Source organism: Knoellia tibetensis, assembly GCF_048606415.1.
Classification (GTDB): Bacteria; Actinomycetota; Actinomycetes; order Actinomycetales; family Dermatophilaceae; genus Knoellia; species Knoellia tibetensis.
In genome coordinates, this window is sequence record NZ_JBMBWF010000001.1 from 1985712 (window position 1) to 2042016 (window position 56305).

Annotated in this window: 50 protein-coding genes and 1 riboswitch (2 of these 51 only partly in view); of the genes, 20 read left to right on the plus strand and 30 right to left on the minus strand. The window is 72.8% G+C overall.

The window, feature by feature from the left end; all coding sequences use genetic code 11:
- Window positions 1-685, plus strand: partial view of an NAD(P)/FAD-dependent oxidoreductase gene (locus ACOJV7_RS09180; protein WP_420189834.1) — the 3' portion only. The gene continues 524 nt to the left of window position 1, outside the view; 685 of the gene's 1209 nt are visible here — the last part of the coding sequence; its start codon lies off the left edge, out of view; the stop codon is at window positions 683-685.
- 16 nt (window positions 686-701) lie between these two features.
- On the opposite strand, the gene ACOJV7_RS09185 is transcribed toward ACOJV7_RS09180, so the two are convergent.
- Complete coding sequence (locus ACOJV7_RS09185) at window positions 702-1097, minus strand: hypothetical protein (RefSeq protein ID WP_420189835.1); 396 nt, start codon at window positions 1095-1097, stop codon at window positions 702-704.
- Window positions 1098-1116: 19 nt separating this feature from the next.
- Window positions 1117-3273 (minus strand): DUF998 domain-containing protein, encoded by a 2157-nt coding sequence (locus ACOJV7_RS09190; RefSeq protein ID WP_420189836.1) that lies wholly within the window; start codon window positions 3271-3273, stop codon window positions 1117-1119.
- Between the two features lie 22 nt (window positions 3274-3295).
- On the opposite strand from ACOJV7_RS09190, the gene ACOJV7_RS09195 reads away from it, so the two are divergent.
- On the plus strand, window positions 3296-3970 hold the full coding sequence (locus ACOJV7_RS09195) for an HAD family hydrolase (RefSeq protein ID WP_420189837.1): 675 nt from the start codon (window positions 3296-3298) through the stop codon (window positions 3968-3970).
- Window positions 3971-4119: 149 nt separating this feature from the next.
- On the plus strand, window positions 4120-5772 hold the full coding sequence (locus tag ACOJV7_RS09200; RefSeq protein WP_420189838.1) for an FAD-binding dehydrogenase: 1653 nt from the start codon (window positions 4120-4122) through the stop codon (window positions 5770-5772).
- A gap of 104 nt (window positions 5773-5876) precedes the next feature.
- Here the strand turns inward: ACOJV7_RS09200 and ACOJV7_RS09205 are convergent, their stop codons facing one another.
- The 10 genes from ACOJV7_RS09205 to mobA all read right to left on the minus strand — a co-directional run bounded on the left by ACOJV7_RS09205 (window position 5877) and on the right by mobA (window position 16196).
- Window positions 5877-6812, minus strand: coding sequence for an acyl-ACP desaturase (locus ACOJV7_RS09205; RefSeq protein ID WP_420189839.1), 936 nt, complete (start codon window positions 6810-6812; stop codon window positions 5877-5879).
- Between the two features lie 106 nt (window positions 6813-6918).
- Window positions 6919-8013 carry a WD40/YVTN/BNR-like repeat-containing protein gene (locus ACOJV7_RS09210; protein ID WP_420189840.1) on the minus strand — a complete coding sequence of 365 codons (1095 nt, stop codon included), beginning with the start codon at window positions 8011-8013 and terminating at the stop codon, window positions 6919-6921.
- A 131-nt stretch (window positions 8014-8144) separates the two neighbouring features.
- Entirely contained in the window at window positions 8145-8795 is a 651-nt protein-coding gene (locus ACOJV7_RS09215; RefSeq protein WP_420189841.1) for a bacterial proteasome activator family protein, read from the minus strand.
- Window positions 8788-9396 carry a TIGR03086 family metal-binding protein gene (locus tag ACOJV7_RS09220; RefSeq protein ID WP_420189842.1) on the minus strand — a complete coding sequence of 203 codons (609 nt, stop codon included), beginning with the start codon at window positions 9394-9396 and terminating at the stop codon, window positions 8788-8790. Before ACOJV7_RS09220 ends, ACOJV7_RS09215 begins: the two co-directional genes overlap by 8 nt.
- A 30-nt stretch (window positions 9397-9426) precedes the next feature.
- Window positions 9427-12066, minus strand: a complete 2640-nt coding sequence (locus ACOJV7_RS09225) for an FtsX-like permease family protein (protein ID WP_420189843.1) — start codon at window positions 12064-12066, stop codon at window positions 9427-9429.
- A gap of 264 nt (window positions 12067-12330) precedes the next feature.
- Complete coding sequence (locus tag ACOJV7_RS09230) at window positions 12331-13056, minus strand: ABC transporter ATP-binding protein (RefSeq protein WP_420189844.1); 726 nt, start codon at window positions 13054-13056, stop codon at window positions 12331-12333.
- Window positions 13053-13772 carry a PadR family transcriptional regulator gene (locus ACOJV7_RS09235; protein WP_420189845.1) on the minus strand — a complete coding sequence of 240 codons (720 nt, stop codon included), beginning with the start codon at window positions 13770-13772 and terminating at the stop codon, window positions 13053-13055. The genes ACOJV7_RS09230 and ACOJV7_RS09235 overlap by 4 nt, the downstream gene beginning before the upstream one ends.
- Window positions 13773-14050: 278 nt before the next feature.
- Window positions 14051-15028, minus strand: a complete 978-nt coding sequence (locus ACOJV7_RS09240) for an NAD(P)H-quinone oxidoreductase (protein ID WP_420189846.1) — start codon at window positions 15026-15028, stop codon at window positions 14051-14053.
- An 18-nt stretch (window positions 15029-15046) separates the two neighbouring features.
- Complete coding sequence (locus tag ACOJV7_RS09245) at window positions 15047-15598, minus strand: GNAT family N-acetyltransferase (protein ID WP_420189847.1); 552 nt, start codon at window positions 15596-15598, stop codon at window positions 15047-15049.
- A 31-nt stretch (window positions 15599-15629) separates the two neighbouring features.
- Complete coding sequence (gene mobA, locus ACOJV7_RS09250) at window positions 15630-16196, minus strand: molybdenum cofactor guanylyltransferase (protein ID WP_420189848.1); 567 nt, start codon at window positions 16194-16196, stop codon at window positions 15630-15632.
- 72 nt (window positions 16197-16268) lie between these two features.
- Between mobA and ACOJV7_RS09255 the strand changes: the two genes are divergently transcribed.
- From ACOJV7_RS09255 to ACOJV7_RS09265, 3 genes are all read left to right on the plus strand, one after another.
- Window positions 16269-17765 (plus strand): PhoX family protein, encoded by a 1497-nt coding sequence (locus ACOJV7_RS09255; RefSeq protein WP_420189849.1) that lies wholly within the window; start codon window positions 16269-16271, stop codon window positions 17763-17765.
- Between the two features lie 245 nt (window positions 17766-18010).
- Complete coding sequence (locus ACOJV7_RS09260) at window positions 18011-19486, plus strand: MFS transporter (protein ID WP_420189850.1); 1476 nt, start codon at window positions 18011-18013, stop codon at window positions 19484-19486.
- A 10-nt stretch (window positions 19487-19496) separates the two neighbouring features.
- Window positions 19497-20066, plus strand: coding sequence for a universal stress protein (locus ACOJV7_RS09265; protein ID WP_420189851.1), 570 nt, complete (start codon window positions 19497-19499; stop codon window positions 20064-20066).
- Window positions 20067-20093: 27 nt separating this feature from the next.
- Here the strand turns inward: ACOJV7_RS09265 and ACOJV7_RS09270 are convergent, their stop codons facing one another.
- From ACOJV7_RS09270 to ACOJV7_RS09280, 3 genes are read right to left on the minus strand one after another with little or no spacing between them, the layout of a single operon-like run.
- The gene (locus tag ACOJV7_RS09270; RefSeq protein ID WP_420189852.1) at window positions 20094-20921 is read right to left on the minus strand and encodes an IclR family transcriptional regulator; all 828 of its coding nucleotides are present in this window, start codon (window positions 20919-20921) and stop codon (window positions 20094-20096) included.
- The gene (locus tag ACOJV7_RS09275) at window positions 20918-21313 is read right to left on the minus strand and encodes a VOC family protein (protein ID WP_420189853.1); all 396 of its coding nucleotides are present in this window, start codon (window positions 21311-21313) and stop codon (window positions 20918-20920) included. Before ACOJV7_RS09275 ends, ACOJV7_RS09270 begins: the two co-directional genes overlap by 4 nt.
- Before the next feature lie 34 nt (window positions 21314-21347).
- A complete protein-coding gene (locus ACOJV7_RS09280; RefSeq protein WP_420189854.1) occupies window positions 21348-21800 on the minus strand; it encodes a MarR family winged helix-turn-helix transcriptional regulator in 453 nt (150 codons plus the stop codon).
- Between the two features lie 89 nt (window positions 21801-21889).
- Between ACOJV7_RS09280 and ACOJV7_RS09285 the strand changes: the two genes are divergently transcribed.
- Window positions 21890-23758 carry an ABC transporter ATP-binding protein gene (locus ACOJV7_RS09285; RefSeq protein WP_420189855.1) on the plus strand — a complete coding sequence of 623 codons (1869 nt, stop codon included), beginning with the start codon at window positions 21890-21892 and terminating at the stop codon, window positions 23756-23758.
- A 145-nt stretch (window positions 23759-23903) separates the two neighbouring features.
- Here ACOJV7_RS09285 and ACOJV7_RS09290 read toward each other — a convergent pair whose 3' ends face one another.
- Entirely contained in the window at window positions 23904-26465 is a 2562-nt protein-coding gene (locus ACOJV7_RS09290) for an MMPL family transporter (protein WP_420189856.1), read from the minus strand.
- A gap of 3 nt (window positions 26466-26468) precedes the next feature.
- Entirely contained in the window at window positions 26469-27140 is a 672-nt protein-coding gene (locus ACOJV7_RS09295) for a TetR family transcriptional regulator (protein WP_420189857.1), read from the minus strand.
- 150 nt (window positions 27141-27290) lie between these two features.
- Here ACOJV7_RS09295 and dacB point away from each other — a divergent pair, with 150 nt between their 5' ends.
- A complete protein-coding gene (dacB, locus tag ACOJV7_RS09300) occupies window positions 27291-28664 on the plus strand; it encodes a D-alanyl-D-alanine carboxypeptidase/D-alanyl-D-alanine endopeptidase (RefSeq protein WP_420189858.1) in 1374 nt (457 codons plus the stop codon).
- Between the two features lie 43 nt (window positions 28665-28707).
- Here the strand turns inward: dacB and ACOJV7_RS09305 are convergent, their stop codons facing one another.
- Together ACOJV7_RS09305 and ACOJV7_RS09310 are read right to left on the minus strand one after the other, a co-directional pair.
- Window positions 28708-29247 (minus strand): hypothetical protein, encoded by a 540-nt coding sequence (locus ACOJV7_RS09305; RefSeq protein WP_420189859.1) that lies wholly within the window; start codon window positions 29245-29247, stop codon window positions 28708-28710.
- A gap of 13 nt (window positions 29248-29260) precedes the next feature.
- Window positions 29261-30268, minus strand: coding sequence for a hypothetical protein (locus tag ACOJV7_RS09310; protein WP_420189860.1), 1008 nt, complete (start codon window positions 30266-30268; stop codon window positions 29261-29263).
- Between the two features lie 150 nt (window positions 30269-30418).
- Here ACOJV7_RS09310 and hutH point away from each other — a divergent pair, with 150 nt between their 5' ends.
- The gene (gene hutH, locus ACOJV7_RS09315) at window positions 30419-31984 is read left to right on the plus strand and encodes a histidine ammonia-lyase (RefSeq protein WP_420189861.1); all 1566 of its coding nucleotides are present in this window, start codon (window positions 30419-30421) and stop codon (window positions 31982-31984) included.
- Between the two features lie 37 nt (window positions 31985-32021).
- On the plus strand, window positions 32022-33680 hold the full coding sequence (gene hutU, locus ACOJV7_RS09320; RefSeq protein WP_420189862.1) for a urocanate hydratase: 1659 nt from the start codon (window positions 32022-32024) through the stop codon (window positions 33678-33680).
- A gap of 101 nt (window positions 33681-33781) precedes the next feature.
- On the opposite strand, the gene ACOJV7_RS09325 is transcribed toward hutU, so the two are convergent.
- A complete protein-coding gene (locus tag ACOJV7_RS09325) occupies window positions 33782-34453 on the minus strand; it encodes a hypothetical protein (RefSeq protein WP_420189863.1) in 672 nt (223 codons plus the stop codon).
- A 165-nt stretch (window positions 34454-34618) separates the two neighbouring features.
- Here ACOJV7_RS09325 and ACOJV7_RS09330 point away from each other — a divergent pair, with 165 nt between their 5' ends.
- On the plus strand, window positions 34619-36685 hold the full coding sequence (locus tag ACOJV7_RS09330) for an elongation factor G-like protein EF-G2 (protein ID WP_420189864.1): 2067 nt from the start codon (window positions 34619-34621) through the stop codon (window positions 36683-36685).
- 88 nt (window positions 36686-36773) lie between these two features.
- Here ACOJV7_RS09330 and ACOJV7_RS09335 read toward each other — a convergent pair whose 3' ends face one another.
- Window positions 36774-37274 (minus strand): aminoacyl-tRNA deacylase, encoded by a 501-nt coding sequence (locus tag ACOJV7_RS09335; protein WP_420189865.1) that lies wholly within the window; start codon window positions 37272-37274, stop codon window positions 36774-36776.
- A gap of 266 nt (window positions 37275-37540) precedes the next feature.
- On the opposite strand from ACOJV7_RS09335, the gene ACOJV7_RS09340 reads away from it, so the two are divergent.
- From ACOJV7_RS09340 to hutI, 3 genes are read left to right on the plus strand one after another with little or no spacing between them, the layout of a single operon-like run.
- Window positions 37541-38740 (plus strand): allantoate amidohydrolase, encoded by a 1200-nt coding sequence (locus ACOJV7_RS09340; protein ID WP_474542752.1) that lies wholly within the window; start codon window positions 37541-37543, stop codon window positions 38738-38740.
- Window positions 38737-40059, plus strand: a complete 1323-nt coding sequence (locus ACOJV7_RS09345; RefSeq protein WP_420189867.1) for a formimidoylglutamate deiminase — start codon at window positions 38737-38739, stop codon at window positions 40057-40059. The genes ACOJV7_RS09340 and ACOJV7_RS09345 overlap by 4 nt, the downstream gene beginning before the upstream one ends.
- Entirely contained in the window at window positions 40056-41312 is a 1257-nt protein-coding gene (gene hutI / locus ACOJV7_RS09350; protein WP_420189868.1) for an imidazolonepropionase, read from the plus strand. Before ACOJV7_RS09345 ends, hutI begins: the two co-directional genes overlap by 4 nt.
- Here hutI and ACOJV7_RS09355 read toward each other — a convergent pair.
- Both ACOJV7_RS09355 and ACOJV7_RS09360 read right to left on the minus strand, forming a co-directional pair.
- Window positions 41287-41847: a helix-turn-helix domain-containing protein gene (locus ACOJV7_RS09355; RefSeq protein WP_420189869.1), complete on the minus strand. Its 561-nt coding sequence runs from the start codon at window positions 41845-41847 to the stop codon at window positions 41287-41289. The two genes, hutI and ACOJV7_RS09355, sit on opposite strands and share 26 nt — an antisense overlap.
- A gap of 207 nt (window positions 41848-42054) precedes the next feature.
- Entirely contained in the window at window positions 42055-42333 is a 279-nt protein-coding gene (locus ACOJV7_RS09360) for a DUF4235 domain-containing protein (RefSeq protein WP_404385663.1), read from the minus strand.
- Between the two features lie 79 nt (window positions 42334-42412).
- Window positions 42413-42515: riboswitch (TPP riboswitch) on the plus strand.
- Window positions 42516-42603: 88 nt separating this feature from the next.
- Between ACOJV7_RS09360 and ACOJV7_RS09365 the strand changes: the two genes are divergently transcribed.
- From ACOJV7_RS09365 to ACOJV7_RS09375, 3 genes are all read left to right on the plus strand, one after another.
- Window positions 42604-43275, plus strand: coding sequence for an ECF transporter S component (locus tag ACOJV7_RS09365; RefSeq protein WP_420189870.1), 672 nt, complete (start codon window positions 42604-42606; stop codon window positions 43273-43275).
- 10 nt (window positions 43276-43285) lie between these two features.
- The gene (locus ACOJV7_RS09370) at window positions 43286-45565 is read left to right on the plus strand and encodes an ATP-binding cassette domain-containing protein (protein WP_420189871.1); all 2280 of its coding nucleotides are present in this window, start codon (window positions 43286-43288) and stop codon (window positions 45563-45565) included.
- 112 nt (window positions 45566-45677) lie between these two features.
- Window positions 45678-46907, plus strand: a complete 1230-nt coding sequence (locus ACOJV7_RS09375) for an MFS transporter (RefSeq protein ID WP_420189872.1) — start codon at window positions 45678-45680, stop codon at window positions 46905-46907.
- Between the two features lie 99 nt (window positions 46908-47006).
- Here ACOJV7_RS09375 and ACOJV7_RS09380 read toward each other — a convergent pair whose 3' ends face one another.
- From ACOJV7_RS09380 to ACOJV7_RS09390, 3 genes are read right to left on the minus strand one after another with little or no spacing between them, the layout of a single operon-like run.
- Entirely contained in the window at window positions 47007-48095 is a 1089-nt protein-coding gene (locus ACOJV7_RS09380; RefSeq protein ID WP_420189873.1) for an SLC13 family permease, read from the minus strand.
- On the minus strand, window positions 48092-49318 hold the full coding sequence (gene lhgO, locus ACOJV7_RS09385; RefSeq protein WP_420189874.1) for an L-2-hydroxyglutarate oxidase: 1227 nt from the start codon (window positions 49316-49318) through the stop codon (window positions 48092-48094). Before lhgO ends, ACOJV7_RS09380 begins: the two co-directional genes overlap by 4 nt.
- Complete coding sequence (locus tag ACOJV7_RS09390; protein ID WP_420189875.1) at window positions 49311-49736, minus strand: MerR family transcriptional regulator; 426 nt, start codon at window positions 49734-49736, stop codon at window positions 49311-49313. Before ACOJV7_RS09390 ends, lhgO begins: the two co-directional genes overlap by 8 nt.
- A gap of 69 nt (window positions 49737-49805) precedes the next feature.
- Here ACOJV7_RS09390 and ACOJV7_RS09395 point away from each other — a divergent pair, with 69 nt between their 5' ends.
- Entirely contained in the window at window positions 49806-50924 is a 1119-nt protein-coding gene (locus ACOJV7_RS09395; RefSeq protein ID WP_420189876.1) for a DNA polymerase IV, read from the plus strand.
- Between the two features lie 22 nt (window positions 50925-50946).
- Complete coding sequence (locus ACOJV7_RS09400; RefSeq protein ID WP_420189877.1) at window positions 50947-51855, plus strand: NAD(P)/FAD-dependent oxidoreductase; 909 nt, start codon at window positions 50947-50949, stop codon at window positions 51853-51855.
- A gap of 10 nt (window positions 51856-51865) precedes the next feature.
- Here ACOJV7_RS09400 and ACOJV7_RS09405 read toward each other — a convergent pair whose 3' ends face one another.
- Window positions 51866-52774: an alpha/beta fold hydrolase gene (locus ACOJV7_RS09405; protein ID WP_420189878.1), complete on the minus strand. Its 909-nt coding sequence runs from the start codon at window positions 52772-52774 to the stop codon at window positions 51866-51868.
- Window positions 52775-52898: 124 nt separating this feature from the next.
- Between ACOJV7_RS09405 and ACOJV7_RS09410 the strand changes: the two genes are divergently transcribed.
- Window positions 52899-53831 (plus strand): S66 peptidase family protein, encoded by a 933-nt coding sequence (locus tag ACOJV7_RS09410; protein WP_420189879.1) that lies wholly within the window; start codon window positions 52899-52901, stop codon window positions 53829-53831.
- Here the strand turns inward: ACOJV7_RS09410 and ACOJV7_RS09415 are convergent.
- The 3 genes in view from ACOJV7_RS09415 to ACOJV7_RS09425 are tightly spaced (each overlapping or abutting the next) and all read right to left on the minus strand, a layout consistent with a single transcriptional unit that may run on beyond the window.
- Window positions 53796-54869, minus strand: a complete 1074-nt coding sequence (locus ACOJV7_RS09415) for an ABC transporter ATP-binding protein (protein WP_420189880.1) — start codon at window positions 54867-54869, stop codon at window positions 53796-53798. The genes ACOJV7_RS09410 and ACOJV7_RS09415 overlap by 36 nt on opposite strands.
- Entirely contained in the window at window positions 54866-55969 is a 1104-nt protein-coding gene (locus ACOJV7_RS09420) for an ABC transporter ATP-binding protein (protein WP_420189881.1), read from the minus strand. Before ACOJV7_RS09420 ends, ACOJV7_RS09415 begins: the two co-directional genes overlap by 4 nt.
- Window positions 55969-56305 carry the final stretch of an ABC transporter permease gene (locus tag ACOJV7_RS09425; RefSeq protein WP_420189882.1) on the minus strand. Its footprint extends 578 nt past the window's final position, so the window shows 337 of its 915 coding nt (coding positions 579-915); its start codon lies off the right edge, out of view; it ends in the stop codon at window positions 55969-55971. Before ACOJV7_RS09425 ends, ACOJV7_RS09420 begins: the two co-directional genes overlap by 1 nt.

Consider the following 56305-nt stretch of genomic DNA (forward strand, 5'->3'; position numbering starts at 1 on the left):
CGCCATCCGCGGCTACGCCCCGGTGACGCCGGAGACGCGCGGCCGGCAGGTCATCCGCTACGGCTCGCGACGCCAGCCGTCCTACGCGTGGGCGTTCGACCGCGGTGACGGGCTCGTCAACGTCGGCTACGGCGAGCTGCTGCCCGGGGAAGGCGGCACGCCGCCGAGCAAACGCCTGCTCCTCGACCAGCTCGAGGAGCTCGTCCCCGGTGCGGCGTCGACCGGTGGGGACTGGCTCGGTCACCACCTGCCGCTGAGCACCTGGCTCTGGGACCAGCCCGACGGCCCGGTGCTGCTCGCCGGTGACGCGGCCGGGCTCGTCAACCCGATGACCGGCGAGGGCATCTACTACGCCGTCGCGACCGGGATCCTCGCCGGACGCACCGCCGCCCGAGCGGTCCGTCTCGGTAGGCCTGCCGACGCCGGCGGGGTCCACCGCACCGAGGTTCGCCGGCTCCTCGGCACCCACCTGCGCCACACGTGGCTCGCGGCGCGGCTCTCGCGGTCGTCCCGGGTCGTCGACGCGGGCATCGCCGCGGCCGGCCGTGACCGCCGCGTCTTCGACACCCTCGTCGAGCTGGGTCTCGGCGACGGCCGGATCGACCGCCACCTCGTCCGCGGCCTCGCCCGTGAGCTCACGCGACCGGAGAGCTCACGGGCGAGCCGGTCCCGGGAAGCCGGCTGACCGGCATACGAGGTGGTCAGGCCAGCGCGGCGCGGACCTTGTCGATCACTGCCTGCTCCTCCGGGCTCACTCCGTCGGAGGCGTCGGCGACGGCTTGGGCGGCCTCGAGGATGACCCCCTTGAACGCCTCCGCGGATCCGTCGCCCTTCGCCGCCAGGATGTCCCTGGCCCGGGACAGCCCGGCCATGACGGCCTGCTCGCGGGCGGCGGGGTCACCGGTGGGTGGGGAGGGAAGTCCACCGCCGCGCAGGATCTCGGTGATCTCCTTGGGGCCTGAAGCGAGGGCCTTGGAGCCCGCGAGGCTCTCCTTGAAGCTCGAGAGGAAGCCCGGGTCGGCCCTGCTCACGAGGGCGATCGCCCCGAAGGCGGCGTCGCGGACGGTGTCGCGTTCTGAATCGGTGAAGTCGGCCATGGCGCCAGTCTGCTCGCGATCACTGCCCGTCGGGGGCTTGGGCCGCGACGTTCGTCAGGGTGAGGGCGTCGAGGACACCGGCGCCGGGCCCGGGTTTCTCGCACGTCCGCTCGGGGTCGTCGGTCCCGGTGTCGATGCGGCTCCCGTTGACGAGGCTGACGTCGTCGTATGCCGGTCGCCCCTCGATGACGTTGCGGTAGCGGTAGCGGGTCACCGAGGTGAGCCGGCAGGTCTCGCCGAAGCTGAGGACGTCGAAGGCCGACGGCTGGCCGATGAGCTCCTCGCCGTTCTCGCTGCCGACGAAGTGGGTGAGAGGGCCGCCGCCGGTGAACGTGCCGGCCTGGATGCGGTTCCCCTCGAGGTCGGGCGTGTGCATGTGGCCGTTGACGGCGACGTCGGCGCGGGGCACGTCCTGCACCGCCCACGGCTCGTGCGAGACGAGCAGGTCGAGCGGGTCCTGCTCCTCGAACGCGGAGACGAAGGCCCTCTTGGCCGGCTGCTGCTTGTCCTTGCTCCGCTTGCCGTCGTCGCCGAACCACCGCGGGTCGTTGAACCCGGCGATGCGTATGCCGCCCGCCTCGACGACCGTGTAGGTCTCGTCGTCGGGCTGGAGGAGGACGACGTTGGGGATCCGCGCCATCCGGTCGAGGACCGCGCGGTCCGTCGTCGAGGTGGCGTCGTGGTTGCCGCGGACGAAGACGTAGGGGACGGGGACCGAGGCGATACCCGAGAACATGCCGGACGCCTCGCCCTCGGTGACGGTGCCGAAGTTGACGAGATCGCCGGTGTCGACGACGAGGTCGATGTCCTCCTCCTCGACGATCGTGCGCATGAGGGCGTACTGGTTGCCGGCGTGGAGGTCGGAGACGAGCAGGATCCGGAGGGCGGTCGGCTGGGCGAGCTCGGTCGGGGAGTACTTGTCCTGCAGCGCCGACGACAGCGCGATGAGGTTGCGCAGGTAGGGCGAGACCTGCGCCGTGCGGGCCTCGACGTCGGAGAGCAGCGACTGGTTGCGCTGGACCGTGCCGAGCACTCCGGTCGAGGTGAACTCGTGCTGCCGCTCGGGCTGGTAGGTCTGCCACATGCCCAGCCCGGTCGCGCCGCACGCGACGACCCAGGCGGTGGTGGCCCCGGCCCAGGCCCAGCCGCCCGGACGTCGCCGCCGGACGAGCGCCCGGACGAGGATCCAGAGGGCGGCGACGCCGAGGGAGCCGAGGGCGAAGCGGATGCCGACGTCGCGGGCGGCCCGCACGATCGCGGCGTTGAGCTCGAGAGGGCCGGGCTGGAGGCTCGAGACGGTGATCTTCGGACGGCTGAGGAGATCGGCGATCGACGCCTTGACCTGCGGGGTCGCCTCGATGCCGGGGGCGAGGCCGGTGAAGCCGACGTCGATGTCGCCGAAGAGGGTGCGGGCGACGAGCCTGGTCGAGTCGCGCGGGTCCATCGACAGCTGGACCTGCGCGGAGTAGTGCGTCGTCTCGGCGGTGGCGGGGGCGAGTCGGGTGGCCGCGACGCCACCCGCGGCACACGCGACGGTGAGCAGCGCGACGGTGACGACGCGCCGTGCCCTCCTGTCGCCGACGCGGTGGCCCATCGCCCACCACGCGACGGCGGCCGTCGCCAGCGGCCAGGCGGCGAGCAGCCCCGCGACGGCACGCTCGTGGGCACCGAACGGGAGCCCGTTGCGCACCCCGAGCGGCAGCGACGCGACGAGCAGGAGGAGGAGGACCGAGGCGGGCCGGGCGGCCGTCGGACGCAGCAGCCGGGTGGCGCGCGCGTCGGCGCCGAACCACGGCCACACCGCGAGGAGCACGAAGCTCAGCGCGGCGACGGCGGTGTGGACGGCCGACCCCTCGGCGCGCGACGGAAGCGGGACGAGGGCGACCAGCGCAGTGGCGACCCCGGCCGCGGCCAGCACCCAGCGGCCGGCGCGGCGCAGCCCCGGCAGGAGCAGGGCCGAGCCGACGTGCGCGACACCGGTGAGCACGAGCGCGGCCGTCATGATCCACCGGTGCGGCGTCTCGGAGGCGCCAAGTGCGCTGATCGACTCGCGCACCGGGTCGTAGCCGTCGGGCTGCTGCATCGCGGCCCAGGTCCAGCCGCCGACGAGGGCGACGAACGCCGTCGTCGCGGTCACGAGGGCGCCCCGCACGTGTCCCGAGGTCGGAGGCGCCATGGCCCAACCCTAGGCTGAACCGGTGAGTGCACCCCTGGCCGGAGCCCTGCCCGATCGCGCGTTCGCTGGCGTCCTCTTCGACATGGACGGCACGCTCATCGACTCGACGCCGGCCGTCGTGAGGTCGTGGCTGACGTGGTGCGAGGAGGTCGGGGTCGAGCCCGCGGCCCTCGCCGGGTCGCACGGTCGCACGAGCATGAACACGATCCTCGACGTCATGGCCGACCGCTCCGAGGCCGAGCGGCTGGCGGCGCACGCGCGCATCCGCGAGATCGAGCTCGCCGACACCGAGGGGGTCGTCGCCCTCGAGGGCGCGCGCGAGGTTTTCGAGCTCCTCGACGGGCTCGGCGTCCCGCACGCCATCGTCACGTCGTGCGAGCACGAGCTCGCCGGGGTGCGGATCGCCGCGGCCGGACTCCCTAGGCCCACCGTGGTCGTCACCGCGAGCGACGTCTCTCACGGCAAGCCGGGGCCCGAGCCCTATGTCCTCGGTGCCTCCCGCATCGGGCTCGCGCCGGGAGACTGCCTCGTCGTCGAGGACGCGACGGCGGGCCTCGTGTCGGGTCGCGCCGCCCGGGCGGGCGGGCTCGTCGCCGTCCTCGGGACGACACCGGTCGAGGTCCTTGCCCGCGACGCGGACCTCGTCTTCGAGAGCGTCGCCTCGGTGCCCTGGCGCACCCTCCTCGCACGTGCATAACTCGCCAATTCCTCCCGTTCGGCACGTTCCAGGCATGTACCGAACGGGAGGAATTGGCGAGTTGTGCACGGGCAGGGGTGCTTGGGGTGGCATCGGGCGGGTTCGGCGGACTGCTGGTACCCGCGGGTAACGAGCACTAGGGTCGCGGCATGGACGCTGACGCCCTTGTCGTCGGGGCCGGCCTCGCCGGTCTCGTCGCCGCCAACGAGCTCGCCGACGCCGGACGATCCGTCGTCCTCCTCGACCAGGAGAGCGAGGCGAACCTCGGCGGCCAGGCGTGGTGGAGCTTCGGCGGGCTCTTCCTCGTCGACAGCCCCGAGCAGCGGCGGATGGGCATCAAGGACACCTTCGACCTCGCCTGGCAGGACTGGCAGGGCACGGCAGGGTGGGACCGCGACGAGGACCACTGGCCGCGACTGTGGGGCCGCGCCTATGTCGAGTGGGCGGCGGGCGAGAAGCGGGAGTGGTTGCGGCAGTTCGGGATCAGCTTCTTCCCGGTCGTCGGGTGGGCCGAGCGCGGTGATGGTCGAGCCGGCGGGCACGGCAACTCCGTGCCGCGGTTCCACATCCCGTGGGGCACGGGCACCGGCGTCGTCCTGCCCTTCATCGAGCGCGTCCGCGAGCACATCCGCGGCGGGCGCATCATCTATCGCCCGCGCCACCGGGTCGACGGTCTCGTCACGACCGCCGGTGCGGTGACCGGGGTGCGCGGATCCGTTCTCGCACAGGACGACTCGGAGCGCGGCGTCGCCTCGAACCGTGACGTCGTCGGCGACTTCGAGTTCGCCGCGCACGCCGTGCTCGTCACGAGCGGGGGCATCGGCGGCAACCACGAGCTCGTCCGTGCCAACTGGCCCGAGCGGCTCGGCACGCCACCCGAGCACATGATCACCGGTGTCCCGGCCTACGTCGACGGGCGCATGCTCGCCATCACCGAGGAGGCCGGCGGGACGGTCATCAACCGCGACCGCATGTGGCATTACGTCGAGGGCATCAACAACTGGAGCCCGGTGTGGCCGAGCCACGCGATCCGGATCCTGCCCGGCCCGTCGTCACTGTGGTTCGACGGCAACGGCGACCGGCTGCCCCCGCCGAACTTCCCGGGCTTCGACACGCTCGGAACGCTCTCGCACCTGAGGGGTACCGGTCACGACCACTCGTGGTTCATCACCAACCGCACGCTCGTCGGCAAGGAGTTCGCGCTCTCGGGCAGCGAGCAGAACCTCGACCTCACCGACCGCAACTACCGCGACATCCTCAAACGGCCGGTGACGGCGGTGCAACCGTCGGTGCAGGCCTTCCTCGACCACGGCGTCGACTTCGTCCAGGCCACGACGCTGCGCGAGCTCGTCGCCAAGATGAACGCCCTCACCCCCGACGCCCCCCTCGACGTCGACCACATCGAGCGGCAGGTGCTCGAGCGCGACCGCCAGGTCGACAACCCCTTCACCAAGGACGCGCAGGTCGCGGCGATCCACGTCGCCCGTCAGTACCGCGGCGACAAGCTCACCAAGCGCGCCTTCCCGCTGCACCGGATCCTCGACCCCAAGCGCGGTCCGCTCGTCGCGGTGCGCCTCAACGTCCTCACCCGCAAGTCGCTCGGCGGGCTCCAGACCAACCTCGACTCACAGGTCATCGGCGCCGACGGCGAACCGGTCAAGGGCCTGTATGCCGCGGGGGAGGTCGCCGGCTTCGGCGGCGGTGGGGTGCACGGCTACCGGTCGCTCGAGGGCACCTTCGTGGGCGGATGCCTCTTCTCCGGTCGCGCCGCGGGACGGGCCGCGGCCCGCGAGGTCCGCTGACCGGCATACCCCTCGCGTTCGTCCCAACCTGCGACTCATTGCGACTTCGCAGAGTCGCTCGTCGCCCTCGCGACTCTGCGAAGTCGCACTAAGTCGGGGTGTGGTCAGAGGTTCATGCGGGCGGCGAGGGTGTCGCGCTTGTCCTCGAAGCGGGAGGCCTTGGTGTCGAGGTCGTCCATGAACGCCGACAGCTCGAGCCGGGCCTGCTCCCCCTCGGCGGAGAGGTTCTCGACGTCCCAGACCTTCCAGAAGCGCAGCACCGGCGCCACGACGTCGTCGCGGTGCTGGCGCAGGTCGTAGATCCCCGCGACGGCCATCTCGACGGCCTTGCGCTGGAAGCCCGGGATGTCGGTGCCGGGCATCTGGAAGCCCTTGACGACGTCGCGGATCGCCATCATCGACTGGCTCGGGTCGAGCTCGAGCGCGGCGCCCAGGAGGTTGCGGTAGAAGATCATGTGGAGGTTCTCGTCGGCCGCGATCCGCTGGAGCAGCTGGTCGGCCATCGGGTCGTCGGTGAACCGTCCGGTGTTGCGGTGCGAGACGCGGGTCGCGAGCTCCTGGAACGAGACGTAGGCGAGCGAGTGGAGGAGCTCCCCGCTGTGCGCGGACTCGTAGCCCTGCGACATGTGCGTCATCCGGAAGTCCTCGAGCGCCTTCGGGTCGACCATGCGCTTGACGAGCATGTAGTCGCGCATGGCGATGCCGTGGCGGCCCTCCTCGGCCGTCCAGCGGTGGACCCACTCGCCCCACGCGTCGTCGCGACCGAAGATGATCGCGATCTCGTGGTGGTAGCTCGGGAGGTTGTCCTCGGTGAGCAGGTTGACGATGAGCGCGGAGCGGGCGACGTCCGAGATCGGCGCGTCGTCGGGGCTCCAGGCGTCGCCCTCCATGAGGCCGTCGAAGTTGCGGCCGTCGCTCCAGGGGATGAACTCGTGGGGGTACCAGTCCTTCGCGACGCCGATGTGCCGGTTGAGGTTGGTCTCGACCACCTGGTTCATCTCACGCAGCAGGTCGGTCTGGCTCCACGTTGTCGCGGTCATGCTGGCCAACCTACGCTTCCGTAGGTTGGCCCCGCCAGTTACCGGGGAGTTGGCTTTTTCGGGCGGCCGGAGGCGGCCAGAGCCGGTCAGAGCCGGTCACAGGCGGTCAGAGGCGGCCGACCCGGCCACCGCCGCCCCCCGCCCAGCACGCGCCGTCGGTCGTGCAGTCGAGGGTGTGGAAGAGCTCGTCGCTGAAGCGCTGCCAGGTGCGCCCGCCGTCGTCGGACACGCTCGCGCCGCCGACGGTGCCGCCCTGACCGACGACGACGAGCCGGTGGCCGAGCCAGGAGACGTCCTCGCCGAGGTGGGTGAGGTCGCCGCCGCTGCGCCACGTGCGCCGGTTCGAGCTCACGGCGCTCGCGTCGACCCCGTCGGCCGGGGCCGCGAAGTCACCGCCGACGGCGACGCCCTGACCGGGCGTGCGGAAGGCGAGCGCGAAGACGCCGGCCGCCTCACCCGCAGGGATCGTCGAGCGGGTTGCGCTCCACGTGAGGCCGCCGTCGCGCGAGTGGAAGACCCGCGACGTCGCGCCGCCGGAGCCGAACCAGGCTTCCTCGCCCGAGATCGTGAGGCAGTCGCCGCTCGCCGAGAAGTTGGCCTCGCCGGTGGAGTCCGGCATGCCGTCGTCGGGCAGCACCTGCCACGACCGTCCGCCGTCCTGGGTCGCGGCGATCCGGAACCGCCCGTCGACGGGGTCGCTCACGGCGAGCCCACGGCGGCCGTCGGGATAGAAGTCCATGCAGTTGTAGAACGCGGCCGGGGTGTCGTTGCGGAAGGTCTCGGTCCATGTCGCGCCGCCGTCGGTCGTCCGGTAGATCCTCGACGCCTCGCCCTCGCCGATCGCGAGGATGCTGGCGGTGCTGGCGTCGACGGCCTCGACGTCACGGAAGTTGAGCCCCGTCGCGTCGGCCGGGCCGACGTCCTGCCACGAGTCGCCGCCGTCGGTCGTCCGGAAGACCTTGCCCCGCCCGCCGGTGACGCTCGCACCGGCGACCCACGCGGCCGAGCGGTCGACGGCATCGAGCCCACGGAAGCTCTGGTTCGCGTCGAGGGTCGTCGTCGACCAGGCCAGGTCCCGGGGCGCGGCAGCCTCCGAGGGCGGAGCACCTCCCGAAGGGGCGGCCAGCGCGACGGGAGCGGTCAGCGCGACGAGCGCGACGGCATACAGGGGAGCGGCGAGGGTTCGGGGCAAGGTGCGCATGCTGGCACTCTGTCGCACCTCGCCCCGGAGCGCGCGCCGAGCGGCCCGACGAGCGGCCCGACGAGCGGCCCGACGAGCGACCCCGTCAAGCGCCCCGACGAGCGAGCTGCTCAGCAGGGCCGACGAGCGGGTCAGAGGTACTGGCCCGTGCCCTCACCGGGCGTCTCGTCCCCGCGCGAGGGGCCGCCCGGCATGTTGGGCATCCCCATCGGCGCGGTGCCCTGACCGCCACCGTGGCCGGGCGCCGCCGAGTGGCCGGGCGGGAGGGCCCGCATCTGCTGGAGCTGCGACTGCGCCGCCATCTGCTGGGCGACGAGCGCGGTCTGGATGCCGTGGAAGAGGCCCTCGAGCCAGCCGACGAGCTGCGCCTGGGCGACGCGGAGCTCGGCGTCGGAGGGGGCGTCCTCGGTGAACGGCAGCGCGATCCGCTCGAGCTCCTCGACGAGCTCGGGGGCGAGGCCGTCCTTGAGCTCGGCGATCGAGCGCTCGTGCACGTCGGCGAGGCGGGCGCGGCCCTTCTCGTCGAGCGGGGCGCCCCGGACCTCCTCGAGGAGTTGCTTGATCATCGAGCCGATCCGCATGACCTTGGCGGGCTGCTCGACGAGGTCGGCCGGGTTCTGGTTGGGCTTGCCCTCCTCGAGCGAGCGCTCGGCGACGCCCATGCCCTCGGGCGTGACGACGACGACCTTGTCGTCGCCGACGGTGGCGGTGCCGTGCACCTCGCGCTGCTCGGCTCCCTGCTCGTGGTCGGTGGGTCCGGGCTGCTGCGTCATGTCACCCATCCTGCCCCACGGCATCGTCGGCGGCGCGGGCCGGCGGGACCCACGAGGGGTCGCGGCCAACGAACCCCATGAGCCGGTCGGTGATGTCCGCGGTCTCGGGCACGTCGACCTTCGGGCCGTACTGTCCGGACGCGCGAAGCATCTCGTCGTGCTCCTGCATCCCGCTGAACATCTCGTTGGCGAACTCCTCGTCGAGCCGGTCCGGCTGCCCCGTCGCGCGTGCGAGGTCCCACGTGTGCATGAAGACGTCGCTGGTGTAGAAGCGGTCGACCGCCTGCGGCAGCGGCACGTCGCCGATGTGGCGGTTGCTCAGCACCTTGGTCTCGGTCTCGGGGTCGTCGAGCAGCGCCTGCACGGCGTCGGCGTGCGTCGTCCAGGCCGCCACGGGGTCGTCGTCGACCGACGGCCCACGCTCGAGCCGCACCCCCGCACCGGCTTCGAGGAAGCTGGCGAACCACTCGACGAGGTGACGGACGACGTCACGCGCCGCCCATCCCTCGACCGGCGCCGGGGCGTCCCAGTCCTGCACCCCCTCGACGCGCTCGGTGAAGGTGCCTGCGATCGCACGGTGGCGTCCGGCCGGGTCGTGAGGGAACGGCATACGGGGGAGTCTGTCAGGGATGTCCGACGGTCACGCGGTTCGGTGCGTGGCGTCCGGAGCCTTGCGTATGCCGGCCGCGGCCAGTCCCGCGGCCACCGCCGGGACCGCGACCGCGAACCCGAGGAGGACCAGCCACGGGAAGACGAGGATCGGGTCGCTCTGCAGCTGCTCCCCGGTGATGGCGTCCCAGGACTGGGCGGTGAGCGGGTAGGCGAGGGCGATGCCGGGGACGATGCCCACGGCGACGCCGAGCACCGCCCCGATGATGCAGAGCGTGAACGCCTGCGCGGCGGCCATGACCCGACGGGTGCCCCGTCCGGACCCGAGGGCGGCCAAGGTCGCCTGGTCGCTCTCCTGCTCGGCGAGCGTGAGCGCCGTCGACGTCAGCGTGATGACGAGCAGGAGGAGGACGAACAGCCCCACGAGGACCAACACGATGCGCCCGACGTCGGACTGGAAGCCGCGCTCGGTGTAGAGGTAGACGGCATCGTCGGAGCCGAACCCGAGACGGTCGGTGAGGTCCTGCGACATGGGTCCCGCTGGGTCGTGGACGGTGAGGCGCGTCGTCCGGGTCGGCCATCCGTGGCTCGACGCGGTCTCCGGCGTGGTGAGCATCCGGGCGCCGAGCAGCGCGCCGATGGTCGACCGGTCGAGCGGGACCTCGATGGCGGGGACCTTGACGGTGCGGACCTTGGACAGCGCCGTCGAGGGGTCGGGCTCCTCGGTCGCCCGCGGGTCGACCCGGAGGGTGGCGGACATGACGGTGACCCTGCCCCGTGTGAGGAGCGAGGGTTCGCCCTCGGGGCGACCGACGATGACGGCACCCGAGCGGACCGCGGCGGCGTCCTCCTCGCGGCCGAGGGAGGCGAGGCGCCGGCCGATCTCGTCGGCCGTCGTCACGGTGATCTGGCCGCCGTTGCCCATGCCGTTGGTGCCGAGGACCTGGCACGAGGCGGGCCTCATCTCGCCACGGGTCGGTGGCGTGGCGTCGTAGACGGTCGACTCGGGCGTGCACCCGGGCGGGACGACGTTGACGGTGGTGGTGTCGTAGGGCTTGGTGGGCGGGGTGGCCTCGGCGGTGTACATCCAGGACTCACCCGTGTCGACCTCGCCGACGGGCGCGACGACGAGACCGGGGCGCACGGAGCGGAACCCGTCGGTGATCGACGCGACGGTGTCGGCGTCGATGACCCCCGACTCGTGGTGCACCGTCGTGTCGCCCTCGAGGTTCTGGGCGGTGTACTCGCGCCGGCTCTGCTCCTCGTCGCTGCCGCTGGCGATGAGCACCATCGTGAGCACCGCGACGCCGGCGAGGATCGCGGCGATCGCCGGCACGCTCCGAGCGCGCTGACGTCCCGCGTCGCGGGTGGCCATGCGCAGCGAGACGGGGAGGCGCGAGCTGACCCGGGCCAGGCCGACGAGGATCATCGGGGCCAGCATCACCGCACCCACGACGAGCGCGATGGCCGCGACGACGGTGCCGACCTGGCCGCCGTCGGTGCCGCTGGCCGCCTGGGACCTTGCGAGCCAGATGAGGACGAAGCCGCCGAGCCCGGCCATGACGGCGCCGACGACGAAGACCGCGATGCTGGGGCGGGGCGAGACGCTCTGCCCCTTCATCACGCCGATGATGTCGAGCCGGCCGAGTCGACGGGCCGGGAGCAGGGCTGCGATGACCGCGCTCACCATGGCGACCAGCGTGGTCGCCACCACGCCGAGGACGGGGATCTCGAACGGGCCCGACATGCCGAACGTCTCGGCGAGGCGGTCGTGCTGCGCGAGCCCCCACGCGGCGCCGACACCGAGGACGGCGCCGATGGCCGCGGCCAGGGAGCCCAGGACGAGCGCCTGGGCAAGAACGGTGTGGCGCAGCTGGCCCGTCGTCGCGCCGTTGCTCGCCGACAGCGCCAGGGCGCGTCGCTGGCGGGCGGCGCTCACCGCGAACGCCGGGCCCACGAGCAGGGTCGTCACGACGAGGAGGAGGGCGCCGCCGATGGCGAGGAAGGTGCCCATGCGGTCGCGGTCGAAGTCCGACATCGAGGCGATCTCGGGGTCGAGCGCGCTCGCCGGTGGTGGGTCGCGCAGCACCTGCGCCGACCAGACCATGAGGCCGTACGTGTTGAGCGCGGTGACCTCGTCCCAGTCGACGGGGTCGTCGTCGAGGAGGATCCACCCGCTGCCCATGACTCCGTCGCCGAACGGCAGGGGCGTGACGAGGTGGTTCCACGACCGGCCACCGAACTCCGAGAGCACCTTGGCGGTGCCGACGACGGTCACCGTGACGTCCTTCTCGCCGACGCGCAGGTCCAGCGTCCCCGAGTCCGGGAGACCACGTTCGGTCCCCGTCGTCGTGACGAGCACCTCGCCCGCACGCTCCGGGATGCGCCCGCCGAGGAGGGTCACCTTGTCGGTGACGCCGGCGCGCAGGTCGAGGGTGAGCGACTGGAGGTCGAGGCGCCGGCCGTCCCGGCGCGTCGTCAGCGACTCCTCGCCCACGGGGACGGCGCGGGCGCCGGTGAGCCGGCTCATGGCGTCGGCGTTGTCGAAGACCGAGCCGCCCTCGACCCACCCGGGGATCGGTGTCGCCTCGCCGCGCGAGCTGTTGCCGATGCTCGGGTCCGCAGGGTGGAGGGCGTGCTGCGGCTGGGGGGTACTCGACCATCGCGACACCGTTGCCCATGCGACCCGGGATGGCCTCGACACCGGACACCTGGCTCGTGCTCGCCGCAACCATCGCGAAGGTCAGCAGGGCGGTCGGCAGCGCGACCATGATGAGGATGAGCGCACTGCGGCCCTTGTGACGCCGCACGTCGCGGCGCGCCATCCGCAGCGCGACCGCCCAGCTGCCGGTGAACCTTCCGCGGACAGAACGGTGTTGGAGCGCGCCGGATGCGTCGGGTGCCTGCGGAGCGGCGGGAGGCCGGGTGAGCGTGCTCATCGCGTGCTGGTGGTGAGCAGGTCCTCGGCCGCGCTGGCCCGGCCCGTCGAGTCGACGACGACACCGTCGCGCAGGAAGACGACGCGGTCGGCCCACGCCGCATGACGCGCCTCGTGGGTGACGAGCAGGCCCGCCACTCCCTCGTCGCAGCGCTCGCGGAGGACGCGCAGGACGTCCTCGCCGGTGTGGCTGTCGAGGGCACCGGTCGGCTCGTCGGCGAGGACGAGGCGTCGGCTGCCGACGAGTGCGCGGGCGATGGCGACGCGCTGCTGCTGGCCGCCCGACATCTGGTCGGGGAAGCGGTCGGAGAGCTCGCGCAGGCCCATGAGGTCGAGGGTCTGGCGGGCCTGTCGCCGGGCCTGGCCGGCGCGGACGCCGTCGAGCTCGAGGGGCAGGGCGACGTTCTCGGCCGCGGTGAGGCTGGGGATGAGGTTGTAGTCCTGGAAGACGAACCCGACCCGCCGCCGCCGCAGCTGTGCGATGCCCTTGGCGCCCAGGGTCGAGAGGTCCTCGCCCTCGATGACGACCCGGCCGGACGTGGCGAGGTCGAGGCCGCCGGCGAGGTTGAGCAGCGTCGACTTGCCCGACCCGCTCGGACCCATGACGGCGACGAGCTCGCCGGGCAGGACCTCGAGACTCACGCCGTCGAGTGCCCGGACCGCTGTCTCACCGGTGCCGTGGACGCGGGTGACGTTGTCGAGGAGCAGGCTGGGTGCGGTCATCGACGTGCCTCCGTCCGGTCGGTCCCGTGGTCGGCGCTCGTGACGCCCGAGGTCTCACGCCGGTATGCCGTGTCCTCGGCCGCCGCGCGCGCCGTCGCCTCCGGGGTGCGCCCGGAACGGGGAGAAGGGCGCAGCGACTCCCGGTGCAGCCGGGTCTCGACGTGGTCGAGCCAGCGGACCTCGGCCTCCGCGGTGAAGATGAGGTTCTCGAGGACGAGCAGCCACGCGAGGTCGTGGTCGGCGCCGCCGGCCGTCTGGCCGGCCTCGGCCCGGTCCGCGGGCGCCTGCTCGGCCTGGCGCTGCTTGCGCAGCACCTCCTGCTTGAGCCTGGTGAGGTCGTGGAGGTGCTTGAGGGTCGACGTCCGCTGGGTCTGCGCGACCGTGGCGACGTCGACGCCCGGCACGGTCACCGCGAGCGCCAGCTTGATCGTCAGCTCGTCCCGTGGGGTGTTGTCGCGGTCGACCGGCGTCGTCCACCACGTACCGACCTCGGCGCTGCCCGCCTCGGTGAGGCGGTAGGAGATGCGGCCCTCGGCGTCGGCCTCCCCGGTCGGCTCGACGAGCCCGTCGCGCTCGAGGCGGGCGAGGGTCGTGTAGACCTGCCCGACGTTGAGCGGCCACGTGCCGCCGGTGCGCTCCTCGAACTCCACCCGCAGCTGGGCGCCGTACATCGGCGCCTGCGCGAGGAGGGCCAGGAGCCCCTGCTTGACCGACATGAGTTCTCTCCTTCAACGTTCGACGCGCGAACCCCTGCGCTCGCGCGTACGGTGCCGAGCCGGCATACCGAGGGATCCAGTTGGCCCCTGTTCCGCGTGAATACTCGGTATGCCGTGCTCGGGCAGGACATGTATACCGAGTATTCACCCGCTTGGCAAGCACGACTTTCCCGCCCGAAGTGGGTTGCATGCACTGGGAGCGGGAACTGTCCCCACCTCCAGTGACCGGAACCCACTCCAGGCGGAAATGGTGTGGCGGTGCGAGGTGTCCCGGCCGGTCAGGGCACGAGGAGGATCTTGCCGATGTGCGTGGACGCCTCCATCTCGGCGTGCGCGGCGCTCGCGTCGACCAGCGGGTGGCGCGAGGCGACGACCGGGCGCACCCGCCCGTCGGCGACGAGCGGCCAGACGTGCTCGCGGACCGCCGCGACGATCGTGGCCTTCTCGGCGACCGGCCGGGCGCGCAGCGAGGTGGCGATGACGGCGCCGCGCTTGCGGAGCAGCGTCCCGAGGTCGAGCTCGCCCTTGACGCCGCCCTGCATGCCGATGACGACGAGGCGTCCGGCGGTGGCGAGTGCCTGGACGTTGCGGGGGAGGTACTTCGCACCCATGTTGTCGAGGATGACGTCGGCGCCGTGGCCCTCCGTCGCCTTCTCGAGCTCCTCGACGAAGTCCTGCTCGCGGTAGTTGACGAGGATCTCCGCGCCGAGCTCGCGGCAGCGGTCGAGCTTCTCCTGCGAGCCGGCCGTCACGGCGACCCGGGCGCCGACCTCGCGGGCGAGCTGGATCGCCATCGTGCCGATGCCGGACGACCCGCCGTGGACGAGGAACGTCTCGCCGGGCTGGAGGTTCGCGGTGAGGAAGACGTTGGACCAGACCGTGCACGCCACCTCGGGGAGGGCCGCTGCCTCGACGAGGTCGATGCCCTGCGGGACCGGCAGCACCTGACCGGCGGACACCGTGACCTGCTCGGCGTAGCCGCCACCGACGAGCAGCGCGCACACCTCGTCACCGACGACCCACTCGCCCACGCCCTCGCCGACGGCGTCGATGACCCCCGAGACCTCGAGCCCGGGGATCTCGGTCATGCCGGGCGGCGGGTCGTAGAAGCCCAGCCGCTGCATGACGTCCGCCCGGTTGACGCCGGCGGCGGCGACCTTGACACGGACCTCGCCCGCGCCGGGCTCGGGTGCGTCGACGTCGGACAGGACGAGGGCCTCGGGCCCACCGGGCTTCGGGATCGTGATCGCCTTCATGCCCTCAACGTACGACGACTACTCGAGGCGGTCGCCACCGCCGTGCCAAGGCCGGGGGTCCGTCCGTAGCAGCGAGTAGAGCAGGACGTCCTGGTTGCGGCCGTCGTTGAAGAACGCGCCCCGCAAGGTGCCCTCGAGCATGAAGCCACACTTCTCGGCGATCCGCCGGGACGCGCCGTTCCCCGGCGCGATGACGAGGTGGATCCGGTGCTCCTTCTTGGTGGAGAAGAGATGGTCGACGAGCAGCTGCACCGCCTCCGTGACGTAGCCCCGACCGGCGTGCTGGTCGTCGTAGAGCAGGTAGGAGAGCTCGAACGCATCCCAGTAGGACACCGGGTGGAAGAACTCGATGTGCCCCGCGATGTCGCGCTCCGTGGACTCGATGACGAGGACGCCCTCGGTCTTCTGCCAGAACCCGTGGTCGGCGAACTCCCTGCGGAAGGCGGTCTGGGACAGCACGCCCAGCGGGAAGTAGGCGCCACGGTTGCGGATGTTCGTGTGCGCGTCGTAGAGCGTGTCCAGGTCCGCCTCGCGGACTTGGCGCAGGGTCACCGACCTGCCCTCGAGCACCCTCCAAGGGTAGGCCCCTCGGTGCCGCCCGTCACTCGTCCCGCAGCGCCGCGAGGTCGTCGGGGGTGTCGATGTCGCGCACCTCGCCGGGCGCCGGCACGACGACGTGGGGCAGCGTCAGCAGCGTGCGCGCCGCCACTCCCGATGCCGGGATGGGCACTGCGCCCCTCAGGGCCTCGACCCGGTATGCCGCGAGGAGCGGGTTGGCCCGTCCCTCACCGTCGCTCGCCACGGCGGCGTCGACCGAACCGTCGGCAGTCAGCGCCGACACGAGCACCGGCAGCAGGGCTCCCGCGCCCGGGGTGTCGCCGGCCACGACGCACACGACCGCGGCGTCGACGAACGCGAGCCCGGCGGCCACGCCCGCGAGCGGACCGCCCCCCGGTGGCGCCTCCCGGGCCCACCGCACGCGGGTCCCGACCGCTGACGGGACCGGCCGCGAAGGTCCCACGACGACGAGGGGCCAGGCGGACGGCATACCGGTCAGGCAGGTGTCGAGGACGGAGCGTCCGTCGGCCATCGCGGCCGCGAGCTTGTCGGAGCCGAACCGGCGTGAGGATCCCCCCGCCAGCACGATGACCTGCACGGATCCGCTCACATGACCATTGTCGCCCGTCACACCCTCGGCCTACGTTGGGTCGATCGCCACACGACAAAGGAGTCGAACACCATGGCAGTTGACGATCACACTCCACAGCGCCGCACCGTCCTCAAGGGTGCTGCGGTCGCCGCCGGGGCCACCGCCCTCGCCGGCCCGTTCCAGGGACTCGTGGCCGGACCGGCCGGAGCGGCCCCGGTCGGCACCCTCGGAGGCCCGGCGTTCCGCGGCCTGCGGCCGATCCCCGACCAGCGCGACGGCAAGGTGCGTCTGCACCTGCCCGAGGGGTTCCGCTACCGCTCGTTCCACGACACCGAGACGCCGATCGTCCTCGACGACGGCACCGAGCTGCCCGGCCGGCACGACGGCATGGGCGCGTTCGACGGGCCCGACGGCGCCGTCACGCTCATCCGCAACCACGAGCAGAACGGCACCGGCAAGTCGTTCGGCCCGCCCGGCGAGCACGTCTACGACCCGTCGGCCAAGGGCGGCTGCACGCACATCGACGTCGACGGCCGGGGCAACGTCAAGGCGGCGTGGACCGCGATCAGCGGCACGATGATGAACTGCTCCGGCGGCCAGATGCCGTGGGGTGCGTGGGTGACCTGCGAGGAGACGGTCAACGGACCGGATGTGGGCCCCGACTTCACGGGCGCGCCCAACACCGGGCTCACCAAGCCGCACGGCTACGTCTTCGAGGTGCCGACCGAGGGCCGCGCCGACGCCATGCCCATCACGAAGGCTGGGCGCTTCCCGCACGAGGCCGTCTCGTTCGACCCGCGCGAGGGCCGGCTCTACCTCACCGAGGACAACTTCGCCTTCCCGTCGGGCTTCTACCGCTACACGCCGAAGACCAACCCGATGGAGTCCGGGCACCTCGACAACGAGGGCGTCCTCGAGATGCTCGCCGTCAAGGGCCGGCCCAACGCCCACCTCGAGGGCCACCAGGACAAGGGCGCGGTCTACTCCGTCGAGTGGGTCGAGATCGACGACCCGGACCCCGAGTTCCCCTACACCCCGGGCCAGACCGCCCCGACGGCCAACGACACCGCGCTCCAGTACGTCGGCGGCCAAGGTCGGGCCAAGGGCGCCGCAGGGTTCTCGCGGCTCGAGGGCCAGATCTACGACAACGGCGTCGTCTACTTCACCTCGACCCAGGGCGGCGGTGCCCCGGAGACAGGCAACGAGCTCATCAACGGCTACGGCAACGGCTTCGGCCAGGTGTGGGCCTACGACACCCGGTCGCACAAGCTCCGGCTCGTCTACCAGTCGCCGGGCAAGCAGACCTTCGACTTCCCCGACAACATCACCGTGAGCGACCGCGGCACCCTCGTCGTCTGCGAGGACAGCAACCAGGACAACTACGTCCGCGGTCTCAGCCGTGGCGGCCAGCTCTGGGACATCGCCCTCAACCGCGCCGAGTCCGCCCGCACCGGGCTGCCGCGCTACGACGACGAGTTCGCGGGCTCGACGTTCAGCCCCGACGGCCGCACGCTCTTCGTCAACATCCAGGCGAGCGCGGGCATGAGCTTCGCCATCTGGGGCCCGTGGGAGCGCATCGGCGTCTGACCTTTCTCGTCCTCCTGTCCCACAACGGAACTCGGCGTATGCCGGTCAGTCGACCGACCGGCATACGCCGAGTATCTGCGTTGTCCGGGCTCGTGACGGAAGGGTGGGAAACACGCACGGGTCGTGAAGGGGGTTGAGAAATCCGCCTGGGAGGTATCCGCACGTCGCGGCGCCGCAGGCGTAACGTGCCGGAACGTTCCCGGCTCTGGCCCGGGCGATCGGACGACGTGGTGGGAAGGGGTCGTATGTCAGCGACAGAGGTCGACCAGGAGAAGCCGGTCAGAAGCCTGATTCCGGCGCGCATGCACGACATGCCGTGGTCCAAGTTCCATTGGATGGTCATCTTCGGTCTGGGCACCGCCTGGATCCTCGACGGCCTCGAGATCCAGATCGTCGCCGCCGGCGGCTTCGAGAAGTCCCTCGAGATGACGGCGGCCAACGTCGGTATGGCGGGCTCCGTCTACCTGCTCGGTGAGGTCGTCGGAGCCCTGCTCTTCGGGCGCCTCACCGACACGCTCGGGCGCAAGAAGCTCTTCACGCTCACCCTCGTGCTCTACCTCGTGGCCTCCGGCCTCGCGGCGTTCTCACCGAACATGTGGGTCTTCCTCCTCCTGCGCTTCGTCGCCGGCATGGGTATCGGTGGCGAGTACTCGGCCGTGAACTCGGCGATCGACGAGCTCATGCCCGGTCGCTACCGCGGGCGGGTCGACCTCGCCATCAACGGCACCTACTGGTTCGGCGCGGGCATCGGCGCCTTCGCCAGCCTCTTCCTGCTCGACACCGAGCGCTTCGACGAGAACATCGGCTGGCGCATCGCCTTCCTCATCGGACCGATCCTCGGTCTCGCGATCATCTACCTTCGTCGCCACATCCCCGAGAGCCCGCGCTGGATGGTCACGCACGGCCACCACGACGAGGCCGAGCGCATCGTCTCCAAGGTCGAGGCGGAGGCCGTCGCCGCCGGCAAGACCCTGCCGAGGCTGGACGAGGAGAAGGACGGCGTGTGGCTCAAGCCGCGCGAGGGCCTCACGCCCAAGCAGCTGGCCTACGTCTTCTTCAAGCTCTACCCGAAGCGGACCGTCCTCGGTGCGACGCTGATGATCACCCAGAGCTTCCTCTACAACGCGATCTTCTTCACCTACTCGCTCGTCCTCCAGAACTTCTACGGACAGAGCGCCTCGAGTGCCGCGGTGTACTTCTTCCCGTTCGCTCTCGGCAACCTGCTCGGGCCGCTCCTGCTGGGGCCGCTCTTCGACACGGTGGGCCGGCGCAAGATGATCGGCGGCTGCTACGCGTTCGCTGCGGTCGTGCTCGCGGTCTCCGCGTTCTTCTTCAACGCCGGGACCCTGACGGCCGCGACCCACACCGCGTTCTGGTGCGTGGCGTTCTTCTTCGCCTCGGCGGGTGCCTCCGCGGGCTACCTCACCGTCTCGGAGATCTTCCCGCTCGAGGCCCGCGGCCAGGCGATCTCGTACTTCTTCGCCACGGCGCAGATCTTCGGTGCCATCGGCCCGGTCTTCTACGGCTGGCTCATCGGCGAGGGGGAGGACCGCACCCCGATGTTCTGGGGCTACCTCATCGCCTCCGGCATCATGCTCATCGGTGCTGCCGTGGCCGCCGTGTGGGGTGTCGACGCCGAGGGCAAGTCGCTCGAGGAGATCGCGCCGCCGCTCAGCAGCTTCGACAAGGACGGCAACGAGACCGTCCACCTCCCGGTCTGAGGTGGCGAGGATGAGCGACCAGACACACACCGACTCGTCCGGCCAGCATCCCTACACCGTCGTCGTCGGCGTGAGCTCCACCTCGAAGTCGCCGGCCGCTCTCGAGTGGGGCGCCGCGCAGGCGGCGCAGAACGGCGGGCGGCTCGTGGCCGTGCGCTCGTGGCGGCTCACCGGGCCACCCGGGACCACCTCGGGGGGCGCCGCGGCGCGCATCACGGACGAGCGGAGCACAGAGTCGTCGGAACAGGCGGCGCTCGAGGCCGACGTCGCCGCCGTCCTCGGCCCCGACCACGGCGCCGAGCTCCGCGTGGTCCGGGGCGGCAAGCGCAAGGCGCTGCTCGCGGCCGCAGACGGGGCCGACCTCCTCGTCATCGACGCACCCCGCAGCTTCACGGGGCCGCCGATGCTCGCGCAGCGGCTCGTCTACGCGGCGGCGTGCCCCGTGGTCGTCATGCCTCCTCGGGTGTCGCAGTCGACGAACCCGCTGGCCACGGCCGGTCGGGCAGTGGGCCGCGCGGCGGTGCGCTCCGCCGGGCTCGCAGGACGTCCCGGCTACCGCCCGCCCATGTCGACCGACTGACCCGGCCCGACGCGGTTCGGTGCGCGGTCAGGTACGACGCGGAGGTCGCGCCTGGCCGCGCAGCCGTGCGGAGAGGTCGTCGGCGGCCTCGCGGACGGCGGTGACGAGCCGCGACTCCGCGTCGTCGTCGACCGCCTCGACCCGGAACGTCACCGCCACCGAGGCCACCGGGTGGTCGCTGTGGTCGAGGACCGCGACGGCCACCGACCGGAGGCCGCGGGTCACGAGACCGTCCTCGACGGCATACCCACGTCCGCGGACCGACTGCAGGAGCGAGCGGAGAGCGGTCGTCGACGCCGGCCCGAGCCCGTCGCGCTGCACGAGTGCGTCGGCATGGGGGAAGAGCGCGCGCACCTGACCGGCCGGCAGCGCGGCGAGCATCGCGAGACCGGTGGCGGTGAGCGTCGCAGGCAGGCGGACCCCGACGTCGGAGACGAGCACCGGGCCCTTGGGTGCGCGTTGCTCGATGACATAGAGGACGTCGCGGCCGTGGAGCACCGCGAGATGGGCGTTGTGCCCGGTCGTGTCGACGAGGCGGTCGAGGGCCCCGCGCGCGATCCGTTGCAGCGGCGCCTGCCGCTGGTAGGCCGACCCCAGCTCGTATGCCGCGACGCCCAGCCCGTAGCGCCGCTCGCCCTCGAGGTGGGAGACGTAGCCGCGGTCCCGCAGGACCGAGAGCAGGTGGTAGGTGCTCGACCGGGGCAGGCCGAGCTCGCGCGCGACCGCGGCGGCCGGCAGCGGCTCACCCCGTCGGGCGAGGAGCTCGAGGACGTCGAGGGCGTGCCCGGCGGCGGGCACGCTGGAGCGCTCTCGGGCCACGGGTCGCTGGGGGAGGTCGGGGGCTCCGAGGCTCACTTCGCCTCGGGGTCGGGTTGGTGCAGACCGAAGACGTTGGCCTCGGTGTCGACGAAGTAGCCCTGCCACGCCATGCCCGGAAGCGCGTGCTTCTCGAGGGCGACCGTGGCGCCGGCCTCGAGAGCCTTGGCGGCGGTGGCGTCGAAGTCGTCGGTGCCCATCGTGAGCACGCACCCGGCCACCGGCGCACCCGGCTCGGGGTTCGGTCCGGAGCGCTGCATGATCGCGCCGTTGATGCCCGGCTGGTCCTCGGGACCGGTGACGACGCCGAAGTAGGGCATCCCGGCGAACTCGGTCCAGTCCTGGGTCTCCCAGCCGAAGACGGCGGTGTAGAAGGCGACGGCGCGAGGGACGTCCTCGGCGTGGATCTCGAAGTGGATGGCGCGCGTCATCGGGCGATCCTCTCTGCGACGGCTGATGCGCTCATCATCCACCCGGTGTCGGCCGGTCGTCGACGAGTCGGCCGAGGATGCGCGCGAGGGTGGCGCGGTCGCGCTCGGACAGGTCCGCGAAGTAGCCCTCGTGATCGGCTCGCCGGGCCGTGTCGAGCTCGTCGAGCACCTTCCTGCCCCTGGTCGTGAGCGAGACGCGCACGGCCCGCCGGTCGCTCGGGTCGGGCTCGCGCTCGACGAAGCCGCGGCCCTCGAGGGTGTCCACGACATCGGTGACCGAGCGGGGTGCGATGCGCAGGTGCTGGGCGACGACGCCGAGCCTGGTCGGCTCGTGGTGGCCGATGACGCGCAGGGCGCGCGACTCGTGCGGCGTGATGCCCCACGGCTCCAGCGTCGCCGCGAACCTCCGACGCAGCCCCCGGGCCACCTCCATGACGAGCTCCCCGAGCGGGGGGTCGGAGGGAAGGTCTCGGCGCGCGGACGGCATACGGGGAATGCTAGCGCTGGATCGTGCGTTGGGCTCATTGTGAGGTAACCTCACCAATGACTCGGAACCACAGAGACAGGAGGGTGCGCATGACAGCCACCCCACATCCCACCCCCGACCCCGGCGGCCGCGGCGGACGAAGCGGCCCGATGAGGGTCGACCCGCGCGACCGCGCCCAGCTCGACCTCGCGCCCGTGCCGGTGCGCCGGGTCGCCGGCCTCTTCCGAGGCTTCGGTCGCCCCATCGGCATCGTCACGGCGATCATCGTCGCGACGTCGGTCATCTCGATGGCCCAGCCGTTCCTCGTCCGCGAGGTCGTCGACGTCGCCATCCCGCAGCAGGACGTGCGCCTGCTCCTCCTCGCCGTCGGCGGCATGCTCGCGGTCGCCGCGACGACCCAGGTCCTCGGCGTCGTGCAGACGTGGCTCTCGACCGGGGTCGGCCAGCGCGTCATGCACCGCCTGCGTACCGACCTCTTCGCCCACCTCCAGAAGCAGTCGCTCGGCTTCTTCACCCGGACCCGCGCGGGTGAGGTCCAGTCCCGGCTCACCAACGACATCAACGGTATGCAGGGTGTCGTGACGACCACCGCGACCTCGATCGCGAGCAACCTCACGACCGCCGTCGCCACATCGGTCGCCATGGTCGCGCTGTCGTGGCGGCTCTCGCTCCTCTCGCTGCTCGTCATCCCGCCGGCCGTGTGGCTCACCCGCCGCGTCGCCCTCATCCGCCGCGAGGTCACCGCGCGCCAGCAGGCCCGCCGCGCCGACCTCAACGTCCAGATCGAGGAGGGCCTCTCGGTCTCCGGCGTGCGCCTGTCGAAGACCCTCGGCGCCGGCAGTCGCCACGCGGAGCGCTTCGCCTCCACCTCGGAGGAGCTCGTCAACCTCGAGCTGCGCAGTCAGCTCGCCGGACGCTGGCGGATGGCGACGATGCAGGTCGTCTTCGCCGCGATCCCCGCACTCGTCTACCTCGTCGCGGGTCTGCCGGCAACGTCCGGCGGCATGACCATCGGCACCCTCATCGCCTTCACGACGCTCCAGGCCGGCATCTTCCGACCGCTCATGGGCCTGCTCAACGTCGGCGCCCAGTGGGTGTCGTCGATGGCGCTCTTCAGCCGCGTCTTCGAGTACCTCGACCTCGTTCCCGACGTCGCCGCCCCTTCCGCGCCCGTGACACTCGACCCGGCGCGGGTGCGTGGCGAGGTGCGCCTCGAGGACGTCTCCTTCGCGTATGCCGGTCCGGACCCGCGCTCTGCGTGGGCCGCGCCGCTCGCCCTCGACTCCGTCTCCGCGGTGGTCCCGGCCGGTGGCTCGCTCGCGCTCGTCGGGCACACCGGCTCGGGCAAGTCGACGCTCGCCTCGCTCGTGGCCCGGCTGCACGACCCGACGTCGGGCCGGGTCGCCATCGACGGCGTCGACCTGCGCGACCTCGACCCCGAGGTGCTCGCGCGCATCGTCGGCGTCGTCTCGCAGGAGACCTACCTCGTGCACGCCTCCATCCGCGAGAACCTCCTCCTCGCCGCGCCCGCCGCCACGGAGGCCGAGCTGTGGCGGGCGCTCGGCGCCGCACAGGTCGCCGACCTCGTCGCGTCGCTGCCCGACGGTCTCGAGACCGTCGTCGGCGCACGCGGTCACCGGTTCTCGGGCGGGGAGCAGCAGCGCATTGCCATCGCCCGCACGATCCTGCGCGACCCCAGGGTACTCGTGCTCGACGAGGCGACGAGCGCTCTCGACAACGACACAGAGCGCGCGGTGCAGCGCGCCCTCGACGAGCTCGTCCGCGGCCGAACGACGATCACCATCGCGCACCGGCTCTCGACGGTCGAGTCCGCCGACGAGATCGCGGTCCTCGAGTCGGGCCGCATCGTCGAGCGCGGGACGCACGACGAGCTGGTCAGGCTCGACGGCCGGTACGCCGCGCTGGCAGGCGCGCGGACGGCATACGCCGCGGCCTGACCGGGTGCACAACTCGCCAATTCCTCCCGTTAGGTACAGGGTCATCCGTGCCGAACGGGAGGAATTGGTGAGTTGTGCACCTGAGGTGAGCTCGCGCTCCGGTGGCGAGGGCTCCGGTGCCGGTTCGCCTGCGATGAGGTCGGCGTCAGGCGTTCGTGAGCTCGCGCTCCGGGGAGGGCTCGGCCTCCGCCGGGGCGTCGGCCTCGGCGCGGGCGAGGTGCGTGCGGAGCTTCGTGCCCTCGACGTCGAGGTCGGGCAGGACGCGGTCGAGCCAGCGCGGGATCCACCAGGCGCGGTCGCCGAGCAGGTGCAGAACGGCCGGGGTGAGCGTCATCCGGACGAGGAACGCGTCGACCGCGACACCGATCGCGAGGCCGAGGCCCATCGGCCGGATCATCGCGAGGTGGGCGAAGATGAAGCCCGCGAAGACGGCGATCATGATGAGCGCCGCGGCGACGACGACCTTGTAGCCGTGCCGGAAGCCGGTGCGGATCGCGGTGCGACTGTCCTGGCCGTGCGCGCGGGCCTCGTGCATGCCCGAGACGAGGAACATCTGGTAGTCCATCGCGAGGCCGAAGAGGACGCCGATGAGCAGGGTCGGCAGGAAGGGCATGATCGGCCCGGCGCGGCTCACCTGGAAGAGGTCGGCGAGCCAGCCCCACTGGTAGACCGCGACGACCGAGCCGAAGCCCGCGGCGACCGAGAGGAGGAAGCCGCCGGTGGCGACGAGCGGCACGAGGACCGAGCGGAAGACGGCCATGAGCAGGAGCAGCGACAGCCCGACGACGAGCGCGACGTAGAGCGGGAGCGCGTCGGCGAGCCGCTCGGAGATCTCGATGTTGGCGACCGTCTGGCCGGTGATGCCGAGCTCGACGCCCTCGGGCATCTGCTGCTGGAGGTCGCGCAGCTCGTGGACGAGCGTGGTCGTCGCCTCGCTCGTCGGTCCCTCGAGGGGGACGACCTGGAAGGCGAGGGTGTCGCGGTCCTCGCTCACGCCGAAGGGCACGACGCGCTCGACGCCGACGCTGTTGAAGAGCTCGCGGCCGTAGCGGTTCTGCATCGTCACGACGTCGCCCTGGTCCACCGGCTCGTCGAAGGAGACGACGGCGACGATGGGGCCGTTGGCGCCGGGCCCGAACTCGCGCTCGATCGTCGTGTAGGAGTGGAAGGCGCTCGAGTCCCTGGGCTCGCTGCTGCCGTCCGGCAGGCCGAGCCGCAGCGCGACGGCTGGGACTGCGAGCAGTCCGATGGTGACGACGGTGAGGACGATGGCGAGCCACGGACGGTTGGTCACGAGGACGCCCCAGCGGCCCGAGCCCCGGCCCGTGCGATCGGCAGCGGCCGCGGCGTCGGCCGCCGCGGTCGTCTCGTGCCGACGCCACGCGCGCTGCGAGACGACCCGGCGACCGAGCAGGCCGAGGACGGCCGGCGTCACGGTAAGCGCGACGAGGACGGTCATGACGACGGTGCCCGCGGCGACGAGACCCATCTGCGCGAGGATCGGCAGGCCCGAGACGGTGAGGGCGGTGAGGGCGATGACGACGGTCGCGCCCGCGACGACGACCGCGTTGCCCGCCGTGCCGGTCGCGAGGCCGATCGAGTGCTGGAGGGGCACGCCGTCGAGCACTTGCTGGCGGTGCCGGTTGACGATGAAGAGGGCGTAGTCGATGCCCACGGCGAGCCCGAGCATGAGCGCGAGGGCGGGGGTCATCGAGTTCATGTCGAAGAAGGCGGAGGACGCCATGGCCGCGAGCAACCCGGCGCCGACGCCGACGAGCGCGACGAGGAGCGGGAGCCCGGCGGCGAGCAGGCTGCCGAGCATGACGAGCAGGACGGTGGCGGCGACCGCGAAGCCGATGACCTCGCCGACGCCGACGATGCTGCGGGTCTGGAGGATGTCCGCGCTGTAGTCGACCCGCATCCCGGAGTCGGCGAGCTGCCTGCCGATGTCGGGGACGTGGGCGCGGACCTCCGGGGAGAGCTGGGCGATGGCGTCGTCGTACTGGATCTGGAGCATGACGGTCGCGCCGTCCTCGCTGACGAACCGCAGGCCGTCGCTCAGGGCGAGGGTGCCGGTGCCCTGCGCGAGCTGCGTGCGGGCGTCGGCGAGCTGCGCCTGACCGTCGTCGATCTGCGCGCGGATCCCGGCGTTGCCCTTCTCGCGGGCGGGGACCTCGACCCGAAGCTCGCGGGCCCGGTCGCTCGACCTGCGGCCGGAGGACTCGAGGGTCGCGAGCTCGCTGCGCGCGGCCGCCAGGTCCTCCTCGCCACGGTCGAGGAGCCACTGCGCCTGCCGCAGGCGGAACTCGGCGTCGTCGTACTTCGCCCGGCCGTCGGCGACCTTGGCCGCCCCGTCGTCGAGCTGGGCCTGGTTCTCGAACGGGTCCATGACCGACTGGACGTGGGGGGCCCTCTCCCACTGCGCGAGCGTCGTCTCGATGGCGGCGCGCTGCTCCGGGGTGAACCGGCCGGTCTCGCTCTCGATGGTGATCGTGCCGATGCCACCGGCGGCCTTCGGGATCTCGCGGCCGAGGGTCTCGAGCACCGACTGGAACTGCGCGCCCGGGATGCTGATCGCCGAGCTGGGCGGGGTGGCGACCGCGGCCATCGTGCCGCCGAGCCCGCCGAGGACGAGGACCCACGCCAGGAGGGTGAGCCAGGGGCGCCGGGCAGTGAGTCGCCCGAGTCGGTAGAGGAGGACGGCCATGGTTCAGGACTCCCGGGACGCTGTGGCGGTGGAGAGCGAGCTCGCGGTGCCCGCGGGCGAGAACGCGGTGAAGAGGTGGGCGAAGGCCTGCCGGAGGAGGTCGAGGTGGAGCCGGCGGGACTCGTCGTCGACGACACCGCCCGCCTGCTCGAGCCAGGCCTCGGTGGCGGCGTAGCCGGCGCCCATCACGGCGCGCGCCACGACTTGCGCATACATCGGGTCGGTGCCGGGGGTGCGGTCGAGCAGGGCCCGCTCGACCTGACCGGTCTCGGCGAGCTGGGTCTCGACGAGGAAGTGGCGGGCGGCGACCGATCCCGACGCCTGACCGAGGACGAGCACCGCCTTCTCGAGGAGGTCGGCGTCGAACGGCTCGCTGAGGACGGCCGAGAGCGACTCGTGCACCGGCTCGTCGGCAGGCCGGGCGACGAACCGCTCGGCGAGCGCCGCGATCGTCGACCGCATCCGCTCGTTGAGGACGAGCTCGACGCGCGGGTAGTAGTTGAAGAACGTCCGCCGCGAGACCTCGGCCCGCTCGGCGACGGCGTCCGCGGTCACGGCGTCGAACCCCTGCTCGGCGACGAGCTCCCACGCGGCCTGCTCGAGGCGGGCGGCGGTGCGGCGGCGGTTGCGTTCGCGCAGCCCGCCGATGACGCAGCTCGTGTCCTTCGTGCTCATGACAGTCGACCCTACGGCGTTCGTGCACTACCGTGCAACTTTGCGTCGCGGTGCAGGAATGGGTATGCCGTCCGCTCGCCGGCCGTTCACGCGATCGGGCTACGCCCGCTCACCGAGCGAACTCGTCGGGGTTGTGTCACCCTCTCGACCATGGGCGTGCGTGCGAGAGTCCCCGCAGTCGGTGTCGGTGCGGTCGTGGCCGCTGTCCTCGTCGCGACGGGGGCCTCGACTCCCGTGAGCGCCCAGCCGTCGGCAGTGCCGGCGACGGGGCCCGCGACAGCGACGGCAGTTCCCATAGGTGCCTCGCCCGCGCCCCGCCCCGAGTCCGAGGCGCCCGAGGACACCCGCGGGCCGCTGAGCACCGGCTCGCAGCGCCACTCCGGCTCGACGACCGAGAACCGCACGATCGCGCAGCGCCTCGCCTCGGCGGGCAGCGACCCGGCGCTCGGCAGCCGGGTCAGTGCCGTGGTCATCGACGCGACGACCGGTGCGGTGGTCTACAGCCGCAACGCATCGCTCGCCCTCATGCCCGCCTCGAACCACAAGGTGACGACGGCGTTCGTCGCGATCGCCTCAATGCCGCGCACCAAGACGCTCACCACGACGGTCCGGACCAACGCGAGCCGCAGCACCGTGTGGCTCGTCGGTGGCGGCGACCCCGGGCTCACCGTCGCCCGCGCGCGTGAGATGGCGGCCACGACGCGTTCCGCCCTCGTCGCCGCGGGCGTGCGGTCGGTCGCGGTGCGCGTCGACGACACGATGTTCCCGCCCCCCACGATGGCGACGGGGTGGAAGACGAGCTACATGCCGGGCGACGTCGTGCCGGTGCGCGCCCTCGTCGTCGGCGGACGCGATGCCATGGACACCGGCCTCGACGCCGGCGTCATCTTCGCCAACGAGCTCAAGCGCCTCGGCATCGCGGTGTCGTCGACGGTGCGCGGCACGGTGCCCACCGGCACCTCGACCGTCACGAGTGCGACGTCGTCCTACATCGGGACGCTCACGGCACAGTTCCTCAACTCCTCGATCAACGACTACGCCGAGAACCTCCACCGCCACTCCTCGCGCACCGCGGGCAAGGGCACGACGTGGGCGGCGGCCAACGGCCACGCCCTCTCGGTCCTCCGGGCGCGCGGCGTCAACACGACGGGCATGGCGATCCACGACGGCTCCGGGCTCTCCCGCTCGGACCGGTCCAGCGCCGCGACCATGGCGAGCGTGCTGCTCGCCGCGCGCCGCGACCCGGCCGTCAACCAGGTCTTCACGTCGTCGACGGGCCTGCCGGTGGCCGGCGTCTCCGGCACCCTCAAGTCGCGGTTCGCCGCGTCCGGCACGACGTGCGCTCGCGGGCTCGTGCGGGCCAAGACGGGCTGGCTCAGCGACGTCGTCTCGCTGTCCGGCACCGCCCGCGGTGTCGACGGCAAGGACCGGATCTTCTCGATCATCGAGAACGGCGCGGCCAACCCCACCGAGGCGCGCTACGCCATCGAGCGGTTCGCGACTGCCGCCACCGGCTGCACCTGACCCCGGCTCCGGGCAGCACCGGCCCGCGGGCGGCTGCGCGCGGTCAGTGGCCCCAGGTCTCCTCGACGGTTGCCTCGAGGATGCCGCGGCGACGGACCTCGGTGGTGCGCTCGGAGTCGAGCAGGCCGCTGCGGTGCCGGCCGAGGGTGACCGCCGGGGCGGACAGTGCGGTGAGCAGCGCGCGGAGCGTCCGGTCTGGTGAGGTCGCCTCTCGCAGCACCCGCGCCACCGGAGCCGGCTCTACCTGGAGGGCCACCGCGAACGCCGCGGCGACCGACGCGGCCTCTTGCGGGGGAAGGGCGCCCACCTCGCCCGAGGTCCAGCCGACCCGGGCGGTCCGGCGCCCGCCCGCCCACAGCTGGACGCCGGTGCGGAGGTCGCCGACCACGACGAGGAGGGCCGGCCCGAAGGGGCTCGCCTCCTCCGCCACCCGCTCGAGCGCGGCCTGGTTGGGCTCGCCGACGTCGACGAGGCACCAGCCCGGGTGCTCGCTCTCGACGAGGCGCACCCGCGTCCTGGCCCAGACGACCGGCCGCTGCAGCTCGGACACCGGCGCCCGGACGAGCAGCACCATCGCGGTCACGACGCCACCACCGTCACGACGACGAGGCCGCCATCGTCACGATGTGCGAGCGGTGGGTGAGGAACTCCTCGCGTGCGTCGCCCCAGTAGCGCCACGGGTAGGCCGTGGCGTGCGGGCCGACCGCGCGCAGCTGCTCGTAGGCCTCGCGCGGCCGCTCGAGGTGGAAGAGGACGCGCGCGAGCGTGTTGCGGGTCCGCGCGGTGAGGTGGTGCCCGGCGTCGGGGTTGGCGTCGAGCCAGCCCTGCGCGCGGGCGATGGCCTCCTCGACGCGGTCGGGGTTCGACCTGAGCGCCGACGGCTCGGCTGCCAGGTGCTCGAGGACGGCGTCGAGGAGGAGCGACTGCACCCGGGCCTCGCGCGGCGCCGCGTCGACGCTCGCCTGCGCGAAGTCGAACATCTCGTCGTGCGAGCCGAACCACTTCGCGCAGACGAACTGCATCGCCTCCCAGCGCGCGCCGTAGTGGTGCGGGTCCGCCCCGTCGAGCTCCCGCAGGCACTCGTCGAAGACCGCGCGGTCGTGCTCGGTGCCGCGACAGTGGCGCAGCGCGACCGCCCACGGCACCGGGTCGCCCGGAGATCCCGCCATCGCCTGACGGATGCGCTCGGTCGCCTCCTCGAGGGTGCGGCCGAACGCCTCGAACTGCTCCCTGCTCACTTGGCTCGCGTCGTCGTTGGACCGCTGCTCCCAGGCCAGCTCGACCCGCCGGCGCGCGTCGACGACGGCGAGGTCGGGGTTCTCGGGGTCGGACTCAGTCCACGACTCGAGCCAGTCCGGTGACCTCAGCGCGAGCCGGGCGAGGCTATGGACGTCGCTGTCGCGGTCCTCCCAGGCGCGGGCCGCCCGGCTGCGGGCGAGGACCTCGGCCGCCGTCTCGAAGTGCCCGTCGAGAGCCGCGTCGACGGCGGGCCGAGCCGCGTCCGAAGGCGCGTCGAGCACCACCGCGTCGTCCGGCACGAGTCCTGCTGCGAACTCGTCGCCGTGGTCGAGGTAGGCCTTCGCGGCCTTGATCTTCTTGAACATCGAGCCCCTCCGTCGTCGATGTGACGAACGTTAGACCCGCGGCGGCGCCTCGGAACCGGTCAGCAGTGACCATCCGTGTCGTCTCGCATCCGAGACGGTATGCCGGGTGCGCGACTGTCGCGGACGGCATACCTGCGGTGTGCTTGGGACATGACGAACGTGCAGAACCTGCAGGCCCCCGTCGTCGTCGGCGGCGCGCGGCTCACCATCGACGAGGTCGTGCGGGTCGCCCGCCACGATGCGCCGGTCGAGCTGAGTCCGACCGCCCTGGACTCGGTGCGCGCGACCCGCGCGACGATCGAGGGGCTCGCCGAGGACACGGTGGCGCACTACGGGGTATCGACCGGGTTCGGGGCGCTCGCGACCCGTCACATCCCGGTCGAGCTGCGCGCCCAGCTGCAGCGCTCACTCGTACGCTCGCACGCCGCCGGTGCCGGACCCGAGGTCGAGCGCGAGGTCGTGCGCGCCCTCATGCTGCTGCGCATCAACACGCTCGCGACCGGCCGGACCGGCGTGCGGGCCGTGACGCTCGAGACCTACCTCGCGATCCTCAACGCCGGCATCACGCCGGTCGTGCACGAGTACGGCTCGCTCGGCTGCTCCGGCGACCTCGCGCCGCTGTCGCACTGCGCCCTCGCGCTCATGGGTGAGGGGGTCGTCCGTGACGACGACGGCGAGGTCATGGACGCGGCGGAGGCGCTCGCGGCCGCCGGCATCGAGCCGGTCCAGCTCGCCGAGAAGGAGGGCCTGGCCCTCATCAACGGCACCGACGGCATGCTCGGGATGCTGTGTCTCGCCATCGCCGACCTGCGCCGCCTCGTGACGACCGCCGACGTCGCCGCCGCGATGTCCGTCGAGGGGCTGCTCGGCACCGACGACGTCTTCGCCGCCGACCTGCACGCCCTCCGACCCCAGCCGGGGCAGGCGCGGTCGGCCGAGAACATGCGGAAGGTGCTGGCGGACAGCCCGATTCGCGAGTCGCACCGCGACCCGGAGGCGTGCACGCGTGTGCAGGACGCCTACTCGCTGCGGTGCGCGCCGCAGGTGGCCGGTGGCGCCCGCGACACCATCGACCACGCCTCGCGGGTCGCCGAGTGGGAGCTCGCGTCGGCCATCGACAACCCGGTCGTCACGCTCGACGGCCGCGTCGAGTCCAACGGCAACTTCCACGGGGCACCGGTGGCCTACGTCCTCGACTTCCTCGCGATCGTCGCGGCCGACCTCGCGTCGATCTCGGAGCGTCGCACCGACCGCTTCCTCGACAAGGCCCGCAGCAACGGCCTGCCGCCCTTCCTCGCCGACGACCCCGGCGTCGACTCGGGCCTCATGATCGCGCAGTACACCCAGGCGGCGATGGTCTCGGAGATGAAGCGCCTGGCGGTTCCGGCGTCAGTCGACTCGATCCCGAGCAGCGCCATGCAGGAGGACCACGTGTCGATGGGGTGGTCCGCCGCCCGCAAGCTGCGCCGCTCGGTCGACGCGCTGACCCGGGTCCTCGGCATCGAGCTCGTGGCCGCCTCCCGCGGCATCCAGCTCCGCGCGCCGCTGCAGCCGTCGCCCGCCTCCGCGGCCGTCATCGGCGCGCTCGCCGAGTCCGGGGACGTCGCCCCCGGACCGGACCGCTTCCTCGCCCCCGACCTCGAGGCGGCCTACGAGGCGGTGCTCGACGGGGCCGTGGTGGCCGCCGCCGAGACCGTCACCGGCCGACTCAGCTGACCCACCGGCATACCGAATCGCAGTCAAGGAGAACGTCATGGAAGGTGCTCGTCCCGTCCGCGCCCCGCGCGGCACGTCGCTGACCTCGACCACCCACTGGGGTGCCGAGGCGCCGCTGCGGATGCTCATGAACAACCTCGACCCCGAGGTCGCCGAGCGTCCGGACGACCTCGTCGTCTACGGCGGCACCGGTCGCGCGGCGCGCGACTGGCGCTCGTTCGACGCCATGGTGCGCACTCTCGGCTCACTCAAGCAGGACGAGACGATGCTCGTTCAGTCCGGTCGCCCGGTCGGCGTCATGCAGACCCACGAGTGGGCGCCGCGCGTCCTCATCGCCAACTCCAACCTCGTCGGCGACTGGGCGACGTGGCCCGAGTTCCGCCGGCTCGAGCACCTCGGGCTGACGATGTACGGGCAGATGACCGCCGGGTCGTGGATCTACATCGGCACGCAGGGCATCGTCCAGGGCACCTACGAGACGTTCGCGGCGGTGGCCGAGAAGCGCTTCGGCGGGACCCTCGCCGGCACCCTCACCCTCACCGGCGGCTGTGGTGGCATGGGTGGCGCGCAGCCGCTCGCGGTCACCCTCAACGGCGGCGCCTGCCTCATCGTCGACGTCGACGAGTCGCGGCTGCGGCGCCGGGTCGAGCACCGCTACCTCGACGAGGTCGCGTCCTCGCTCGACGAGGCCGTCGAGCTCGCGCTCCGCGCCAAGGACGAGAGGCGCGGCTGGTCGGTGGGCGTCGTCGGCAACGCCGCGGAAGTCTTCCCCGAGCTGCTGCGTCGGGGTGTGCCGATCGACATCGTCACCGACCAGACGTCGGCGCACGACCCGCTGTCCTACCTGCCCGAGGGCGTCTCGCTCGAGGAGTGGCACGAGCTCGCCGACAAGAAGCCGGAGGAGTTCACCGACCGCGCCCGGGCCTCGATGGCCAAGCAGGTGCAGGCGATGGTCGAGTTCCAGGACGGCGGTGCCGAGGTCTTCGACTACGGCAACTCGATCCGCGACGAGGCTCGGCAGGGCGGCTACGACCGCGCCTTCGAGTTCCCCGGGTTCGTCCCGGCCTACATCCGCCCGCTCTTCTGCGAGGGCAAGGGGCCGTTCCGCTGGGCGGCCCTCTCGGGTGACCCCAAGGACATCGCCGCGACCGACCGCGCGGTCCTCGACCTCTTCCCCGACAACGAGCGGCTGCACACCTGGATCAAGGGCGCGCAGGAGCGAATCGCGTTCCAAGGACTGCCTGCTCGCATCTGCTGGCTCGGTCAGGGCGAGCGCGATAAGGCGGGTCTCGCCTTCAACGAGCTCGTCCGCACCGGCGAGGTGAGCGCGCCGCTCGTCATCGGCCGCGACCACCTCGACACCGGCTCGGTGGCCTCGCCCTACCGCGAGACCGAGGCGATGGCCGACGGCTCCGACGCCATCGCCGACTGGCCCCTGCTCAACGCCCTCGTCAACACCTCGTCGGGCGCGTCGTGGGTCTCGATCCACCACGGTGGCGGCGTCGGCATGGGCCGCTCGCTCCACGCCGGGCAGGTCTCGCTCGCCGACGGCACACCGCTGGCCGCCGAGAAGCTCGCGCGCGTCCTCACCAACGACCCGGCGATGGGAGTCATCCGCCACGTCGACGCGGGCTACGACATCGCCGAACGGACCGCCGCCGAGCAGGGCGTGCGCATCCCGATGCGCGAGGGCTGACCGCTCGCTCCAGCTTTTGCTCCCCATGAGGGAACGTTGAGCGTCCGGACGCAATCTTTCCGTCCGGACCCTCGACCTTCCCTCCGTATGCCGGGTTGGCGTCAGCCGTCGACGACCCGCCACCGTTCCCACTGGGCCGGGAGGAGGCCGGCCCTGACGTCGGGCTCGGCTGAGGCCGGCACCTCGCGTTGCTGCCACGTGCGCCCCCAGTCGGTGCTGATGTGGAGCTGGGCGGCCAGCCGCCCGGCCCCGTCGACACCGACGGAGTAGATCGCGATCGCGCCGTCGAGGCCGTCGGCGACGACCCCGGTGGCGGCCGGGCCGGAGCCGTCGATCCGGTGCCGTTGCTTGCGGCCGCCGGGCTCGAACCAGACCGCGTCGAGGCGCACGACGTTGCATTCGGCGACCGCGGCCACGCCCCAGAGGCCCCTGCTTCCCAGCCGACCCCACCGCGTCGACTCCACGACGTCGTTGGGGTGCACAGGTCCGGTCGAGACGGCGGCGAGCCCGGGCGGGCGGGTGATCGGGCGACCGGACTCCGGCCAGCACGCCGGGGCCCTCGGGCCGGTGGTGCCGTCGCCGCCCGTGGTTTGGACACTCCCGCGGTCGGAGGGCGCGACTGCCGGCGCGCCGTCCGGGGCGACGAAGGCCCGCCCCAGGGCGATGGCCAGGGCGGCGACGACGACCCAGCCGGCCCACCTCGTGGCGCGCGGGTCCGACCCGTCGAGCCAGCCGGCGACCCGGTCGAGGACCGGGCTGGGGGTTCCTCTCATCGCTGCTCCGTCGCTGCGGTGTCGTGCACGTGCGTCCTCCCGACGCTACGCCTCGCGGCGCGCGCAGGGGAGCGCGGGTCCCACGCTCTGCGTGGGCCGGCATACGGGCCGTCGTGGTTCGCCAAGACCTTGTGCGGCCGCCCGGCGCGGGAGCACAGTGAGGGCATGAACCGCGCGTCAGGTGGCGACGAGGCCCCGGCTCCCAGCAGCCCGCAGCAGATCCGCAACGTCGTGCTCGTCGGACCACCGGGTGCGGGCAAGAGCACGCTCTTCGAGCACCTCGTCGCGGCGCGGGTCGAGGGCCGGCGACCGAGGGAGGGCGACCGCTCGTCGTCGACCGGGCTGGTCGCGGCGAGCTTCGCCAGCGGGGAGGTGGTGGTCAACCTCGTCGACACGCCGGGGAACCCCGACTTCGTCGGAGAGGTGCGAGCAGGGCTGAGGGCGGCGGATGCCGCCCTTTTCGTCGTCTCGGGGGCGGACGGCGTCGACGAGGCGACGAAGATGCTGTGGCGCGAGTGCGCGACCGTCGGTATGCCGCGTGCGATCGTCGTGACGCGGCTCGAGCAGGCGCGGGCGGACTTCGACGAGACCGTCGAGACGTGCCGGCGCGTCTTCGGCGACGCCCAGCCGCTCGCGCTGCCGGTGCAGCCCGACGGTCCGGCGACGACGGTCACCGGCCTCACCGACCTGCTCGCCGCGGGACCGGAGGCGACCGAGGAGGTGCTCTCGCGGCGGGGCGAGGTCGTCGAGGCGATCATCGAGGAGTCCGAGGACGACACGCTGCTCGAGCGCTACCTCGAGGGCGAGGAGGTCGACCCGGCGACGTTGCGCGAGGACCTGCACACGGCGGTGGCGACCGCGCGCTTCTTCCCGGTGCTGCCGACCCACGCGACGAGCGGCATCGGCCTCGAGGAGGTGCTCGACCTCGTCGAGCACGGGCTGCCGTCGCCGGCCGACGCAGCGCTGCCGACCGTCTACCGCACCAACGGCGGCCAGTTCGGCGACCTGTCGTGCGACCCCGACGGGCCGCTCGTCGCCGAGGTGGTGCGGACGACGACGGACCCCTTCGTGGGACGCCAGTCGCTCGTGCGGGTCTTCTCGGGGACGCTGCGCCCCGACGACCCGGTGCACGTCTCGGGCCACCTGCAGCAGTTCGCGGGCGAGGAGATCGGCGGCCACCGCGACCATGACGAGGACGTCGACCGGGTCGGCGCTCTGTCGGCACCGCTCGGCGATGACCTGCGCCCCAAGTCGGTCGCCCTCGCCGGCGACCTCGTCCTCGTGGCGCGCCTCGCCGTCGCCGAGACGACGGACACGCTCTCGTCGCCCTCGCGCCCGGCCCTCGTCGAGCCGTGGGTTTTGCCCGAGCCGCTGCTGCCCGTCGCCATCCACGCGAAGAGCAAGGGTGACGAGGACAAGCTCGCGACCGTGCTGCAGTCCCTCGTCTCCGAGGACGTGACGATGCGGCTCGTCATGGACGCCGAGACCCACCAGGTCGTCATCTGGGCGATGGGTCCGGCGCACGTCGCGCTCCTCACCTCCTCGCTGGAGGAGCGGCACCACGTCGCGGTTGAGGCCGAGCCGCTGCGGACGGCGCTGCGGGAGACGTTCGTCCAGGAGTGCGAGGTCCAGGGCCGCCAGGTCAAGCAGTCCGGTGGTCACGGGCAGTACGCCGTGTGCCAGCTCAAGGTCGAGCCGCTGCCGCGCGGGTCCGGGATCGAGTTCGTCGACAAGGTCGTCGGCGGCGCCGTGCCGCGCCAGTTCATCGCGTCGGTCGAAAAAGGCGCGCGGGCGCAGCTCGACAAGGGCGTGCTCGCGGGCTACCCGGCCGTCGACGTGCGGGTCACGCTCGTCGACGGCAAGGCGCACTCGGTGGACTCCTCGGACATGGCGTTCCAGACCGCCGCCGGGCTCGCGCTGCGCCAGGCCGCCAACGAGACGACGGTCGCGATGCTCGAGCCGATCGACGCGGTCGACATCGACGTCGCGGACGCGTCGGTCGGCTCGGTCCTCGCCGACCTGCGCGGCCGCCGGGGTCAGGTTCACGGCACCGAGCCGTCGGAGCACGAGGGACGCACCGTCATCCACGCCGAGGTGCCGGCGCTCGAGCTCTCGCGCTATCCCATCGACCTGCGGTCGGTCTCGCACGGCACAGGCACGTTCCGTCGGCGGTTCGCCCGCTACGACTACCTGCCGCCGCAGCTCGTGAAGGACGTCGTCGCGGGAGCGTAAGCGCCACCCGCACCTGCCCCCTGCCGCGACTTATTGCGATGTCGCAGAGGTGCATGCAACTCTGCGACATCGCAATAAGTCGTGTGGCTCAGGCGGGGTCGGTGACGTCGACGACCTCGGCCCCGAGGGCGGACACGACGTCGTCGGCGGCCACCGTCACGGAGGTGCCGTGCGCGCCCGCGCCCATCGAGATGGTGCGGCCCGGCACGGTGGCATCGGCGATGACCGGCCACGCCGTCGTCGAGCCGAACGGCGTGATCGTCCCGCGCTCGTAGCCGGTCGCCTCCCTGGCCTTGTCGGCAGGCGGCATCGAGAGCCGGTTGACACCGAGGTGGGCGCGCAGCTTGGGCCACGAGATCTCGCGGTCGCCGGGCACGAGGACGAAGACGTAGTCGCCAGACCCACGCCGCACGACGAGCGACTTGACGATGTCGCGGGGCTCGATGCCGCGCTGCTCGGCCGCCTCGGCGAGCGAGCGGGCCGGAGTGGTCGAGACGAGGATGCGGTGCTCGATGCCGCTCGCCTCGAGCGCCTCGCGGGCGCGACGGGCCCCGTCGGACTCGGGCTGGGCAGGGTCGGTGGCGCTCATGTCCCGACTCTAGGGTCCGGCGTCGTCCGGCGTCTGCCGCCGGACGACACGCTCACCCATCGGTGGGTCGCTCGCGCACGACGTCGTATGCCGGCACCCCGAGCGTGTCGTCCGCCGGTCGGCCCCTGCCCCTCGGCACCCGGCAAGGTCTGGCATGCCAGACACCGAATCGGCCCGGCGTCGCACCCGGGGGCGCCATCCGGGTGTGGAATGGGGCCGTTGACCCGACGACGAGGACGGAAGAGGCAGCGGTGACCTTCAGCTCGATGTGGCGAGACCTCACGCCGGTCGGCCGTGACGCCCGCTCCGGCGGCTACTCGCGCTTCGCCTGGACCCGCGAGGACGACACCCTGCGCCAGTGGTTCGCCGCCGAGGCTCAGCGTCGTGGACTCGACCTCACCGTCGACCGGGTCGGCAACCAGTGGGCCTGGTGGGGCGACCCCGATGCGGCGCTGGCCGCAGGTCGTCCCGGGATCGTCACCGGCTCACACCTCGACTCCGTCCCGGACGGCGGTGCGTTCGACGGCCCGCTCGGTGTCGTCTCGGCCTTCGCCGCGCTGGATGCACTGCGCGACAGCGGCTTCGAGCCCGACCGACCCATCGGCGTCGTCAACTTCGTCGACGAGGAGGGAGCGCGCTTCGGGGTCGCCTGTGCCGGCTCGCGCATCCTCACCGGCGCGATGACCGCCGACCGGGCGCGCTCGCTGGCCGACGCCGACGGCACCTCGATGGCCGAGGCGTTGACCGCCGCCGGTCGCGACCCCCACGAGCTCGGACCCGACTCCGAGACGGTGAGGCGGGTCGGCACCTTCGTCGAGCTCCACGTCGAGCAGGGCCGCCACCTCTCCACCCTCGACACCGACACCCCCGTCGCCGTCGGCAGCGACATCTGGCCGCACGGTCGCTGGCGGCTCCGCACCCTCGGCGAGGCCAACCACGCCGGCACGACGCGGCTCGAGGACCGCGACGACGCGATGCTCGGCTTCGCCGCCGCGGTCATCGCGGCTCGCAGGGCGGCCGAGGAGCACGGGTGCGTCGCGACGGTCGGCAAGGTCGCGGTCACCCCGGGCGGAGTCAACGCGATCCCGAGCGAGGTCACCGGCTGGCTCGACGCGCGCGGCGCCGACGAGGACGCCGTCCGCCGGGTCGTCGCCGATGTCACCGATGTCGTCGACGAGTTCGGTGGCCTCGTCGTCGAGGACTCGTGGACCGCCTCGACGCCCTTCGACCCGGGACTGGCGCGCAGGATCGCGACCCGGCTCGGCGGCATACCCGTCATAGGGACGGGAGCGGGACACGACGCCGGCATCCTCGCGAACGCGGGAGTTCCCAGCGCGATGCTCTTCGTCCGCAACCCCACTGGGGTCTCGCACTCGCCCGAGGAGTTCGCGACCTCCGAGGACTGCCTCGCCGGCGTCGAGGCGCTGACGACCGTCCTCACCGACCTGGCCGGAGCGCACGCGTGACGGCCTACTGGTGCGAGCACGCCCAGCTCCCCGACAAGGTGCACCGCGGGGTCCAGGTCGTCGTCGAGGGCGGACGCATCACTGACGTGAGCACCGAGACCAAGCCTGCGGACGGCGACGTCCGGCTGCGCGGCCTCGTCCTGCCGGGCTTCGCCAACGCGCACAGTCACGCCTTCCACCGGATGCTCCGTGGGCGCACCCATGCGGACGGCGGCAACTTCTGGTCGTGGCGCGACCAGATGTATGCCGTGACGTCCCGTCTGACGCCGGACACCTACTTCGCGCTCGCGAGAGGGGTGTTCGTCGAGATGGTGGCTGCGGGCTACACCGTCGTCGGCGAGTTTCACTACCTGCACCACGGGCCGGGCGGGAAGCCGTACGACGATCCCAACGCCATGGGTGAGGCGCTCATGGCCGCGGCGGACGAGGCGGGGATCAGGCTCACGCTGCTGGACACCTGCTACCTCACCGGCGGCCTCTCCGCAGACGGGCACCTTCCCCTCGACGAGGTGCAGACCCGCTTCTCGGACGGATCGGTGGAGGCCTGGGCGCAGCGGGTGAGCGCTTTGCGCGACACCGACACCGTGCGCATCGGAGCCGCCGCGCACTCGGTGCGCGCCCTCACGGGGGAGCAGCTGGCCGAGTTCGCCACCGTCGTGGGTGACCGGCCCGTGCACGCGCACGTGAGCGAGCAGATGGCCGAGAACCTCGCGACGCAGATGGTCTACGGCGCGAGCCCGGTCGAGCACCTCACCGACGCCGGTCTGCTCGGCGAGCGGTTCACCGCCGTCCACGCGACGCACCTGTCCGAGGACGACCTCGACCTCATGGGGCGGTCGGGAGCGGGCGCCTGCTTCTGCCCGACGACCGAGCGCGACCTCGCCGACGGCATCGGGCCGGGGTGCGAGCTCACCGAGCGCGACGTCCCGCTCAGCCTCGGTTCCGACCAGCACGCCGTCATCGACCCCTTCGAGGAGATCCGGGGCATCGAGATGCACGAGCGGCTCAAGAGCCACGAGCGTGGACGGTTCACCCTGTCACGGCTGCTCGAGATCGCGACGACGAACGGCTACCGCAGCCTCGGCTGGGACGGCGGCCGGATCGCCGTGGGCTCGCTGGCGGACCTCGTCGCGATCCGCACCGACAGCCGCCGCACCGGGGGAGTGGCGCTGAGCCAGGCGGTCTTCGGCGCCACGGGGGCGGACGTCACCGACGTCGTCGTCGCCGGCCGCCGGGTGCTCTCGGGTGGGGTGCACCCGCTCGGCCCGGTGGACGACGTCGTCGCCGAGTCCATCGAGGCCGTCCGGAGGTCTTCGTGACGGCTGGCCCCTCCGCGGGTGCGACGCTCGTCACCGGCATCGCGGAGCTCGTCACCTGCGTCCCGGACGGCGGCGGCGAGGGCGGAGGCGCCACGAGCGGTGGCACGGCCGGGGGGAACGGCAGCGTCGACAGCGACCTCGGGATCCTGCGCGAGGCCGCGCTGGTCGTCGAGGACGACCGCGTCGTCTGGCTCGGTCCCGTGGCCGACGCTCCCGACGCCGACCGACGCATCGACCTCGAGGGTCGTGCCGTCATCCCCGGGTTCGTCGACAGCCACAGCCACCTCGTCTTCGACGGCGACCGCGCGGCCGAGTTCACCGCGCGGATGACGGGTGAGCGCTACGACGGCGGGGGCATCGGGGTCTCCGTGGCCGCGACCCGGGCCGCGGACGACGACCGGCTGCGGGAGCTCGTCCGGCGGCGCGTCGCGGAGATGCGGGCCCAGGGCACGACGACGGTCGAGATCAAGGGCGGCTACGGCCTCACCGTCCAGGACGAGGCCCGATCCCTGCGCATTGCCCGGGAGCTCACGCCCGAGACGACGTTCCTCGGTGCGCACGTCGTGCCACCGGAGGCGAGAGCGGACCGGACGGCATACGTCGAGCTCGTCACCGGACCGATGCTCGAGGCGTGCGCGCCGCACGCGAGGTGGGCCGACGTCTTCTGCGAGCCCCACTCCCCGCACGCGTTCACCGAGGAGGAGTCGCGCGCGGTCCTCCTCGCTGCGCGCGACTCCGGTCTCGGGCTGCGGGTCCACGGCAACCAGCTCGGTCCCGGGCCGGGCGTCCGGCTCGCCGTCGAGCTGGAGGCGGCCAGCGTCGACCACTGCACCTTCCTCGACGACGCCGACGTCGACGCGCTCGTCCACGCCGCGGGCACGACCGTGGCGACGCTGCTGCCGGGAGTCGAGTTCTCCACCCGTTCGCCGTATCCCGACGCGCGCCGCCTTCTCGACGCCGGCGCCTCCGTCGCGCTCGCCACCGACTGCAACCCGGGCACGTGCTACTCGAGCTCGATGCCCTTCGTCATCGCCCTCGCCGTGCGCGAGATGGGGATGACGCCGAGTGAGGCGGTGTGGGCCGCGACCCGGGGCTCGGCCGCGAGCCTGAGGCGCGACGACATCGGCCGAATCGCCGTCGGGGGACCGGCGGACCTCACCGTCCTCGAGGCACCGAGCCACATCCACCTCGCCTACCGCGCCGGGGTCCCCATCGCGCAGGCGCTGTCTACGACGCCTTCCGGATCGGAGTGAGCGGGACGCCTTCGTCGTGGAAGCCGTAGTCCGCAACCCGGTCGTGCGGAGCGATGGTGACGTGGGCATCGATGGCGAGCCCGATGCGCCCTGCCGCGGCCATCACGGACCGGATGTCCAAGTCCGGAGGCAGGCCCACCCCGATGAGCACGGGGCAGCCGGCACCCTCGGACCCGTCGGCCACCCCGCCGTGGACGTGGGCATCGGTCGCACCGATCCCGTCGAGCGCCGCCAGAACGGTGTCGAGCTCACCGACGAGACGCCGCCCGATCGGCCCGGAGAACCGTCCGTCACGTGCTGCCTCCACGCCGGCCTCGGGTGCGTGCCGCAGGCTCCACTCCAGCGTGTAGCCGCAGGCGGCGACGAGGCGCTGCAGGGCCGCGACGGTGAGCTGCTGGCGACGCGACTCGTAGCGCGCGACCACCGTCTGGCTCACCCCCGCCCGCTCGGCGAGCTCCGCCTGGGTGAGGCGCTGTCGCCGACGTGCCAGACGCAGGATGTCGCGTGCTGTCGTGTGCGCAAGGTCCGAAGTCATGGCCACACGATGGCGCGTGCCGCCGCAGACACCCGCCGGTTGTCCACAGGAGCGCTGCGGCGGGTCCGTGTCACGGCCTTCGGCGACGGCTCCCGTCAGTGGTGCGTTGCGGGTCGAGTACCCATAGGTGTTCATACGCACCGATAAGTACTCGACCCGGAACGCAACCCTGTCGGCACGCATCGGCACCGGCCCGGGAAGCGCGCCTCAGAGGTCGCGGTCGACGATCTCCTTGGGCTTGTGGCCGGCCGAGCGCGCATAGAACTGCGCCGCCTTGCGTGTGGCCATCGTGCGCGCGACGCCGGCGGCGAGACCGGTGAGGGCCGCATACGCGAGCGCCGTCGTGAACGGCGAGTCCGGGTCCTTGGGGTCGAACTTCGCGTCCTGGCCCGCCTTCTGCCAGATCTGGTCGGCCACCTTCGTCGCCGCGATGCCGGCGAGGATCGCCGAACCCGTGCCGAGAATCTTCCACACCATGCTGCCCATCGGACTCCTCCTGGTCGCTCGTGCGGGACGCACTCCTGATCTCGTTCCACCCTGCCACACCGAGGGAGTAGGGTGACGACGTCAACGACAGGGGAGCGCTTCGGCGCTGAGAGTGCGGGAGACCGCAGACCCTCACACCTGATCCGGTTCGCACCGGCGTAGGGAGTCGAGTTCTCAGGTGACTGAGCGGCATACGAGAGGTATGCCGGCCGGTCACCTCCCCGAGGTATCCAACGGCGTCCTGCGCCGGAGACCACGGGAGAAGTTCACATGGCAGCACAGACCGACACGTCGGCCACGACCGACACCGCGGGTGCGAGCACGCTTCGCGGCCGCAGCATCCTCGCGACCCGCCCCCTCACGGGGTGGCGGACCGTCGACATCCTCACGATCGCCTTCCTCGGCGCGGCACTCGGCATCGCGTTCTGGGGCTGGGGCGTGTTCTACAACGGGCCGCTGAGCGCGATCACCTTCGGCTTCGCGCCGCTGGGCGGGCTCTTCGCCGGGCCGTGGTTCCTCGCCGGCGTCGTCGGCGGGCTCGTCGTGCGCCGCCCGGGCGCCGCGCTCTTCTGCGAGGTCGTCGCGGCCCTGGTCTCGATGGTCCCGGGCACGGAGTGGGGCGCGACGACCCTCGTGTCCGGCATCGTCCAGGGCCTCGGCACCGAGATCGCCTTCGCACTGCTCGACTACCGCGCCTTCGGCATCGCGGCGGCGATGCTCGCCGGTGCGCTCGCGGGTCCGTTCGCCGCGGCCTACGAGTCGTTCACGTGGATCCAGGACTGGTCACTCGCCTGGAAGGTCGCGTATGCCGGCGTCCTCGCCCTCTCGGGCGCGGTCGTCGCGGGTGCCGGAGGGTGGCTGCTCACGCGGGCCCTTGCGGCGGCAGGTGCGTTGAACGCCTTCCCGACCGGGCAGGAGCACCGGGAGACCCGCGCTGTCTGAGGCGGGACGCGTGGCACCGCACGACCGGGCCCTCGACCCCGTCGCGAGCGGCCACGTCACCCTCGACGGGGTGACGTGGCGGCCCTTCGGACGGCGGGAGCCGGTGCTGCGCGACATCTCGTTGTCGCTGGCCCCCGGCGAGCGGGTGCTGCTCGTCGGCCCGTCCGGCTCGGGCAAGTCGACGCTGCTGCGCGCCATCGCCGGGCTTCTGGAGACCGCCGACGCCGGTGAGCTCTCCGGGTCGGTGACGGTCGACGGGCACGCGCCGGGAACGCGTGCCGGCGAGGTGGGGCTCGTGCTGCAGGAGCCGGGGGCGGGGATCGTCGCCGCCACCGTGGGCCGCGACGTCGCGTTCGGCCTCGAGAACGTCGGGACGGCCCGCGCCGCCATGCCCGCGGCGGTCAGTGCGGCGCTGGCCGCCGTCGGTCTCGCGCACCCCCACGACACCCCGACCTCGGCGCTCTCCGGCGGGGAGACTCAGCGGCTCGCCCTCGCCGGCGCTCTCGCGCTGCACCCGAGCGTGCTGCTGCTCGACGAGCCGACGGCGATGCTCGACCCGGGCCACGCTGCCCAGGTCCGGCGCAGCGTCGCCGGCGTGCTCGCCACCCACGCGGTGACGACGGTCGTCGTCGAGCACGTCCTCGGACCGTGGGTCGACCTCGTCGAGCGCATGCTCGTCCTTGACGCCGACGGAGCCCTCGTCGCCGACGGGCGGGTGCATGACGTGCTGCGCGACAAGAGGGAGCGACTGCTCGACATGGGCATCTGGGTGCCTGGCGCGCCACCGCCGACACCCCTCGCGTCGACAGCCTTCTCCTCGACAGCCCTGGCGTCCTCACCTGTGGCGGCTGGGCCGTCGCCTCGCCGGACGCAGGAGGTCGCGGCAACGCCGATGACCGTCGACCGCACCGCCCGCCTGCTCGACGGCTCCACGCGCACCCGCACTGCGGCCACTGTCGACGTCCCGCTCCACCCGGCGCCCCGCAGCGCGACCGCCCTCGTGGGCCCGAGCGGCTCGGGCAAGTCGACCGTGCTCCTCGCGCTCGCCGGAGCCCTCGTGCCCGCGACCGGGTCGGTGAAGGCGGGCGCAGAGCCGGTCACCGACCTCGGTACGACCGAGCTCGCCGCCCGGCTCGGGTGGGTGCCGCAGTGGTCGAGCTCGACGATCCTCGCCGGCTCCGTGCTCGACGAGGTCCTCGTCGCGAGCCGCGCGCTCGGTGAGGTGACTCCCGAGCGGGTCGCCCTCGCCTCCCGGCTCCTCGCCGACCTCGGTCTCGGGCGCCTCGAGGCGGCCGACCCGCGTGAGCTCTCCGGCGGTGAGCAGCGGCGGCTCGCCATCGCCTCGGCCGTGCTCCACCAGCCGCCGCTGCTGCTCGCGGACGAACCCACCGTCGGGCAGGACCGGCACACGTGGGCCGCGGTCGTCGGGCTGCTCGCCGCCTACCGCGAGGCCGGTGGCGCTGTCGTCGTCTCGACGCACGACGCAGCGCTCATCGAGCGGGCGCACACCGTCGTCGCGCTCGAACCCCCCGCGCAGGCTCCCGACCCGGAGCGGCCGCGGCCGGTGCTCGCCGCGCACGCCGGGCCGCTCGCCCTTATGCTCGGCGCCTTCGCGGCGATCCCGGCCGGCATCGTCCCCGACCACTGGCGCACCTCGCTCGTCGTCCTCGCGGTTCAGGTGGTCCTCGCTGTGGTCGCGTTGTGGGCGGCTCCCGGGTCCGGTCCGCGGCCTCGCGGTCGGGTCCGCCGCGTCGTCCTGCGGACGCTGCCGGGTGCGCTCGGTGCCCTGTCAGTGGGCTGGTCGACGTGGCTGCTCGGCGGGCACGACACGACGACGGCGGTCACCGCCGCCCTGCGCGTGCTCGTCATCGTGCTGCCCTCGGCCGTCCTGCTCCCGCTCGTCGACCCGGACCGGCTCGGCGACCACCTCGCACAACGCCTCCGTATGCCGTCCCGCCCTGTCGTCGCCCTCGCCGCGGCGTTGCAACGGGTCCACACCCTCGGCGAGGTCTGGACCGAGATCGCCCTGGCCCGACGGGTCCGCGGGATCGGCGTCGACGGGCGGCGTCCCGTGGCCCTCGTGCGTGACCTCGGCACGGTCACGTTCGGCCTGCTCGTCCGCACGCTCCGGATGGCCGCCGACCTCGCGGTGGCGATGGACGCGCGGGGCTTCGCGTCGGCCTCGCGGCGCACGTGGTTCGCGTCGGCGCCGTGGCGCTGGGCGGACACGCTCCTCGTCGTCGGGTCGGTCGTCCCGCTCGTCGTCGCCGCCCTCCTCACCCGTTCGTAACTCACCAATTCCTCCCATTCGGTACGGAGGTGGCGCGTACCGAAGGGGAGGAATTGGTGAGTTGTGCACGGGGAGGGAATGTCGGAGGGCGACGGCATACTTGTTCCCTGTCATGACCACCACCACCTCCGCGCCGGTCGAGCGTGTCCGCATCCCGCGCGAGATCTGGGTGCTGGTCGCCTCGGCCTTCGTCATCGCGCTCGGCTTCGGGCTCATCACGCCGGTCCTGCCGCAGTTCGCGCAGAGCTTCGGCGTGGGCGCCACGGCGAGCGCGGTCGTCGTCAGCGTCTTTGCCTTCTTCCGGCTCATCTTCGCGCCGGCCGGTGGCAACCTCATCGTCCGACTGGGCGAGCGCCCGGTGTACCTCGCAGGCCTGCTCATCGTCGCCGCCTCGACCGCCGCGACGGCCTTTGCCGGCTCCTACTGGCAGCTCGTCGTCTTCCGAGGCCTCGGCGGCATCGGCTCGGTCATGTTCACGGTCTCAGCGACCGCCCTCGTCGTGCGGCTCGCTCCGCCGTCGATCCGTGGGCGGGTGTCGTCGGCCTACGGCTCGGCGTTCCTCATCGGCGGCATCGGCGGACCCGCGGTGGGTGGCCTGCTCGGCGGGCTCGGTCTGCGCGTCCCCTTCCTCGCGTATGCCGGCGCGCTCGTCGTCGCCGCCGCGCTCGTCGCGTTCTTCATCAACGGCCAGTCGCTCCGGCCCGCGCCCGACGCACCGGTCCTGCCGGTCATGACCGCCCGGGACGGGCTGCGCGACAGCGCCTTCCGCGCCGGTCTCGTCTCGGGGTTCGCCAACGGGTGGGCCAACTTCGGCGTGCGCAACGCGATCATCCCGCTCTTCGTCGCCGCCAACATCGGCAAGGAGCCCTGGCTCGCGGGCACCGTCCTCGCGATCTATGCCGGTGCCAACGCCATCGGCATGAACATCGCCGGCCGGCTCAGCGACCGGCTCGGCCGCCGCCCCTTCATCCTCGGCGGCCTCGCCGTCGCCGGTGTCGCGACGATCGCGACCGGTCTCGCGACCTCGTTCCCCGTGCTCGTCGTCTTCTCGGTCGTCGCCGGCATCGGCTCGGGCGCGCTCAACCCGGCCCAGCAGGCGAGCATGGCCGACGTCGTCGGGCGCGAGCGCAACGGCGGCCCGGCGCTCGCGGCCTTCCAGATGTCGGCCGACGCCGGCGCGATCATCGGGCCGATCGTGGCCGGTGCCCTCGTCGACTCGGGCAGCTATGCCCTCGCGTTCGGCGTCACCGGGCTGCTCAGCCTGCTCGCGACGATCCCGTGGGCGCGAGCCCGGGAGACACTGCCGCGCGAGGCGGTCCTCGCGCACCAGCCCGTCCGCTGACGCTGACGGTGACGCTCCGACGCCGGGCACGAACCTCGCGCATCACCGCACGAGGACGGTCGAGCCCATCGGCCTGTAGGCGCGCGCGGCGCACCGCGGTCAGGCGAGGCTGAGGGCGAGCAGGGCCGCACCGACCGCGGCGAGGGCGCACGCGAGGCTGCGGGCGGCATACGGGAGGGCGTCGATGCTCAGACCCGAGCGACGGCACCGGTCGCGCCAGAGCAGCGTCGCGAGCGAGCCCCACACCGTGACGATCGAACCGGCGTTGACGCCGACGAGCAGGGCCATGAGGTGCTCGGGCGAGGTGTCACTCACCGGCTCGAGCGCGAGGTAGGCGGGCAGGTTGTTGACGATGTTGGCGCCCGCCGCACCGACGGCTCCGACCTGCCAAAGGCTTCCGTCCGGACCCCCGACGAGCCCGGCGAGCATGCCCTCGAGCCCGTTCCTCATCGCGACCTCGACGACCACGAAGAGGGCGCACACCGCGAGCACCATCGGCCACGGCACGGCGACCGTCCGTAGCCGTGCCGGCCACCGCCACGCGAGGACGCCGACGAGGACGACGGCACCGATCGCGGCCGGGATCGCCGGGGTCATGCCGCTGACGAAGGCCGGGCCGAGCGCGACACAGACGGCACCCGCGACCCAGAGAAGGACGCGGTCGTGCGGTTCGGCGGGCGGGTCGGGGGAGTAGCGCGTGAGGAGCTCGCGACGATGGAGCAGGAAGAGAACGACGACCGTCGCGAGGATCGCCGCGAGTGCAGGCCGCCAGGCGAGGGCGATGTATTCGTGCGTGCCGACGCCCAGCGACGAGAACCGGTGCAGCGCAATGAGGTTCGACAGGTTCGACACCGGCAGAAGCAACGAGGCGGTATTGGCCAGCCAGACGGTTGTCAGGGCGAACGGCATCGCCGGGATTCCCAGCTGGCGGGTCATCGCGATGACGACGGGAGTGAGCAGGACGGCCGTCGTGTCGATGCTGAGGACGATCGTGCACGCGGTCGCGAGGGCGACGACGAGCAGCCACAGCAGCCAGGTCCGGTGGCGCCCCGCGTGCGACGTCCAGTGCGCCGCGACGTCGAAGACGCCCGCGATCTCGGCGACCTCCGCGACGACGGTCATCGCCACGAGGAAGAGCATGACCGGTCCGACCCGGGCGGCGAGGTCGACGAGCTCCTGCGTCGTCACGCCGCGGCCGTCGCGACGTCGACGATGTGGCGGGCGATGGGGAAGGCCGACGTCGCTGCCGGAGACGGCGCGTTGCACACGTGCACCGTGCGCGCGGTGCGCCGGACGAGGAAGTCGTGGAGCAGCGTGCCGTCGCGGAGCACCGCCTGGGCCCGGATGCCGGCCGGCTCGGGCAGCAGGTCCTCGAGCGTGAGCTCGGGGCAGTAGCGCTGCACGAGCCGCAGGTAGCCCCGCCGACTCCACGAGTCGCGCTGCTCGGCGAGCCCCGTGCGCCAGTGGGTCCGCGCCACCTGCCACGTCCCCGGGAAGCGCGCGAGGTCGGCCAGGTCGCGCAGGTCGACCGACCCCTTGCGGTAGCCCTCGCGGCTCAGCCCGAGGACAGCGTTCGGCCCGACGGTGACGCCGCCGTCGATGGTGCGGGTGAGGTGGACCCCGAGGAAGGGCAGCTCTGGGTCGGGGACGGGATAGATGAGCGTCGACACGATGCCGCCCCGCGAGGCGGGGAGCCGGAAGTACTCGCCGCGGAACGGCACGATGCGGAAGGCGCCCGGCCCGTCGTTGACCCCTGACATCGCGGCGAGCCGGTCGGCCTGGAGCCCGGCGCAGACGACGACCCGGCGGGCGGTCTCGCTGTCGGGGCCGCTCCCGCCGGCGCCGTTCCCCGGCTCGAGCGTCACCCGCACGCCGTCGGTGTCCTCGTCGATCGACGTCACGGCCGTCGAGGTGCGCACCTCGCCACCGGCGGCGACGACCTCGGAGGCGAGCGCACGGCATACGGCGGCGTAGTCGGTGATCCCGGTCGCGTGCACGTGGAGCGCCGCGAGCCCCGCGACGTGGGGCTCGCGCTCGCGCAGCTCGGCGCCGGAGAGCGAGGTGAGCGCGAGGCCGTTGGCCCGGGCGCGTTCGGTGAGGTCGGCGAGGCGGGCGACCTCGACCGGTGTCGTCGCGACGACGAGCTTGCCGGTGTCGACGAAGGGGATCCCGTGCTCGGTGCAGAACTCGCGCGTCGCGGCGGCGCCCTCCGTGCAGAAGCGCGCCTTGAGGCTGCCGGGCGCGTAGTAGACCCCCGCGTGGATGACGCCACTGTTGTGCCCGGTCTGGTGCCGGGCCACCTCGGACTCCTTCTCGACGACGAGGACGTCGGCTCCGGGTCGCCGCCGCAGGACCTCGTATGCCGTCGCGAGACCGACGATGCCGCCTCCGACGACGACGACGTCACGCACGGGTGAGCCCCGGGTGGCGGCGGCCCTCGACGAGGTCCTCGACGGCGGAGGCGAAGCGCGGACATGCGGTGATGTCGTGGGCGCGGCAGCGCAGCGCGTGCTCGGTCATCTCTCGCGAGCGGTCGAGCGCGATGCGCCGCTCCTCGAGGTCGCGCAGGTGCGCCTCGAGGACCTCGTGACGGTCGCGGGCGTCGGCGTCCAGCAGCACGCCGATCTGCTCGAGGGTCATGCCGGCGAGCTTGTTGCGCTGGATGACGGCGACGCGGACGAGGTCGTCGTGGCCGTAGCGGCGGTAGCCGGACGCGTCGCGCCGCGGCTCGAGCAGGCCGAGGTCCTCCCAGTGCCGCAGCACGTGCGTCGGCAGGTCGAAGCGGCCGGCGAGGTCGCTGATCGACCAGGTCGCGTCGTCGTCGGGCATCGTCACCGTCCTTCCTTCATGCTCACCTGAACCTACGCCCCGTCGGTGCCTGCGTGCACACTGGTTCGCATGGCGCGCTGGGTGCTCCACGTCGACCTCGACCAGTTTCTCGCCGCTGTCGAGGTGCTCAGGAGGCCCGAGCTCACCGGCCTGCCCGTCGTCGTCGGCGGTCGCGGGGACCCGACCGAGCGCGCCGTCGTGTCGACTGCGTCCTACGAGGCACGCGAGTTCGGCGTGCGCTCGGGGATGCCTCTCCGCCTCGCGGCGCGCAGGTGCCCGGACGCGGTCTTCCTGCCCGTCGACGGACCGACCTACGACGCCGCGTCCGCCGTCGTCATGGAGACGCTGCGTGCGCACGACGGCGCCGTCGTGCAGGTGCTCGGCTGGGACGAGGCGTTCGTCGGGCTGACGACCCCGGGCGACGACGTGGCCGAGGCGGTCGCCCACGCCGACGCGATCCGGGCGGAGGTGCTCGACGCCTCGGAGCTGCACTGCTCGGTCGGCGTGGGCGACACGACGGTCCGGGCCAAGATCGCCACCGACTTCGGCAAGCCGCGCGGCACCTTCGTCCTCACCCACGACAACTGGTTCGAGGTCATGGGGGAGCGGCCCACGACGGCGCTCTGGGGCGTGGGCAACCGGATCGCGTCGCGCCTCGCCTCGCACGGCTACGACACCGTCCGACAGCTCGCCGACGCCTCCGACGACGTCCTCACCGCCGAGTTCGGGCCGCGGATGGGGCCGCACTACGGCCGGCTCGGTCGCGGCCTCGGCGCGACCACCGTCGACGACACTCCCTGGGTGGCGCGGGCCCACGGGCGCGAGACGACCTACCAGAGCGACCTCACCGACGCGGGCGAGGTCGAGGCCGCGATCCGTCTGCTCTCTCAGCAGGTCGTCGACGACATCCGGCGCGAGGACCGGGCGTGCGCCCGAGTGCACCTCAAGGTGAGGTTCGCGCCGTTCTTCACGACGACCCGCATCCGCAAGATGGCCGAGCCGACGTTCGACCCGGACGTCATCGCGGCGACGGCGCTCGAGCTGCTGGACTCGCTCGACGACGACCGGCCCATCCGGCTTCTCGGTGTGCGTGCCGAGATGGTCCCGCCCGAGGGTGGCTACGTGCCGCCGCGCACGACGGGCCGGGGCGGCCCGGCCGCCCGCGACCCGGGCTTGCCTTCAGGTTGACCTGAAGGTTCACCATCGACTCATGACGACCTCACCCCCACCCCAGCACACCGACATCGCCGTCATCGGCGGTGGCCCAGCCGGCCTCCAGGCGGCTCTCACCGCCGGCCGGGTCCGGCGCCAGGTCACCGTCTTCGACGACGGCACCTACCGCAACGCGACGGTGAGCCACATGCACAACGTCCTCACCCACGACGGCACCCCACCCGGGGAGTTCCGCGCGGCCGCGCGACGGGAGCTCACGGCATACGACACCGTCGCGGTGCGCGAGGAGCGGGTCGAGACGGTCGAGCGCGACGGGACCGGCTTCCGGCTCACCCTCGCCAGTGGTGACGTCATGAGCGCGTATGCCGTCGTGCTCGCCACCGGGGTGCGGGACGAGCTGCCGCCCGTCCCCGGGCTGCAGGAGGTCTGGGGAGACCTCGCCGCTCAGTGCCCGTTCTGCCACGGGTTCGAGTTCGCCGGGCAGCGCATCGGCATCCTCGGCGCGGCCGCCGCCCCGCACCTCTCGGCGCTCCTCGGCCCGGTCGCCGGCGAGCTCGTCGTTCTCGACGAGGGCCAGGCGCTGCCCGAGGGGGCCACGCTCGATGTTCCGCGCGTGGCCGCCCGCGTCACCTCGCTCGAGCGGCACGAGGGCGGGCTGCGGCTCGCCCTCGACGACGGGTCGAGCGAGGACGTCGCCGTCCTCTTCGTCGTGCCGACGCTGCACCAGTCGGCGCCCTTCGCCGACCAGCTCGGCCTCGAGCGCAACCCGTCGGGGGCGGTCCGCATCGACGAGTTCGGGCGCACGAGTGCACCGGGCGTCTTCGCGGGGGGTGACCTCGCGCACCTGCCGGCCTACCCGATGCCGATGGCCTCGGTCGTCCAGGCGTCGGCCGCCGGCCAGGTCGCGGGCAACTCGGCGATCGCCCACCTGCTCAGCCGGGGCTGAGGCGGACCGCTCAGCCGCCGCCGTCGAGGAACCCGAGCACCTCGTCGTTGACCCGCTCGGGCTGCTCGTGGTGCAGCCAGTGCGTCGCACCGTCGAGCACCACGAGCCTGGCATCCGTGCACTGGGCGAGGGCGGCCTCGCCGACCCGGGTGTCGAGGAAGGCGTCGTTCTCGCCCCAGAGCACGAGCGTCGGGCAGGTCACGCGGACGGCGGCGAGCGCCGGCCGCGGCAGCCGCAGCGCGCGGTAGTAGTCGAGCATCGCCGTGAGGGAGCCCGGCCGCGCCCAGGCCTCGGCATAACGGTCGAGGTCGGCGTCCGTGAACGTCCCGGGCTCCGAGGTCGACCGCAGGGCCCTGCGGAGCGCGGTGAACCCCGCCGCCCGCAGGACCGACTCCGGGAGCCACGGGAGCTGGAAGAGACCGGCATACGCGCTCCGGAATGGCTGGAGCGGTGAGCTCAGCGCCGAGCGGAGCAGGAGGTCGGGGTGCGGCCCCGCCATGGCGACGAACCGCCGCAGTCGCTCGGGGTGCTGCGCGGCGATCCGCCAGCCGATCATGGCGCCCCAGTCGTGCCCGACGAGATCCACCTGCGCATCGCCGGGCGCGCCGACCAACCCGTCCACCAGTCCGACGACGTCCTGCACGAGTACGTCGAGGTGATAGCTGGCGACGCCGTCGTCAGGTGCCTCGCTGAGGTTGTAGCCACGCAGGTCCGGGACGACGACGTGGCGACCCGTCTCGGCGAGGGCCGTCATCTGGTGACGCCATCCCCACCAGAACTCGGGGAAGCCGTGCAGCAGGACCACGACCGGGTCGCCGGGCTTCCCGGCCTCGACGACGTGCAGGAGCACACCGCCGACGTCGTGCACCGCCTCACGCCACCCCGGGTCGAGGAGGGTCGTGTCGGTCTCGAGCAGCATCGTTTCGTCCTTCGTCGACAGGTGGTCTCCTCCTCACCTACCCCGCCGGCCGTGCCTCGACGCGGCCCGGCGTCCACGCGCGTCCCTCGGCGCCCCGTCCCGCGTGGCGTGGTCGAATGGCGCGGTGACTGCGTCCAGCGTGAAGCCCCTGCAGCGTCCGCGACGGCTCACCGAGGGGGACCGCGTCGTCATCGTCTCGCCGAGCGGACCGGCCCCCCGGGACCGGATCGAGAGCGGGGCCGAGCTCCTGCGGAGCTGGGGGCTCGACGTCACGGTCGCCTCCAGCGCGGGCGAGCGGTCGCCGCGGTTCTCCTACCTCGCCGGTGACGACGACGTCCGGGCCGCAGACTTCGAGGCGGCGTGGTGCGACCCCGACGTCGCGGCGGTCGTGTGCGCCCGTGGTGGCTACGGCGTCCAGCGCATGGTCGACCGCGTCGACTGGGAGGCGCTGCGCACGGCCGGGCCCAAGGTGCTCGTCGGCTACAGCGACATCACCGCGCTGCACTCGGCCGTGACGACCCACCTCGGCCTCGTGACGCTGCACGGACCGATGTCGGCGACCGAGGTCTTCCTCAACGATGTCGCGAGCGCGGAGCACCTGCGCCGCACGCTCTTCGAGCCGGAGTCGGTGCAGACCCTCACCTCCGAGTGGGCGCGTCCGGTCGTGGGCGGTCGTGCGGAGGGGGTCACCCTCGGCGGGTGCCTCAGCCTCCTCGCCGGTGAGCTCGGCACCGCGACCGGTATGCCGTCCGCCTCCGGTGGTCTGCTCCTCCTCGAGGACGTCGACGAGAAGGCGTACCGCATCGACGGCTACCTCACGCACCTGCGCCGTTCGGGGTGGCTCGACGGCGTCGCCGGTGTCGTGCTGGGCTCGTGGCAGGACTGCGAGCCGGTCACCGAGCTGCTCCAGGACCGGCTCGGCGACCTCGGGGTCCCGGTGCTGGCGGACCTCGGCTTCGGTCACTGCCCGAGCACGATCACCGTCCCGCTCGGCATCCCGGCGACGCTCGACGCCGACGCGTCAACGCTGGTGCTGGACGTTCCCGCCCTCGCCTGAGGGCGCGAGCAGCCGGGCCTGCGCGAGGTGGCAGGCGGCCTGGGTGCCGCGCCCGTCGAGCACCGGCAGGTCCTTCGTCCGGCAGAGGTCGGCCACGCCGGCGGCCTCGGCCTCGCCCGACGCGAGGCTCTGGCAGCGCACGTGGAAGCGGCACCCGCCGGGCACCCGGGACGGGTCCGGTGGCTCGCCGCTGAGGACGACCGGCTCCCCGCCCTCGGGCAGCACCGAGAGCAGGGCCTGGGTGTAGGGGTGTTCGGGGGCGGTGAGGATCTTCTCGACCGGGCCGGTCTCGATGATCCGCCCGAGATACATCACGGCCACCCGGTCCGCGATGTTCCACGCGAGCCCGAGGTCGTGGGTGACGACGAGCGCGGCGAGCCCGAGCTCCTCGCGCAACCGGAGCAGCAGGGCGAGGATCTCGCCGCGCACCGAGGCGTCGAGCGAGGCGACCGGCTCGTCGGCGACGAGCAGCGTCGGGTCGAGGACGAGCGCACCGGCGATGACGACCCGCTGCCGCTGCCCGCCCGACAGCTCGTGCGGGTAGCGCAGGAAGTAGCGCTCGGGCGGTCGCATCCCCGCGCGGGACAGGGCGTCGGCCACACGCTCGCGCTCGTCGGCGACCTCGCCGTGGATGCGCAGCCCCTCGGCGACGGCGTCGTAGACCGTGTGCCGCGGGTTGAGCGACCCGCTCGGGTCCTGCAGGACGAGCTGGGCCTCGCGGCGGTAGGCCTTGAGCGCCTTGGAGCCATAGCCCAAGGGCGTGCCGCGGTAGGACACCGTGCCCGACGTCGGCTTCTGCAAGCCGAGCAGGGTGCGGGCGAGCGTCGTCTTGCCGCAGCCGGACTCTCCGACGAGCGCGACGATCTCGCCCGGTGCGACGTCGAGGTTGACGCCGTCGACGGCGCGAGCCGACCCGCCGCCGCGACGGCCGGGGAAGGTGACGTGCAGTTCGTGGGCGCTGAGCAGCGGGGTCGCGGTGCCGGTGGTGGTGTCGGTGGTGGTCGGCGCAATCTCGCCGGCGGTCAGGGCGTCGGTCATCGGGTGGCCTCCACGGCGCTGGTCGGGTCGACGCCGGCCCGGTCGGCACCGGCAGGGGAGGCGACCAGGGACCGGCCGTCGTCCGGCAGGACCCGTACGCAGGCGGCCTCGTGTGCCGCGCCTGCCGCCGCTGCCGCACCTGCCGCACCTGCCGCAGCTGCCGCACCCGACCCGCCCGCGGGCCAGAGCACGGGGTCGACCGAGTCGCAGTGCTCGAGCCGCACCGGGCAGCGCGGGTGGAACGAGCAGCCGCTCGGCAGCGCCTGGGGGTCGGGCGGGTCGCCGGGCAGTCCCTGCGGCCGCATCCGCGAGGCCGGGTCGCCCACGGTCGGGAACGCCGACGCGAGCGCGCCGCCGTAGGGGTGGCGGGCCCGCCGGAAGACCTCGCCGGCGGGACCGACCTCGACGACGCGGCCGGCATACATCACCGCGAGGCGGTCGCAGACGTCGGAGAGGACCGAGAGGTCGTGGCTGATCATGAGCAGGCTGATGCCGCGGCTCGCGACGAGGTCGTCGATGAGGGTGAGGATCTGCGCCTGCACCATGACGTCGAGGGCCGTCGTCGGCTCGTCGGCGATGACGAGGTCCGGCTCGCACGCGAGCGCCATGGCGATCATGACCCGCTGGCGCTGGCCACCGGAGAGCTCGTGCGGGTAGGAGCGGGCGCGGTCGGGCAGCATCCCGACCTGACCGAGGAGCTCGCGCACCCGGGCGTCGGCGGCGTCGCGACCGACCTTCCGGTGGCGCAGGATCGGCTCGGTGATCTGGTCGCCGATCGTCTGCACCGGGTTGAGAGAGTGCATCGCGCCCTGGAAGATGATCGACGCTCCGGCCCAGCGCACGGCGCGCAGCCGGCCCCAGCCCATCTCGAGGACGTCCTCGCCGTCGAGGAGGACCCGTCCGGTGACCGAGGCCGACGGCGGCAGCAGGCGCAGGAGGGCGAGCGCCAGGGTCGACTTGCCCGACCCGGACTCACCGGCGACGCCGAGCTTCTCGCCGCGGGCGAGGGTGAGGTCGACACCGCGGACGGCGTTGACCACCCCGTCGCGGGTGCGGTAGCCGACGGTGAGGCCGTCGAGCTCGAGCAGTGGCGTCGTCATCAGCGGGACCTCAGTCGGGGGTTGAGGACGCCCTCGATGGCGCGTCCGCAGAGGGTGAAGGCGAGCGCGACGAGGGCGATCGCGATGCCGGGCGGGAGGATGTACCACCACATGCCCGAGCTCACCGCGCCCGTGTCGCGGGCGGCCTGGATGGTGCTGCCCCACGACGGGACGGTCGGGTCGCCGAGGCCGAGGAAGGCGACGGTCGACTCGGTGAGGATCGCGCCGGCGACCATGAGCGTCGTCTGGGCGAGCACGATCGGCATGACGTTGGGCAGAACGTGGCGGGTCATGACGTGCCAGTGGCCACCGCCGAGCGCGCGGGCGCGCTCGATG

Bases quoted from the DNA above. Each gene is read 5' to 3' on its own strand.
- hutH (WP_420189861.1), top strand. From the start codon at position 30,419: ATGACGAACGTGCAGAACCTGCAGGCCCCCGTCGTCGTCGGCGGCGCG.
- ACOJV7_RS09365 (WP_420189870.1), top strand. From the start codon at position 42,604: ATGGCAGCACAGACCGACACGTCGGCCACGACCGACACCGCGGGTGCG.
- ACOJV7_RS09310 (WP_420189860.1), bottom strand. From the start codon at position 30,268: ATGTTCAAGAAGATCAAGGCCGCGAAGGCCTACCTCGACCACGGCGAC.
- dacB (WP_420189858.1), top strand. From the start codon at position 27,291: ATGGGCGTGCGTGCGAGAGTCCCCGCAGTCGGTGTCGGTGCGGTCGTG.
- ACOJV7_RS09185 (WP_420189835.1), bottom strand. From the start codon at position 1,097: ATGGCCGACTTCACCGATTCAGAACGCGACACCGTCCGCGACGCCGCC.
- ACOJV7_RS09340 (WP_474542752.1), top strand. From the start codon at position 37,541: ATGTGGCGAGACCTCACGCCGGTCGGCCGTGACGCCCGCTCCGGCGGC.
- ACOJV7_RS09395 (WP_420189876.1), top strand. From the start codon at position 49,806: ATGGCGCGCTGGGTGCTCCACGTCGACCTCGACCAGTTTCTCGCCGCT.
- ACOJV7_RS09205 (WP_420189839.1), bottom strand. From the start codon at position 6,812: ATGACCGCGACAACGTGGAGCCAGACCGACCTGCTGCGTGAGATGAAC.
- ACOJV7_RS09390 (WP_420189875.1), bottom strand. From the start codon at position 49,736: ATGCCCGACGACGACGCGACCTGGTCGATCAGCGACCTCGCCGGCCGC.
- hutU (WP_420189862.1), top strand. From the start codon at position 32,022: ATGGAAGGTGCTCGTCCCGTCCGCGCCCCGCGCGGCACGTCGCTGACC.
- ACOJV7_RS09275 (WP_420189853.1), bottom strand. From the start codon at position 21,313: ATGACGCGCGCCATCCACTTCGAGATCCACGCCGAGGACGTCCCTCGC.
- ACOJV7_RS09220 (WP_420189842.1), bottom strand. From the start codon at position 9,396: ATGCCGTTCCCTCACGACCCGGCCGGACGCCACCGTGCGATCGCAGGC.
- ACOJV7_RS09295 (WP_420189857.1), bottom strand. From the start codon at position 27,140: ATGAGCACGAAGGACACGAGCTGCGTCATCGGCGGGCTGCGCGAACGC.
- ACOJV7_RS09290 (WP_420189856.1), bottom strand. From the start codon at position 26,465: ATGGCCGTCCTCCTCTACCGACTCGGGCGACTCACTGCCCGGCGCCCC.
- ACOJV7_RS09260 (WP_420189850.1), top strand. From the start codon at position 18,011: ATGTCAGCGACAGAGGTCGACCAGGAGAAGCCGGTCAGAAGCCTGATT.
- ACOJV7_RS09375 (WP_420189872.1), top strand. From the start codon at position 45,678: ATGACCACCACCACCTCCGCGCCGGTCGAGCGTGTCCGCATCCCGCGC.
- ACOJV7_RS09235 (WP_420189845.1), bottom strand. From the start codon at position 13,772: ATGTCGGTCAAGCAGGGGCTCCTGGCCCTCCTCGCGCAGGCGCCGATG.
- ACOJV7_RS09330 (WP_420189864.1), top strand. From the start codon at position 34,619: ATGAACCGCGCGTCAGGTGGCGACGAGGCCCCGGCTCCCAGCAGCCCG.
- ACOJV7_RS09265 (WP_420189851.1), top strand. From the start codon at position 19,497: ATGAGCGACCAGACACACACCGACTCGTCCGGCCAGCATCCCTACACC.
- ACOJV7_RS09190 (WP_420189836.1), bottom strand. From the start codon at position 3,273: ATGGCGCCTCCGACCTCGGGACACGTGCGGGGCGCCCTCGTGACCGCG.
- ACOJV7_RS09200 (WP_420189838.1), top strand. From the start codon at position 4,120: ATGGACGCTGACGCCCTTGTCGTCGGGGCCGGCCTCGCCGGTCTCGTC.
- ACOJV7_RS09405 (WP_420189878.1), bottom strand. From the start codon at position 52,774: ATGCTGCTCGAGACCGACACGACCCTCCTCGACCCGGGGTGGCGTGAG.
- ACOJV7_RS09215 (WP_420189841.1), bottom strand. From the start codon at position 8,795: ATGGGTGACATGACGCAGCAGCCCGGACCCACCGACCACGAGCAGGGA.
- ACOJV7_RS09285 (WP_420189855.1), top strand. From the start codon at position 21,890: ATGACAGCCACCCCACATCCCACCCCCGACCCCGGCGGCCGCGGCGGA.
- ACOJV7_RS09400 (WP_420189877.1), top strand. From the start codon at position 50,947: ATGACGACCTCACCCCCACCCCAGCACACCGACATCGCCGTCATCGGC.
- ACOJV7_RS09280 (WP_420189854.1), bottom strand. From the start codon at position 21,800: ATGCCGTCCGCGCGCCGAGACCTTCCCTCCGACCCCCCGCTCGGGGAG.
- ACOJV7_RS09415 (WP_420189880.1), bottom strand. From the start codon at position 54,869: ATGACCGACGCCCTGACCGCCGGCGAGATTGCGCCGACCACCACCGAC.
- ACOJV7_RS09210 (WP_420189840.1), bottom strand. From the start codon at position 8,013: ATGCGCACCTTGCCCCGAACCCTCGCCGCTCCCCTGTATGCCGTCGCG.
- ACOJV7_RS09355 (WP_420189869.1), bottom strand. From the start codon at position 41,847: ATGACTTCGGACCTTGCGCACACGACAGCACGCGACATCCTGCGTCTG.
- ACOJV7_RS09240 (WP_420189846.1), bottom strand. From the start codon at position 15,028: ATGAAGGCGATCACGATCCCGAAGCCCGGTGGGCCCGAGGCCCTCGTC.
- ACOJV7_RS09325 (WP_420189863.1), bottom strand. From the start codon at position 34,453: ATGAGAGGAACCCCCAGCCCGGTCCTCGACCGGGTCGCCGGCTGGCTC.
- ACOJV7_RS09420 (WP_420189881.1), bottom strand. From the start codon at position 55,969: ATGACGACGCCACTGCTCGAGCTCGACGGCCTCACCGTCGGCTACCGC.
- ACOJV7_RS09360 (WP_404385663.1), bottom strand. From the start codon at position 42,333: ATGGGCAGCATGGTGTGGAAGATTCTCGGCACGGGTTCGGCGATCCTC.
- ACOJV7_RS09335 (WP_420189865.1), bottom strand. From the start codon at position 37,274: ATGAGCGCCACCGACCCTGCCCAGCCCGAGTCCGACGGGGCCCGTCGC.
- ACOJV7_RS09255 (WP_420189849.1), top strand. From the start codon at position 16,269: ATGGCAGTTGACGATCACACTCCACAGCGCCGCACCGTCCTCAAGGGT.
- ACOJV7_RS09230 (WP_420189844.1), bottom strand. From the start codon at position 13,056: ATGACCGCACCCAGCCTGCTCCTCGACAACGTCACCCGCGTCCACGGC.